The sequence below is a fragment of the Nonomuraea purpurea genome (assembly GCF_042650645.1).
Classification (GTDB): domain Bacteria; phylum Actinomycetota; class Actinomycetes; order Streptosporangiales; family Streptosporangiaceae; genus Nonomuraea; species Nonomuraea purpurea.
On the sequence record NZ_JBHSBI010000002.1, the window covers coordinates 494,314 to 546,840 of the forward strand.

At 70.1% G+C, this 52,527-nt stretch carries 54 protein-coding genes and 2 pseudogenes (1 of these 56 only partly in view); 39 read left to right on the top strand and 17 right to left on the bottom strand.

The annotated features are described in order from the left end of the window. Both ACFOY2_RS06210 and ACFOY2_RS06215 read left to right on the top strand, forming a co-directional pair. On the top strand, positions 1-390 hold the 3' portion of the coding sequence (locus ACFOY2_RS06210; protein WP_379526941.1) for a PH domain-containing protein. The gene continues 132 nt to the left of window position 1, outside the view; the window shows 390 of its 522 coding nt (coding positions 133-522); its start codon lies off the left edge, out of view; it ends in the stop codon at positions 388-390. A gap of 355 nt (positions 391-745) precedes the next feature. Next, entirely contained in the window at positions 746-2,203 is a 1,458-nt protein-coding gene (locus tag ACFOY2_RS06215; RefSeq protein ID WP_379526942.1) for a PH domain-containing protein, read from the top strand. Positions 2,204-2,386: 183 nt separating this feature from the next. On the opposite strand, the gene sepH is transcribed toward ACFOY2_RS06215, so the two are convergent. Further along, on the bottom strand, positions 2,387-5,287 hold the full coding sequence (gene sepH, locus ACFOY2_RS06220) for a septation protein SepH (protein WP_379526943.1): 2,901 nt from the start codon (positions 5,285-5,287) through the stop codon (positions 2,387-2,389). Positions 5,288-5,447: 160 nt separating this feature from the next. Then, positions 5,448-6,401, bottom strand: a complete 954-nt coding sequence (locus ACFOY2_RS06225; RefSeq protein ID WP_379526944.1) for a S8 family serine peptidase — start codon at positions 6,399-6,401, stop codon at positions 5,448-5,450. Between the two features lie 113 nt (positions 6,402-6,514). Here ACFOY2_RS06225 and ACFOY2_RS06230 point away from each other — a divergent pair, with 113 nt between their 5' ends. Further along, a complete protein-coding gene (locus ACFOY2_RS06230) occupies positions 6,515-7,297 on the top strand; it encodes a hypothetical protein (RefSeq protein WP_379526945.1) in 783 nt (260 codons plus the stop codon). Here the strand turns inward: ACFOY2_RS06230 and ACFOY2_RS06235 are convergent. The 3 genes from ACFOY2_RS06235 to ACFOY2_RS06245 are packed head-to-tail and all read right to left on the bottom strand — an operon-like array spanning position 7,294 to position 10,599. Continuing rightward, entirely contained in the window at positions 7,294-8,571 is a 1,278-nt protein-coding gene (locus ACFOY2_RS06235; RefSeq protein ID WP_379526946.1) for a D-arabinono-1,4-lactone oxidase, read from the bottom strand. The two genes, ACFOY2_RS06230 and ACFOY2_RS06235, sit on opposite strands and share 4 nt — an antisense overlap. 45 nt (positions 8,572-8,616) lie before the next feature. Beyond that, complete coding sequence (locus tag ACFOY2_RS06240; RefSeq protein ID WP_379526947.1) at positions 8,617-9,342, bottom strand: polysaccharide deacetylase family protein; 726 nt, start codon at positions 9,340-9,342, stop codon at positions 8,617-8,619. Between the two features lie 54 nt (positions 9,343-9,396). Next, positions 9,397-10,599, bottom strand: a complete 1,203-nt coding sequence (locus tag ACFOY2_RS06245; RefSeq protein ID WP_379526948.1) for an MFS transporter — start codon at positions 10,597-10,599, stop codon at positions 9,397-9,399. A 128-nt stretch (positions 10,600-10,727) separates the two neighbouring features. Here ACFOY2_RS06245 and ACFOY2_RS06250 point away from each other — a divergent pair, with 128 nt between their 5' ends. Then, the gene (locus ACFOY2_RS06250) at positions 10,728-11,888 is read left to right on the top strand and encodes a lytic transglycosylase domain-containing protein (protein WP_379526949.1); all 1,161 of its coding nucleotides are present in this window, start codon (positions 10,728-10,730) and stop codon (positions 11,886-11,888) included. Here the strand turns inward: ACFOY2_RS06250 and ACFOY2_RS06255 are convergent. After that, entirely contained in the window at positions 11,879-12,823 is a 945-nt protein-coding gene (locus ACFOY2_RS06255; protein ID WP_379526950.1) for a ferrochelatase, read from the bottom strand. The genes ACFOY2_RS06250 and ACFOY2_RS06255 overlap by 10 nt on opposite strands. A gap of 189 nt (positions 12,824-13,012) precedes the next feature. On the opposite strand from ACFOY2_RS06255, the gene ACFOY2_RS06260 reads away from it, so the two are divergent. Next, the gene (locus ACFOY2_RS06260) at positions 13,013-14,992 is read left to right on the top strand and encodes a S9 family peptidase (RefSeq protein WP_379526951.1); all 1,980 of its coding nucleotides are present in this window, start codon (positions 13,013-13,015) and stop codon (positions 14,990-14,992) included. Beyond that, on the top strand, positions 14,992-15,780 hold the full coding sequence (locus ACFOY2_RS06265; RefSeq protein WP_379526952.1) for an inositol monophosphatase family protein: 789 nt from the start codon (positions 14,992-14,994) through the stop codon (positions 15,778-15,780). Before ACFOY2_RS06260 ends, ACFOY2_RS06265 begins: the two co-directional genes overlap by 1 nt. A gap of 65 nt (positions 15,781-15,845) precedes the next feature. On the opposite strand, the gene ACFOY2_RS06270 is transcribed toward ACFOY2_RS06265, so the two are convergent. Further along, complete coding sequence (locus tag ACFOY2_RS06270) at positions 15,846-16,010, bottom strand: hypothetical protein (protein ID WP_379526953.1); 165 nt, start codon at positions 16,008-16,010, stop codon at positions 15,846-15,848. 233 nt (positions 16,011-16,243) lie between these two features. On the opposite strand from ACFOY2_RS06270, the gene ACFOY2_RS06275 reads away from it, so the two are divergent. The 4 genes from ACFOY2_RS06275 to ACFOY2_RS06290 all read left to right on the top strand — a co-directional run bounded on the left by ACFOY2_RS06275 (position 16,244) and on the right by ACFOY2_RS06290 (position 19,650). Then, positions 16,244-16,897, top strand: coding sequence for a response regulator transcription factor (locus ACFOY2_RS06275; RefSeq protein WP_379526954.1), 654 nt, complete (start codon positions 16,244-16,246; stop codon positions 16,895-16,897). A 38-nt stretch (positions 16,898-16,935) separates the two neighbouring features. Further along, entirely contained in the window at positions 16,936-18,204 is a 1,269-nt protein-coding gene (locus tag ACFOY2_RS06280; RefSeq protein ID WP_379527005.1) for a sensor histidine kinase, read from the top strand. Between the two features lie 309 nt (positions 18,205-18,513). Further along, positions 18,514-18,813 (top strand): DUF4193 domain-containing protein, encoded by a 300-nt coding sequence (locus ACFOY2_RS06285; protein ID WP_020542847.1) that lies wholly within the window; start codon positions 18,514-18,516, stop codon positions 18,811-18,813. 15 nt (positions 18,814-18,828) lie between these two features. Next, positions 18,829-19,650, top strand: a complete 822-nt coding sequence (locus tag ACFOY2_RS06290; protein WP_379526955.1) for a hypothetical protein — start codon at positions 18,829-18,831, stop codon at positions 19,648-19,650. Here ACFOY2_RS06290 and ACFOY2_RS06295 read toward each other — a convergent pair. The 3 genes from ACFOY2_RS06295 to paaI are packed head-to-tail and all read right to left on the bottom strand — an operon-like array spanning position 19,639 to position 21,903. After that, positions 19,639-20,235 (bottom strand): TetR/AcrR family transcriptional regulator, encoded by a 597-nt coding sequence (locus ACFOY2_RS06295; RefSeq protein ID WP_379526956.1) that lies wholly within the window; start codon positions 20,233-20,235, stop codon positions 19,639-19,641. The two genes, ACFOY2_RS06290 and ACFOY2_RS06295, sit on opposite strands and share 12 nt — an antisense overlap. A 4-nt stretch (positions 20,236-20,239) precedes the next feature. Continuing rightward, on the bottom strand, positions 20,240-21,538 hold the full coding sequence (paaK, locus tag ACFOY2_RS06300; protein ID WP_379526957.1) for a phenylacetate--CoA ligase PaaK: 1,299 nt from the start codon (positions 21,536-21,538) through the stop codon (positions 20,240-20,242). After that, positions 21,535-21,903 carry a hydroxyphenylacetyl-CoA thioesterase PaaI gene (gene paaI, locus ACFOY2_RS06305; protein WP_379527006.1) on the bottom strand — a complete coding sequence of 123 codons (369 nt, stop codon included), beginning with the start codon at positions 21,901-21,903 and terminating at the stop codon, positions 21,535-21,537. Before paaI ends, paaK begins: the two co-directional genes overlap by 4 nt. Before the next feature lie 98 nt (positions 21,904-22,001). Here paaI and paaN point away from each other — a divergent pair, with 98 nt between their 5' ends. From paaN to ACFOY2_RS06355, 10 genes are read left to right on the top strand one after another with little or no spacing between them, the layout of a single operon-like run. Next, on the top strand, positions 22,002-23,648 hold the full coding sequence (gene paaN / locus ACFOY2_RS06310) for a phenylacetic acid degradation protein PaaN (protein WP_379526958.1): 1,647 nt from the start codon (positions 22,002-22,004) through the stop codon (positions 23,646-23,648). A gap of 27 nt (positions 23,649-23,675) precedes the next feature. Continuing rightward, positions 23,676-24,485, top strand: coding sequence for a 3-hydroxyacyl-CoA dehydrogenase family protein (locus ACFOY2_RS06315; protein WP_379526959.1), 810 nt, complete (start codon positions 23,676-23,678; stop codon positions 24,483-24,485). A 53-nt stretch (positions 24,486-24,538) separates the two neighbouring features. Further along, a complete protein-coding gene (gene paaA / locus ACFOY2_RS06320; protein ID WP_449290128.1) occupies positions 24,539-25,399 on the top strand; it encodes a 1,2-phenylacetyl-CoA epoxidase subunit PaaA in 861 nt (286 codons plus the stop codon). Continuing rightward, positions 25,396-25,668 carry a 1,2-phenylacetyl-CoA epoxidase subunit PaaB gene (gene paaB, locus ACFOY2_RS06325; RefSeq protein ID WP_379526961.1) on the top strand — a complete coding sequence of 91 codons (273 nt, stop codon included), beginning with the start codon at positions 25,396-25,398 and terminating at the stop codon, positions 25,666-25,668. The genes paaA and paaB overlap by 4 nt, the downstream gene beginning before the upstream one ends. After that, the gene (paaC, locus tag ACFOY2_RS06330; protein ID WP_379526962.1) at positions 25,665-26,318 is read left to right on the top strand and encodes a 1,2-phenylacetyl-CoA epoxidase subunit PaaC; all 654 of its coding nucleotides are present in this window, start codon (positions 25,665-25,667) and stop codon (positions 26,316-26,318) included. The genes paaB and paaC overlap by 4 nt, the downstream gene beginning before the upstream one ends. After that, positions 26,312-26,770, top strand: a complete 459-nt coding sequence (gene paaD, locus ACFOY2_RS06335) for a 1,2-phenylacetyl-CoA epoxidase subunit PaaD (protein ID WP_379527007.1) — start codon at positions 26,312-26,314, stop codon at positions 26,768-26,770. Before paaC ends, paaD begins: the two co-directional genes overlap by 7 nt. Positions 26,771-26,772: 2 nt before the next feature. Then, the gene (locus ACFOY2_RS06340) at positions 26,773-27,774 is read left to right on the top strand and encodes a 2Fe-2S iron-sulfur cluster-binding protein (protein WP_379526963.1); all 1,002 of its coding nucleotides are present in this window, start codon (positions 26,773-26,775) and stop codon (positions 27,772-27,774) included. A 14-nt stretch (positions 27,775-27,788) separates the two neighbouring features. After that, positions 27,789-28,736, top strand: coding sequence for an MBL fold metallo-hydrolase (locus tag ACFOY2_RS06345; RefSeq protein WP_379526964.1), 948 nt, complete (start codon positions 27,789-27,791; stop codon positions 28,734-28,736). Beyond that, positions 28,733-30,280 carry an FAD-dependent monooxygenase gene (locus tag ACFOY2_RS06350; protein WP_379526965.1) on the top strand — a complete coding sequence of 516 codons (1,548 nt, stop codon included), beginning with the start codon at positions 28,733-28,735 and terminating at the stop codon, positions 30,278-30,280. The genes ACFOY2_RS06345 and ACFOY2_RS06350 overlap by 4 nt, the downstream gene beginning before the upstream one ends. 9 nt (positions 30,281-30,289) lie before the next feature. Next, entirely contained in the window at positions 30,290-31,723 is a 1,434-nt protein-coding gene (locus tag ACFOY2_RS06355) for an alpha,alpha-trehalose-phosphate synthase (UDP-forming) (RefSeq protein WP_379526966.1), read from the top strand. Here ACFOY2_RS06355 and ACFOY2_RS06360 read toward each other — a convergent pair. Beyond that, entirely contained in the window at positions 31,656-31,940 is a 285-nt protein-coding gene (locus tag ACFOY2_RS06360) for a DUF4235 domain-containing protein (RefSeq protein ID WP_379526967.1), read from the bottom strand. The genes ACFOY2_RS06355 and ACFOY2_RS06360 overlap by 68 nt on opposite strands. A gap of 78 nt (positions 31,941-32,018) precedes the next feature. On the opposite strand from ACFOY2_RS06360, the gene valS reads away from it, so the two are divergent. Further along, positions 32,019-34,526 carry a valine--tRNA ligase gene (valS, locus tag ACFOY2_RS06365; protein ID WP_379526968.1) on the top strand — a complete coding sequence of 836 codons (2,508 nt, stop codon included), beginning with the start codon at positions 32,019-32,021 and terminating at the stop codon, positions 34,524-34,526. A gap of 30 nt (positions 34,527-34,556) precedes the next feature. Here valS and ACFOY2_RS06370 read toward each other — a convergent pair whose 3' ends face one another. Beyond that, positions 34,557-34,832, bottom strand: a complete 276-nt coding sequence (locus ACFOY2_RS06370) for a hypothetical protein (protein ID WP_379526969.1) — start codon at positions 34,830-34,832, stop codon at positions 34,557-34,559. A 106-nt stretch (positions 34,833-34,938) separates the two neighbouring features. On the opposite strand from ACFOY2_RS06370, the gene ACFOY2_RS06375 reads away from it, so the two are divergent. The 11 genes and pseudogenes from ACFOY2_RS06375 to ACFOY2_RS06425 form a co-directional block, all read left to right on the top strand. After that, complete coding sequence (locus ACFOY2_RS06375; protein WP_379526970.1) at positions 34,939-36,174, top strand: AI-2E family transporter; 1,236 nt, start codon at positions 34,939-34,941, stop codon at positions 36,172-36,174. A gap of 11 nt (positions 36,175-36,185) precedes the next feature. Continuing rightward, positions 36,186-36,740 (top strand): PaaI family thioesterase, encoded by a 555-nt coding sequence (locus ACFOY2_RS06380; protein WP_379526971.1) that lies wholly within the window; start codon positions 36,186-36,188, stop codon positions 36,738-36,740. Then, positions 36,737-37,177, top strand: a complete 441-nt coding sequence (dut, locus tag ACFOY2_RS06385; protein WP_379526972.1) for a dUTP diphosphatase — start codon at positions 36,737-36,739, stop codon at positions 37,175-37,177. Before ACFOY2_RS06380 ends, dut begins: the two co-directional genes overlap by 4 nt. Before the next feature lie 45 nt (positions 37,178-37,222). Then, entirely contained in the window at positions 37,223-37,858 is a 636-nt protein-coding gene (locus ACFOY2_RS06390; RefSeq protein WP_379526973.1) for a DUF3710 domain-containing protein, read from the top strand. 208 nt (positions 37,859-38,066) lie between these two features. Beyond that, complete coding sequence (locus tag ACFOY2_RS54735; RefSeq protein ID WP_226899902.1) at positions 38,067-38,273, top strand: OB-fold nucleic acid binding domain-containing protein; 207 nt, start codon at positions 38,067-38,069, stop codon at positions 38,271-38,273. A gap of 4 nt (positions 38,274-38,277) precedes the next feature. Beyond that, entirely contained in the window at positions 38,278-38,949 is a 672-nt protein-coding gene (locus ACFOY2_RS06400; RefSeq protein WP_379526974.1) for a DUF3159 domain-containing protein, read from the top strand. 213 nt (positions 38,950-39,162) lie between these two features. Then, positions 39,163-39,567 (top strand): PadR family transcriptional regulator, encoded by a 405-nt coding sequence (locus ACFOY2_RS06405; protein WP_379526975.1) that lies wholly within the window; start codon positions 39,163-39,165, stop codon positions 39,565-39,567. Then, positions 39,564-40,532, top strand: a complete 969-nt coding sequence (locus ACFOY2_RS06410) for a hypothetical protein (protein WP_379526976.1) — start codon at positions 39,564-39,566, stop codon at positions 40,530-40,532. The genes ACFOY2_RS06405 and ACFOY2_RS06410 overlap by 4 nt, the downstream gene beginning before the upstream one ends. Positions 40,533-40,594: 62 nt before the next feature. Beyond that, complete coding sequence (gene aroA, locus ACFOY2_RS06415) at positions 40,595-41,821, top strand: 3-phosphoshikimate 1-carboxyvinyltransferase (RefSeq protein WP_379527008.1); 1,227 nt, start codon at positions 40,595-40,597, stop codon at positions 41,819-41,821. Positions 41,822-41,921: 100 nt separating this feature from the next. Then, the gene (locus tag ACFOY2_RS06420) at positions 41,922-42,170 is read left to right on the top strand and encodes a hypothetical protein (RefSeq protein WP_379526977.1); all 249 of its coding nucleotides are present in this window, start codon (positions 41,922-41,924) and stop codon (positions 42,168-42,170) included. A gap of 184 nt (positions 42,171-42,354) precedes the next feature. Continuing rightward, a pseudogene (locus ACFOY2_RS06425) lies at positions 42,355-42,411 on the top strand (hypothetical protein); the annotation flags it as partial. Between the two features lie 136 nt (positions 42,412-42,547). On the opposite strand, the gene ACFOY2_RS06430 reads toward ACFOY2_RS06425, so the two are convergent. Further along, a complete protein-coding gene (locus ACFOY2_RS06430) occupies positions 42,548-43,207 on the bottom strand; it encodes a potassium channel family protein (protein ID WP_357804698.1) in 660 nt (219 codons plus the stop codon). After that, positions 43,207-43,872, bottom strand: a complete 666-nt coding sequence (locus ACFOY2_RS06435) for a potassium channel family protein (protein WP_379526978.1) — start codon at positions 43,870-43,872, stop codon at positions 43,207-43,209. Before ACFOY2_RS06435 ends, ACFOY2_RS06430 begins: the two co-directional genes overlap by 1 nt. A gap of 103 nt (positions 43,873-43,975) precedes the next feature. Here ACFOY2_RS06435 and ACFOY2_RS06440 point away from each other — a divergent pair, with 103 nt between their 5' ends. Continuing rightward, positions 43,976-46,021 (top strand): APC family permease, encoded by a 2,046-nt coding sequence (locus tag ACFOY2_RS06440; protein ID WP_379526979.1) that lies wholly within the window; start codon positions 43,976-43,978, stop codon positions 46,019-46,021. Here the strand turns inward: ACFOY2_RS06440 and ACFOY2_RS06445 are convergent. Next, entirely contained in the window at positions 45,990-47,645 is a 1,656-nt protein-coding gene (locus ACFOY2_RS06445; protein WP_379526980.1) for an alpha/beta hydrolase, read from the bottom strand. The two genes, ACFOY2_RS06440 and ACFOY2_RS06445, sit on opposite strands and share 32 nt — an antisense overlap. A gap of 86 nt (positions 47,646-47,731) precedes the next feature. Here ACFOY2_RS06445 and ACFOY2_RS06450 point away from each other — a divergent pair, with 86 nt between their 5' ends. Beyond that, positions 47,732-48,961, top strand: coding sequence for a class I SAM-dependent RNA methyltransferase (locus ACFOY2_RS06450; protein ID WP_379527009.1), 1,230 nt, complete (start codon positions 47,732-47,734; stop codon positions 48,959-48,961). A gap of 27 nt (positions 48,962-48,988) precedes the next feature. Here the strand turns inward: ACFOY2_RS06450 and ACFOY2_RS06455 are convergent, their stop codons facing one another. Together ACFOY2_RS06455 and ACFOY2_RS06460 are read right to left on the bottom strand one after the other, a co-directional pair. Next, positions 48,989-50,008: an XRE family transcriptional regulator gene (locus tag ACFOY2_RS06455; RefSeq protein WP_379526981.1), complete on the bottom strand. Its 1,020-nt coding sequence runs from the start codon at positions 50,006-50,008 to the stop codon at positions 48,989-48,991. Next, positions 50,008-50,346, bottom strand: coding sequence for a helix-turn-helix domain-containing protein (locus tag ACFOY2_RS06460; protein ID WP_379526982.1), 339 nt, complete (start codon positions 50,344-50,346; stop codon positions 50,008-50,010). Before ACFOY2_RS06460 ends, ACFOY2_RS06455 begins: the two co-directional genes overlap by 1 nt. Before the next feature lie 78 nt (positions 50,347-50,424). On the opposite strand from ACFOY2_RS06460, the gene ACFOY2_RS06465 reads away from it, so the two are divergent. The 5 genes and pseudogenes from ACFOY2_RS06465 to ACFOY2_RS06485 all read left to right on the top strand — a co-directional run. Beyond that, positions 50,425-50,829, top strand: a complete 405-nt coding sequence (locus ACFOY2_RS06465; RefSeq protein WP_379526983.1) for a hypothetical protein — start codon at positions 50,425-50,427, stop codon at positions 50,827-50,829. Positions 50,830-51,016: 187 nt separating this feature from the next. Then, a complete protein-coding gene (locus ACFOY2_RS06470) occupies positions 51,017-51,187 on the top strand; it encodes a hypothetical protein (protein ID WP_379526984.1) in 171 nt (56 codons plus the stop codon). Beyond that, entirely contained in the window at positions 51,184-51,450 is a 267-nt protein-coding gene (tgmA, locus tag ACFOY2_RS06475; RefSeq protein ID WP_379526985.1) for a putative ATP-grasp-modified RiPP, read from the top strand. The genes ACFOY2_RS06470 and tgmA overlap by 4 nt, the downstream gene beginning before the upstream one ends. Before the next feature lie 5 nt (positions 51,451-51,455). Then, entirely contained in the window at positions 51,456-52,271 is an 816-nt protein-coding gene (locus ACFOY2_RS06480) for an MvdC/MvdD family ATP grasp protein (RefSeq protein ID WP_379526986.1), read from the top strand. Beyond that, positions 52,244-52,527 (top strand): annotated as a pseudogene (locus ACFOY2_RS06485) (hypothetical protein); the annotation flags it as partial. The gene ACFOY2_RS06480 and the pseudogene ACFOY2_RS06485, both read left to right, overlap by 28 nt.

The following is a 52,527-nucleotide window of genomic DNA, read 5'->3' on the forward strand; positions in this document are numbered from 1 at the left end:
GGCGGGAGCGGGTGGTCGTGGGTGCCCGGCTGGTTCGCCGGCAACTCGTGGCTGCTGCCTGCCGCCGTCGTGCTGCTGATCCTGCCCGGCCTGGCGGTGGAGCCGTTCGTACGCTACGCCGTGCACCGCTGGGAGCTTTCAGGTGACGTCGTCTACGCCCGGTCGGGGTTCCTGACCAGGGAGTGGGTGTTCGTGCCTGTGAGCCGCATCCAGACGGTCGACAAGGGGCAAGGGTGGATGGAACGGATGCTCGGGCTGGCCACCCTCGAGATCCGCACCGCCTCGCACGCCGGGTCGTCGACGATCAAGGGACTTGATTACAAGGTTGCGGCGGGTCTGGCCGAACAACTGGCACATCGGGCCCAACAGCTCAGGGACGACGCCACATGACCGAGCTTGTCGAGGTCATCAATAAGCAAGGAATCATGAGGCCGACGAGGGAGGCCGCATGACCGAGCCCCGGCCATTCGAGCACGCCCCACGGCCCGGCGATCTCCCGGCCAGTTCGGCGGAGGACGGTTCGCCTGGAGACGGCCGTTCGTCGCAGGGCGGTTTGCCTGGGGGTCGTCCTTCTGGGAGCGATGCTTCGCCGGGCAGCCCGCCACCGCCTCCCGAATCCGGGGGTGCGGAGTCGTTCGGGCAGGGGAGCGTCCCGCCTGGGGGTGGGGAGTCGTTCGGGGGCGGCGGTGTGGCGCCGGCTTCCGGTGACGGAGGGTGGCTGCCCCGACCTCGGGTGCCGTTGCGGTTGAGTCCGAAGGTGCTGCTCATCGACCCCGTACGCATGCTGCCCTCCCTCCTCCTCCCCCTCGTGGGCGTGCTCTTCGTGGGCGGGTTCTCGCCCAGGTCGTACGGCTGGGCGGCATTCGGCGTCGCGGGCACCGTGGTGTTCGCGATCATCAGGTGGTTCACGTTCACGTACGAGATCGTCGGCGACCGCCTGGAGACGAAACGGTCGTTGATCAGCAGATCCGTCCGGACCATCCCGTTGGAGCGGATCCGCGGGGTCGACGTGTCGACGCCGCCCATGCACCGGCTGCTCGGCCTGGCCGTACTCAAGATCGACACGGGCGCGAGCGGCGGCGACGAGGAGGCCGAGCTCGACGGGGTCACGCTGGAGGAGGCCGAACGACTCAAATCAGTGCTTCTGCGGCGTGCAGGCAGGGTAGACGCGACAGAGGCGCACGTACCGGATGCGACGGTCTCCACACCTCAAGAGCGGCCGATCTTCGCTGTGCCCCGCAAATGGCTCCTGTACGGCCCGCTTTCGGGCGCGTACCTCCTCACCCCGTTCGCCCTCGCAGGCGGTGCCATCGGGCTGGTGTTCCAGTGGGGGGACAATCTGGGCTTCGGCCGGCGCGCCGCCTGGACCCTCGGCGAATGGCTCTGGGAGCACCCGTACCTCCTGCTGGCCTTCGTCCTGCTGCTCGTGTTGGCGATGCCGTTCGTGGGCGGGCTCATGTACGCGGTCTTCAACTGGGACTTCGTGCTCAAGCGGCGCGACGGTTACCTGGTGGCCGAGCGAGGGCTGATCAACCGGCGCAGCGTGTCGCTGGAGTCACAGCGGGTACGCGGCTACGAGATTGTGGACGCCCTCGTCGAGCGGTGGGCCGGAGTCGTCCGCGTCTGGGCCATCGTGACCGGGCTCGGCGATTCGCAGACGCGCGGCCAGCTCCTGCCGGACGTCCCCCGTGACGTGGCCGTCCAGGTCACCGGCGAAGCGATCGGCCCGTACCGTGCCGCACTCCGTCCTCACCCGCCGGTGGCGCGCAACCGCCGCCTGTTCCGCGCTGTGTTCCCCTGGCTGCTGCTCGCCGCCCTGAGCGGGCTGGCGCTCTGGGCGACGGGGATCACGGCGTGGTGGCTGCTGGTGCCGTCGCTGATCCTGGCCGGGGCCGGGGTGCCGCTCGGGCTCGATCGCTACGCCTCGCTCGGTCACGGCTACGACGGGGTGCGGCTGGCGGTGCGGTCCGGGTCGCTGCGGCGTTCCCAGGCCGTGATCGAACGCCGGGCCGTGGTGGGGTGGCGACTGCGCCAGACGTGGTTCCAGCGGCGGGCCGGGGTGTTGACGTTGATCGCCGGCGTGGGGGCCGGCAAGGGGGGTTACTCGGCGCTCGACGTGTCCGTGGCCCAGGGGGCGGAGTTCCCGGCCGAGGTGACGCCGGAATGGCTCGCCCCCTTCCTCGCCCAGCCGCCCGCCGATTGAGCCGCGTGGTTTGAGGACACCCGAACGAGGCGGGTGGGCGGCACCCGGTGCGGTCCTGGCGGTGCGTGATCGCGCGCGTGGTGGACCGTGGCGCTGGGGGAGGGCGCAGGGCGGGGGGTGGAGGGGTTGCCTGGCGCTGGGTTTGGTGCGGTATCGGGCGTTGGTGGTTGTGTGGCTCCTGGGTCAGTCCTGGCGGCGCGCGCCGAACATGATCTCGTCCCAGCTCGGGACCGAGGCGCGGCGGCCCCTTGCGTTCTTGCGAGGCTTGGGCTTGGGCGCCGGAGGCTTGGTCTCCTTGGCGGGCGGTTCCGGCTTGGGCTGCGGCTTCGGCTCGGCGGGGCGGGGCGCGCTGTCACGCTCCTGCTCGTCGGCCGGTGCCGGGGCCTGGGCGGGCTTCTCCTTCGACGGCTCTTCGGAAGAGGGGGCCTTCGCCGCGACTTCTTCCGCCTTGGTTGTGCTGGTTCGGTCTGCGGGCTCCGGCGTCTTGGGCTGCGGCGCGACGGTGTCCGCCGTGTCCCGCTGAGCTCGGGTGGCGGACTCGGCCTGGGGCTCGGGCCGCCCGTCTGCTGCGGTGGCCTGCGGTGCCGCGGTGGTTTCCGCGGGCGCAGGTGTCACGGTGGTCGACGGTGCCGGAGCCGGGCTCGTGGCATCCGCCGGCGCGACGGTGGCCGCCTCCGGGGCCGCGGCGTCCGCGGGCATGCTCGGCTCGGCAGCCGACTGCGTGTTGTCGGCGGTCCCCTCAGCGCCGGCAACCGTCGACCCCGCGTCGGCGGTGGTGGGTTGCGCGGCGGCTGGCCGCGCGGTCGCGGCGGGCTGGTCGGCCGGGGTCGGCTGCGCGACCGCGTTCGGCTGCCCAGCCGGGGTCGGCTGCGCGACCGTGCTCGGCTGAGCGGACGAGGTCGCCTCGTCGGACGAGGTCGGCTGGTCGGCTGCGCTCGGCTGGGCAGCCGGGGCCGTCTGAGCGGACTCGGTCGGCTCGGCAGGCGGGGTGACCGGCTCCGCGGGTGCGGCCGTCTGGGCAGCGGCGGGTGCCGACTGCACAGGCGTGGTCGCGGCCTTGGTGGGCGGCTCTGCGGGCGCGGTCGGCTGGCTGTCCGGGGCGCTGGTGCTGGTCGGCTGCGGCGACGGGGCGGCGGTGTCCGTTGGCTGGGACGACTGGGCGGTGGTGTCCGTCGGCTGGGTGGACGGCTCGTTGGTCCCGGTCGCTTGGGCGGCTGGCTCGGCGGCGCCGACTGGCTGGGCGGATGCCTCACCGGTGCTGGCCGGTTGGGCGGACGGTCCGGCGGGGTTGACCGGCTCGGTGGCGTTGACCGGCTGGGTGGATGCTTCGCTGGTGCTGGCCGGTTGGGTGGGCGGTGCGGCGGGGTTGACCGGCTCAGTGATGTTGGCCTGCTGAGCGGGCGACCCCGTGACCCCGGTCTGCTGAGCGGGCGGCCCAGTGACGTCGGCCTGTTGCGTGGGTGGCTCGACGGTGCCGATCGACTGGGTGGCCGGGTCGGTGGTCGTGGCCGGTGTGGTTTGCGCGGCAGGAGTGGGTTGTGCCGGTGTGTCCGTGGCGGACTGCGGCTGCTCGGAGGGCTCCTCGGCCGCGGGGCGAGCGGACGTGGGGGAGCCCGAAGGCGGCTGGGCCGCAGGGGCGTAAATGGAGTCCGTGTCGCGTTCGGTCGAGCGGCCCGAGCCGAAGTCGGGCAGCCACGGCGAAGGCCCGCCGCGGCGGGACGTGGTGTCGCCAGGGCGGGCATAGCCGGTCTCGCGGGCCGGAGGCTCTTGGCGGAAGGCGTCACGTGCCGGAGGCTCGGGACGGAACGGGTCGTGTGACGGGGGTTCCTGGCGCAGGCCGGTCTCCCGGCCCGTGTCCTGACGGAGGCCGGTTTCCCTGCCGGTGTCCTGGCGCAGGCCGGTTGCCCTGTCGGCGTCCCCGCGAGCACCCGCGGTCCTGTCGGCGTCCTGCCGCAGGCCCGCCGCCCCCGCGTCGGAGACGCGGTAGCCGGTGTCGGTGCCCGGGACACGGTGGCCGGTGCCAGTGTCGAGGGTGCGGCGGTCGGTGGCGGGGAGACGGTGGCCGGTGTCGGCTCCGGTATCCGGGATGCGGTGGCCGGTGTCGGTGTCCGGAAGACGGTGGCCGGTCGTGGTGTCGGGGAGACGGTGGCCGGTCGTGGTGTCCGGGGTGCGGCGGTCGGTGCCGGTGGCGGTGTCCGGGAGGCGGTGGCCCGTGTCAGGGGTGTGGGGGCCGGTGCCGGGGAGGCGGTGGCCCGGGTCATGGGCTGAGGCGGTGTCCTGGGAGAGGCCGCCGTCACGCGTGCCGGCGCCCCGATCGAAGGCGGTCTCACGGGAAGGCGTGTCGGCCCCCCGCGTGTAGGCCGGCTCGGAAGGCCAGCCGACGGCAGGCTCCTCCGGCTCGCGCCGCGCGGAGGGGACGGACGACAGCGGCGGCACCGGCTGCAGCTTGGCGACGCGCGGCGCGAACGGCGTGACCGTGGTGTCCTCCACCACGGCGGGCTCGGGGTCGAAGTCGGCGGCGGACAGGCGCATGGCCTCGTCGTCGTGGGGTGTCACGTGGCGCTTGCGCGGGTCGAAGAGCCACTCGGCGTGGCGCGTGTGACCGTTCCAGACGTAGCCGAGCTTGACCCGCCACAGCCCGTCGTCGCGCTTGGCGGAGTCCCAGTCGATCTCGTCGGTGGGCACGCCGCGCCTGGTCAGCCGCTCGGCGACGAGGTCGCCGAGGGTGGGCCCAGGGGCGGACTCTCCCGGCATGCGCACGGCGACCCGCTGCGCCTGCTGGGCGACGTACTCCCGCTCCTGCAGCACGGGCCCCTCGAACCAGCGGACGCGCTCGACCGGGATCCCGGCGGTCGCGGCGATCTCCTCCGCCGTCTCACCGGCGCGGATGCGGGCCTGGATCTCCTTGGGGCGCAACGGACTCTCCACTTCGATCTCGTACTGACCGAGACGGGAGAAGTTGCCGCGGACGGCAGCACGGAGCCGGTCGTCCACGGGAAGCGTGAAGCGCGTACCTCGTCCGGCAGTAGCCAGCACGAGATAAGTGCCGTCCTCACTCACCGCGACGAGTCGGAGCTCCTGCATGCGAGTCCCTTCGTCAGCGTCGCCATTCTTCCCCCGGACCCTTGAGTCTCTCGCGTGTGCCGGTTGCCTGCCAGCACCGTACCCGGCATGTCCGAACATCGCCTTCCTGGGATACTCCCGGGACGGTGTGACGCCGGTCACATTTGTCGAATCCATCCCTTTAGAGCCCGCCGTTGTGCGTGAGGAGGTTAGAGGCCCCCGATGAATTCTGGCGAATCGCGCCGCGTGCTGTCGTGCAGTTGAGCCAAGAAGCCAGAACAGCCGGGTGAACGGCCGGATGGAGCTCCAACTGACGGGCGGCGGCCCCGGCCACGTACGGGACGGACGCCGAGTACGCCCGGCCTCCCGGGACGGCCTGACAGGTCCCGGAATCGGCGGCCTGGACGACGAAGATCCCGGATCGCGCCAGCGACCGCGCGGCCCTGCCGAGCGCGAGGGAGTCGTCGCCGTCGATGGCCAGGCTCGCGACGGACGGCCCGTGCGCGTGCCTGCGGATCCAGTCGAGCCCCGCCAGCACGTCGGCCAGCGAGCCGGAACCCTCGCACCCGAGCACGCGCACGGAGGCGATCTTGGCTTTCGGCGCCATGGCGTGCACCCGACCGGCGGCCCGCGTGCCGTATCCGAGACAGTCGCGCCCCGTCCCGCCGGTGGCGTCGAAGGCGTGCCAGGCCCGGTCGTCGAACCGTGTGCCGCGCCCCGCGTCGACGCCGCTGTCCACGACGTACACGGTGGCGCCCGCCCCGTCGGACCCGGCGTCCGGCAGCGTCCGGCCTGGCCGGCGGCCCCGCATGGGGTGGATCTCCCGATCGGGCTCGATCGCGAGCACGCGGGGATCGGAGCGCAGCGACGCCAGTTCGGCGGCTGTGAGGAAGGTGGCGAACCCGGGCAGCGCCGCGGTGTAGTAGCGGCGCACCCGCCATCTCACCTCGCCGACGAGATCGCGGGCGTCCGCGCGGCGGCGGGCGATGACGATGTACGGTCGGGCGGGCTCGGTCGTCGCGGGGCGCAGGGCGAGTCCTGAAGCGGGTGTCATGGCCAGGGGTACGGCGGTCGTGGCGGCGGTGGCCACGGCCGCGGCGAGGTACACGGAGGGCAGGCCGAGTCGTCGGGGCACGAGTTGCAAGGGTGCCTGTAACGCAGGTCACAGGAACAACAGGACACGCGCTCGCGTCTATTCACGAGACAGCTCTTTACCTAACCATTGCAAGAGAGGACTGATCTCGGGGGATGAGCGGCGAGCAGCGGAGGTTCGAGCTGAGCGTGCCGCAGATCCTGGGGAGCGCCTTGGCGGCCGTGACCGCAGCGGTGGCCTCCTCCTATCTCGGCGTGGCGGGAACGGTGATCGGGGCGGCGGTCGTCAGCATCGCCAGCACGGTCGCCACCGCCATTTACACCCACTACCTCAAGACCACCGGCGAGCGGGTCAAACAGCGCACGGGACGGCGCGACGAAGCCGCGGAACCCGAGCGGCCCGACGACGATGATTCGACACTTGAGCTACCCGCCGTCAGGCGGTTGTCGTGGGTGAACGTGCTGCCCGCGCTCAAACGCCTGTCGTGGGTGAAGCTCGGCGCGGCGGCCGCGGTGGTGTTCGCGGTGAGCATGGGCGGCATCCTGCTCTACCAGGCCCTCGCCCAGCAGACCGTGCACGAGCAGGTCACCGGCCAGACCCCCAGACACGCCCAGATGCCGGAGGACGACCGCCGGGCCCCGGTCGAGCAGCCGAGCCCGGAACGCGACGAGCAGCGGCAGAGCGACGCGCCCGCGTACACGCCCGAGACGATCAGGCAGCAGACGACCCCGACGCCCACGCCCAGCCCGACGCCGACCACGAAGCCCAGCAAGACGGCGAAATCGACGCCGACCCCGACCCCGACGCCTACGGCGCCGCGGACCAGCGCCCCGCCGCCGTCGGTGGAGGAGGAGCAGCCGCCGGTCGAGACGCCCGCGCCGGACGAGCCGCTCGCCCCGGCCGACGAACTGCGGCCCGCCGACACGCCGACCAGTTAGCCGAGCACGACGTCCAGGTAGTCATTGGTGAACAGCCGCCGAGGGTCGAGCCGATCGCGCAGCGCCGCGAAGTCGGCGAAGCGCGGGTACACCTCACGCAGGTAGGCGGCGTCCTTGGTGTGCAGCTTGCCCCAGTGGGGACGCCCCTCCAGCCGGGTCATGACCCCCTCCACGCCCTCGAAGTAGGCGGGGTTGGGCGTCGGACGGTAGATGTGGCAGGCGATGTAGGCCGAGTGCCGCCCGTACGCGGTGGACAGCCACGCGTCGCTGGGCGGCGTGACCCGCACCTCCACGGGAAAGGTGATCTTCCAGTCCATCCGCTCGATGAGATCGCGCGTCTCGCGCAGGGCCTGGGCGAGGCGTTCTCGCGGCACGGCGTACTCCATCTCGAGGAACCGAACGTCCCTCCGCGCCGTGAAGATCTTGTACGAGGTGTCGACCGATTCGGACTCTCCGAGCGCCGCCGCGCTGACGGCGTTGATCCGCGGGATCAGGTCCGGGAAGCGGGACCCGGTGAAGCAGGCGGCGCCGAAGACCGTGTTCTCCAGCAGCACGTTGTCCATCCAGTGCTTGACCGCGGACGGCGGCCTGGCGGGCCCCGGATGCCGGTTGTTGGTCTTGACCAGGCAGGCGTCGGTGTGCGGCAGCCAGAAGAAGTCCAGGTGCTCGTTGCCTGCGGTCAGCGTGCCGAGCGAGTCGAGGATCTCGCCGAGCGACAGCTTGCGCCGCCGGTTGTGCAGCAGGAACGCCGGTTCCACCCGGAACGTCACGGCCGTCAGCACCCCGAGCGCCCCCAGTCCGACCCTGGCCGCGTCGAACAGGTCCTCGCCGGGCGAGAGGGTCGCCACGGAGCCGTCGGCGAGCACCATCTCCAGCTCGACGACCTGGTCGGCGAGCCCGCCGCTGTCGCGTCCCGTGCCGTGGGTGCCGGTCTGGATGGCGCCCGCGACGGTCTGCTCGGTGATGTCGCCCATGTTCGCCAGGGCCAGGCCGCGCTCGTCGAGCAGTTCGTTCAGCACCCGAAGCGGCGTGCCCGCCAGCACGGTGACGCGCTCGTCCGCCTGCGACCTGATGCCGGTCAGCGCGGCCGGGCTGAGCATGATGCCGTCGGTGAGGGCCACCCCGGTGAAGGAGTGGCCCGTGCCGACCATGCGGATCCGCTGCCCTTCGACGGCGGCGTCCCGCACGGCCCGTACGACGTCCGCCACATCGGCGGGCGTACGCACCTCGGCGGGGGTGCCCGACTGGTTGCGCGCCCAGTTCACGAAGGCCATTGAGCACCCCTCCAGAGCATCGTTGCGATCAGAGGCGAACGATACTCACTGCGCGCTCCAGCCCGCGGGGACGGGGAACACGTCGCCCGCCTGGAGGTTGTGCCGCTTGATGATGTCGTCCACCGTCACCAGGTGATAGCCCTTCTTCTGAAGGGACTTGATGATCGCCGGCATGGCGTCGACGGTCTGCTTCACCCAGTCGTGCATCAGGATGATGCCGTCCTGCTGCGCCACGGCCATCGTCTGCTTCTTGATGGCCTCGACGTTCTTGGAGTTCCAGTCCTGCGAGCCGGCGGTCCACAGGATCACCGGCATGTCGAACTCGCCCGCGATCTCGGAGACCTGCAGGTCGGCCAGCCCGTACGGCGGGCGCAGCAGCTTGGGCTCGAAGCCCACGACCTTCTTGATCTCCGCCTGGGTGGTCTTGATCTCGTTCCTGATCGTCCCCGGCTCGCTCTTGGTGAAGTCCGGGTGCTTGTAGCTGTGGTTGCCGATGGTGTGGCCCTCGGCGACCATCCGCTTGACAAAGGCGGGGCGGCTCTTCACGTACTGGCCCTCAAGGAAGAACGTCGCCTTGGCGTCGTGCTTCTTGAGCGTGTCGAGCAGGGTTCCCGCGTACTTGCCGGGTCCGTCGTCGAAAGTCAGCGCGAGGCACTTGACCTGCTCGCAGTCGACCGGCGCTTTCTTCGGGGCCTGGGCGAACGCGGGCGTCGGCGCCAGTGTTACGCAAACTGCCGCGATGGCTAGAAGTGAACTGATTTGTCGGGACATTAAAAAGACTTTCGTTGTGATGGGTGTTGCGAGGGATGTCCCGACGGTAGCGGATCAGCTCTTCGGGGGAGAAGGAGCCTCGGGAATCCTCAGCAAACCCGAACCTCCGATCCCGATGATCACCGCGACGACCGCCGCGCCCAGGGAGAAGACGTACGCGCTCGACGCCCCGAGCGTCTCCGTGAGCCGCCCGCCCGCCCACGCGCCGATCGCCACGCCGAACCCGATCGACGTCGAGATCCACGCCATGCCCTCGGTCAGCAGCGACGGAGGCACCAGCCGCTCGGTGAGCGAGAAGCCCGTGATGAGCGTCGGCGAGATGGCGAATCCGGCCAGGAACAGCGCCGCCGCCATCACCCGCGGGTCGTCGATGAACACGATCGGCACCAGCCCCACCACGAACACGCTCTGCGCCCGCACGAACCGCGCCCGCAGCGAGATCCGCCAGGCACGCGAGCCGAACCAGAGCCCCGACACCATCGACCCGCCCGCGAAGGAGGCCAGCAGGAACCCGGAGGCCCACTTCACCCCGTGCTCCTCCGCATAGGCCACCGTGATCAGGTCGACGGACCCGAACACCGAGCCCAGCGCCAGGTAGACGCAGGCCAGCATGGCGATGCCCGGGATGAGGATCGGCGAGCCCGACGCCGACCTGACCTCCTGCACGGGCGGCTGGGTGCGCCGCTGCCCCGCCAGCGCCAGGGAGCCGAGCAGCATGCACACCAGGGCCACGACCAGCCCCGCGTAGGGGTTCACCCCGGTCGCCAGCACGGTGACCAGGGCCGGCCCGGCGACGAAGACGACCTCGTCGGCCACCGACTCGAAGGCGAAGGCGGTGTGCAGCCGCAGGGACCCGCCGTGGATGACCGACCAGCGGGCCCGCACCATGGAGCCGATCGACAGGGAGGTGGCGCCCACGACCAGGCCGGCGGCGTACAGCGTCCAGTCGGGTAGCCCGAACCCGGCGAAGACCATCAGGGCCGCCAGCGCGACCGCGTTGACGACGGCGAACGGCGGGATCACCCGCCCCTGCCCGAACCTGTCCACCAGCCGGCCCGACAGGGGAGCGGCCACGGCGAAGGCCACGTTGGTGGTGGCGGCGACCGCGCCCGCGGTGGCGTAGTTGTCGGTGAGCGTGGAGATCAGCAGGACGACCCCGATGCCGAGCATGGACATCGGCATCCGGCCGACGAATCCCGCCAGCACGAAAGCTTTGACGCCGGGCCCTTCGAACAATCCCCGGTAAGGCCCGACCACGCCGTTTCCCCCTTACTTCAGCAGCTAACCATTGCGCACCGTATGTCCGGATGGCAAGTGATTAACCGGTCGCGTGGGTTAACGTGTCCCGAGTGTCCGGTCTTCCCTCTTTCCGTGCGGTCATTCTCATGATCGTCGCCGTGCTCGCGGTCACCGCCGCGGCCGGCGGAGTCGTCGTGCTCGTGAGCGACGACCTGGTCAGACCCGCACAGGAGTCGCCGGTACGCACCCAGCGCCCCACGGCGCAGCCCACGCCCCGGCTCGACCAGCTCGTGCCCACGGCGGAGCCGGTCAAGGACTTCGGTCAGGGCGGCCCAGGCGTCACCTCGGCCCCGCCGCGCGTGCTGGCCATCGCCCCGGCCGCCGTGCCCAAGCAGACCAGGCTCGCCCTCAGCGAGCTCAAACACGTGCAGAAAGTGATCGTCGTGGACGCGGGCGCGCTCAAGATCTCGGGCACCACGGTCAACCTGCTGGCCGTGGACCCGGCCGAGTTCCGCGCGTGGACGCCGCAGCCGGTCGCCGACCAGCCGGCCGTGTGGAGCGCGCTCGGCAGGGGCGAACTGGTGACCGACGCCGCCGCGATGCGCAAGTTCGGGATGGTCCTGGGGGCGATGTACCAGGTGGACGGCGGCCCACGGCTGCGCGTCGCGGCCTCGGCCACGCTCGGGCTCAAGGGCGTGGACGGGCTGGTGAGCGCGGACCTGGGCAAGTCACTCGGGTTCGCGCCCGAGGTCGCGGTGCTGCTGCACGGCAAGCCGGGCAAGATCAGCGAGTCGGGCGTACGCAAACTGCTCGGCGAGAACGCCCAGATCGTCGTGCTGGACGCGGCCCAGCGCAAGCGCGAACAGCCCCAGCAGCCCCAGCAGCCGCAACAGCCTCAGGAGCAGGCGAAAACGGGCACCGTCGGCAGGCCCGGCAGCTACCTGGAACTCTACAAACTCGCCGCCAACCGCTGCCCCGGACTGTCGTGGACCGTGCTGGCCGCGATCGGGCAGGTGGAGAGCGGGCACGGCCGCAACAACGGCCCCTCCAGCGCGGGCGCGCTCGGGCCCATGCAGTTCATGCCAGCCACCTGGAAGCACTACGGCGTGGACGGCGACGGGGACGGCAAGAAGGACATCTGGAGCCCCTACGACGCCGTCCCCGGCGCGGCCAACTACCTGTGCGCCAACAAGGCCGGCCAGGGCGGCGAGAGGCTACGCAAGGCGATCTGGTTCTACAACCACTCGTGGGACTACGTGAACAAGGTCATGGGGATCGCCCAGGCGTACGCCAAGACCTACGCGTGACGGCGCGGCGGTGGACAGCACGTGAGCGGGCACGGGACCGGCTCGGGCTCGTCCATCAGCTCGCGCACCATCCGCACGAAACGCGGATGCGTGCCCGCCGTCGCCGCCCGCTCCATGGGCAGCCCCAGCTCGGCGGCCACCTGCCTGGCCTCGGTGTCGAGATCGTAGACGACCTCCATGTGATCGGAGACGAACCCGATCGGCACCAGCACGACTGAGCCGGCGTCCGTCTTGTTCAGGAAGTCGCACACGTCGGGCTCCAGCCACGGCACCTGCGGCGGGCCGCTGCGCGACTGCCACACCAGATCCCACGGCTCGGTGCGGCCGAGCGCCTGGCTGACCAGCTCGGCGCTCCTGCGCAACTGCGCCTCGTACAGGCCGCCCGAGGGGCCGGCGGTCTCGGCCATGGAGGCCGGGATGCTGTGGGCGGTGAACACCAGCCGGGCGTCGTCGCGGCCGAGCCGCTCCAGCGCCGCCCGCGTGTGGTCGGCCATCGCCGCCACGAACCCGGGGTGGTCGCCGAAATGGCGCATCTTGACCAGCTCGGGACCGTCCTCGACCCTGATCCTGGCGATGTCCTCGTAGTACTGGCGGCAACTGGAGTAGCCCGCGAACGCCGACGTCGCGAACACGGCCGCCTTCCTGACCCCGTCGGCCCGCATCTGCCGCACGGTGTCCTCGCCGAACGGGTGCCAGTTGCGGTTGCCCCAGTAGACCGGCACGCCGGCGATCGGGCGCAACGCCTCGACCAGGTCGCGGTTCTGCCGGTTGATCGGACTGACCCCGCCGAACCCCTGGTAGTGCTCGGCCACCTGCAGCAGCCGCTCGCGCGGCACGCCGCGGCCATGCACGACGTTCTCCAGGAACGGCAGCACGTCCTCGGGCCCCTCCGGCCCCCCAAACGACAGGACCAGCAAGGCGTCGTAGTTTCCCACGCCCCAACCCTATTCCCGCCCCAAGGCACCCCCGCCCGCGAAGCGGCGGCTTTTGACTTTGCGAGGGAGTGCCGTCGTCTGGGAGGAGCGGAGGGAGCGTAGCGACTGGAGCGGGGGGAAGACGGCGGCGTGAGGCGACCGAGCCCGCCTCCGCGGAGCGGAGGCCATGAACAGGGTAGGTTCGATCGGGTGAGCGCATTCAACGACATTCGTGACTATGTGGCCATCCCCCGGGTCCTCTCACTGAGGCTCTCGCCCGACGGATCCAGGCTGATCTCCGCGGTCCAGTCTCTCAACCCAGACGGCAAGTCGTTCGGAACCGCGCTCTGGGCGATCCCGGTCGACGGCGAGCCGTACCGGCTGACCCGCTCGGCCAAGGGCGAGGCGGCGGCGGAGTTCACGACCGCGGGCGACGTCCTGTTCACCTCCTCGCGCCCCGACCCCACGGTCAAGGACTCCAGCGACGAGGTGCCCTCGCTCTGGCTGCTGCCCCGCGCGGGCGGCGAGGCCCGCCAGGTGGCGGCCCGCCCCGGCGGCGTCGGCGCCTTCCGCACGGTCGGTGACGTCGTGGTGTTCGCCTCCGACGTGCTCGACGGCGAGGAGGCGGCCGAGGAGGAAAGGCGCAAGGCCCGCAAGGACGCCGGAATCAGCGCCATCCTGCACGAGGGCTACCCGGTCCGCTACTGGGACCACGATCTCGGCCCCGGCCGCACCCGCCTGTTCGCCGCCAGGATCGGCCCCGACCGGCTGGAGGACGTCCGCGATCTGACGCCGGACGCGGGCGACGCGCTGCGCGACGCGAGCTTCGAGATCACCCCCGACGGCGCCACGGTGATCACCACGTGGCGCGTCTACCTGCCGAAGGGCGAGCACCGCACCGATCTGGTGGCCATCGACCTGGCCACGGGCGATCGGCGCACGGTACTGAGCGAGGACCGCCACGACTACACCGCGCCGATCGCGATCTCCCCTGACGGGTCGAAGGTCGCCTGCGCGCGCGAGCGGTTCACCGGGCTTGAGGTCTCGGCGCGCAGCGAGTTGTGGATCGCCGACCTGGCCACCGGGCAGGGCCGCGCGTACGCGGACGACCTGTTCCCCTCGGCCGTCGAGTGGGCGCCCGACTCCTCGGCCGTCTACGTCGTGGCCGACCACCAGGGCCGCCGCCCGGTCTTCCGCGTTCCGCTGGAGGGCGGCGAGGCGTCCAGGCTGACCCCCGACGACGCCGCCTACGCCGGGATCAACGCCTCGGCCGACGGCCGTTTCGTCTACGCCCTGCGCAGCGGGGTCGCCCTGGCGCCCGCTCCGTCCAGGATCGACGTGGCCACCGGCGAGATCACCGAGCTGCCCTCGCCCGCGCCGCGCCCCGAGGTGCCCGGCACGCTCACCGAGGTCTCCGCCACCGCCGACGACGGCACCACGATCAGGGGCTGGCTGGTGCTGCCGGAGGGCGCCTCCGCCGCGAACCCGGCGCCGTTCCTGCTGTGGATCCACGGTGGCCCCGTCGCCTCCTGGAACGACTGGCAGTGGCGCTGGCAGTCGTGGATCATGGCCGCGCACGGGTACGCCGTCCTCATGCCCGACCCCTGCCTGTCCACCGGCTACGGACAGGAGATGATCGAGCGCGGCTGGGGCAACTGGGGCCCGCGCACCCAGGCCGACCTCGACGCGATCGTGGAGGTGACCCTGGCCAGGGACGACATCGACGCCGAGCGCATCGGCGCGATGGGCGGCTCGTACGGCGGCTACATGGCCAACTGGCTCGCCGGCCACAGCGACCGCTACAAGGCCATCGTCACCCACGCGGCACTCTGGAACCTCGACCAGTTCGCCGGCACCACCGACGCCTCGATGTACTGGCAGAGGGAGTTCGGCGAGCCGGGCTCCGAGCGGTACGCGCTGCTGTCGCCGCACGTCTCCCTCGACAAGATCACCACCCCGATGCTCGTCATCCACGGCGACAAGGACTACCGGGTGCCGATCGGCGAGGCACTGCGGCTGTGGTGGGACCTGCGCCGCAGCGAGGTGGAGTCGAAGTTCCTGTACTTCCCCGACGAGAACCACTGGATCCTCAAGCCCGGCAACTCCGTGGCCTGGTACGAAACGGTGCTCGCCTTCCTCGCCCAGCACGTGCTCGGCCAGGAGTGGAAGCGCCCGGACTCGGTGGCCTGATGACCGACTTCGTGAAGCTGGCCGAGGACATCGCCAGGGAGGCGGGCGACATGCTGCTCGCCAAGCGGCCCACGATGTCGCAGGAGGTCGAGACCAAGTCCAGCCCCACCGACGTCGTCACCACGCTGGACAGGGCGTCGGAGGAGCTGATCCGCCGGCGCATCCTGGCCGTCAGGCCCGGTGACAGGATCCTCGGGGAGGAGGGCGGCGAGGAGCCGGGCGAGTCCGACGTGCGCTGGGTGGTCGACCCCATCGACGGCACCGTCAACTTCCTGTACGGCCTGCCGGACTGGGCGGTGTCGATCGCCGTGGAGGTCGAGGGCCAGGTCGTGGCCGGGGTCGTCAACGTGCCGGCGCGCGGCGAGTGTTACACCGCCGCGCTCGGCCAGGGCGCCTGGCTGGGCGGCACGCGGCTGCGCTGCAACACCGGAGTGCCGCTCGCGCAGGCGCTGGTGGCGACCGGTTTCGGCTATTCGGCCGCCAGACGGGCCGTCCAGGGCGAGGTCGTCGCCGCGGTGCTGCCGCGGGTGCGGGACATCAGGCGCGGCGGCTCGTGCGCGGTGGACATGTGCTCAATGGCCGCGGGCCGCGTGGACGCCTACTACGAGCGGGGCGTCAACCAGTGGGACTTCGCCGCAGCCGGCCTGGTGGCGACCGAGTCGGGCGCCCGCCTCGGCGGGCTCCACGGCAGGCCGGTCAGCCCCGCTTTCGCGCTGTGCGCGGCTCCTGGCCTGTTCGAGGAGCTGCACGACCTGCTGGCGCCGCTCGACCCGGAGCGCGACGCCTGAGGCAGACGGGAAGCATGAGGTGAAATGCGAAACGGCCGGAGCGGGGCTCCGGCCGTTTCACTTGGTCACCGGGGCAACGGTACGCCGTGATCGTCGGCCAGCCTGCGCAGGTCATCGATCTCGGCGCTGAGCGTGTCGGCAAGATAGTCGTCGCCGACGCAGCGGGCCTCCCGGAGGCCCTTGTAAGCCTGGTCGAGGCGCTGTTCGATCGTGGTCGTGAACTCGCCCATCTCACCTACTCTCTAGGGGTGCGGTCCGTGCGGGGACGATGGGTGCCCATTGCCGACGGATATCCGGGCAATGGGTGTCCCGCAGGCATACCCCGGCTTGTCGCCCCCCGAAACATGAATTTCTCCAGACGTCCCAGACCGGTGGGTCACCAAGCCCTGAACATGCCTTACCGTGCGCTTATCGAGGCTGTGGGCAGAATGAATCACCAGAATCGAAGAGAGGTGTACCAGGCGTGCGAGTGCTGGTTGTTGAGGATGAGCGGGTGCTCGCCGACGCGATCGCGACCGGGCTTCGGCGCGAGGCCATGGCAGTGGACGTGGCCTACGACGGCGGTGGCGCGCTCGAGCGGACCTCCTACATCGACTACGACGTGATCGTGCTGGACCGCGACCTGCCGGTCGTGCACGGCGACGAGGTGTGCCGCCGGCTGGTGGAGCAGCGGACCTCCTCGCGCATCCTGATGCTGACCGCGTCCGGCGACGTGGACGACAAGGTGGAGGGGCTCGGTCTGGGGGCCGACGACTATCTCGCCAAGCCGTTCGTGTTCATCGAGCTGGTCGCCAGGGTGCGCGCGCTCGGCCGCCGCTCGGCGCCCGCCCTGCCGCCGGTCCTGGAGCGGGCCGGGATCCGGCTCGACCCGGGCAAACGGCTGGTGGAGCGCGACGGCAAGGAGGTCGTGCTCACCAAGAAGGAGTTCGCGGTCCTGGAGGAGCTGATGCGGGCCGAGGGCGCCGTCGTCAGCCAGGAGGACCTGCTGGACAAGGCATGGGACGAGAACATCGACCCGTTCACGAACGTGGTGCGGGTGACCATGATGACGCTGCGTAAGAAGCTGGGCGACCCTCAGGTGATCGAGACGGTGCCCGGCGTGGGGTACAAGTTGTGAACGAAGGGCCAGAACACCAGGCCGGGCCGACGCATCCGATGATCAGCCCGCATTCGGTGCGGAAGGCGACGCGCGTGCAGGAGGCGCCGCCGCCCAGCGGGCCGCCCGCCTGGGACGGCCCGCCTCCACCGCAGCGGCCGCCCGCGCAACGCACCACCATGGAACGCATGAGGGATCTGCCCAGCAAGGTCAGCATCCGGTGGCGGTTGACGGTCACCTACGGCGCCATGGTGTTCGCGGCGGCGGCGGCGCTGCTGTTCTCGATGTACTACATCGTCGGCAACTCCATCGTCACCAGCTGGCCCACCCTGAGCACGCGCGGCGTCGACGCCATCACCGCGGCGATCGTGCAGGCCCAGTGGTCCGACGCCAAGGCGGGAACCGTGGCCAAGGCGCAGGACGTGCTCCTGCAGAACGCCTTCATGGCGCTGCTCGGCGTGGGCATCCTGGCGCTGATCATCGGCTATTTCGTGGCAGACCGGGCGATGCGGCCGGTGGCCCAGATGACCAGCACGGCCCGCAAACTCTCCGAGAGCACCCTCGCCCACCAGCGGATAGCCCTCGAAGGCCCCAACGACGAGCTCAAGGAGCTGGCCGACACCTTCGACGCCATGCTCACCCGGCTCAACGTCGCCTTCGACACCCAGCGCCGATTCGTGGCCAACGCCTCCCACGAATTGCGTACCCCGCTGACCATTAACCGGACGGTCCTGGAGATCGCCCTGTCCGATCCCGCGGCGTCAGAGGATCTCAAAGCGCTTGGCCGGACCCTCCTGGAAGTCAACGCGCGTAACGAGAAGCTCATCGAGGGGCTGCTGCTGCTCGCCAGGAGCGAACGCGAACTCGCCGTGCGCAAACCGGTCGACGTTCAGGAAGTCGCTCAGACGGCGGTGGAACAGGTCATGCCGTTCGCCCAGGAACACGGGGTTACGGTAACCACCGAACTGGTCAGCGCGCCTACCACAGGCGATCCGGTGCTCTTGGAGCGGTCCGTGAGCAACCTGCTGGAGAACGCGGTGAAGTACAACATTCCCGAAAACGGAAAAGTATGGATCCGAACGGGAATGGCGGACGGTGCGTTGGTTGTTCAGGTGGCCAACACGGGACAGCACGTCCCGGCGTACGAGGTGAACAGCCTGTTCGAGCCGTTCAGGAGGCTCCACGCGGACCGCGTGGATTCGGCCAAGGGGGCGGGGCTGGGGCTGTCCATCGTCCGTGCGGTTGTGCACGCCCACGGCGGAAATATCTCCGCCGTGCCACGTGACGGCGGAGGACTTGTGGTGACCATTCGGCTCCCGCGGCGCTGACCCTGGTGTTGCTCCAGGGCGTTCGTCCGCGTGTTGATGCACAGGGGGCGTCTCGTTCTCGCCGTACATGTGGTTGGATGTGCCGTCGAACACGGTGGTGCATGACGCCAAGGCTGTGGGTTTCGCCATATTTGGCTAACCATTGCCGACGGCAGCAGGCCCTGACGTGTTGGGAGGTTCGTGGTGTGTTCCAGCGGGGTACCGATGGGAAATCTCCCCGGCGGAACGGGCACAAGATGGGCCTCCCGGACGTTAGAAGACGCGCGATGAGCGCGAAGACATATAGATGAGGGGGATGGAGTAAGCACAATGGCTACCGACTACGACAGCCCGCGCAAGACAGACGACGACCTGGGGGAGGACAGCCTCCAGGAGCTCCAGGCGCGGCGCACCGACAAGTCGTCCGGCAGCATCGACATCGACGAGACCGATCTTGCCGAGTCGCTCGAGCTGCCCGGTGCGGATCTGTCGAACGAAGAGCTCTCCCTGCGGGTGATCCCCCGTCAGGCCGATGAGTTCACCTGCTCGCGCTGCTTCCTGGTGCATCACCGTAGCCAGCTGGCCTCCGAGAAGAACGGCCAGCAGGTTTGCCGGGAGTGCGCCGCCTGATAAGGAGGCATCCGCGTGGCCGTACCAGAGAAAGATCGTCAACCAGGTAGTGAGATCGCCGACCCCCGAAACGAGGTCGGCGAGCTCGTTGGCAGGCTCGCCGCGCCAGGCGAGCTGGAGCCGGCCGAGCGGCGCAGGCTGCTCGGCCGACTCGCCCAAGCACTGTCCGCCGGAGCCAGGAAGGCGCGCGCCACCGGCGTGGGCCGAGGGCGCTGGCTGGCCGACGTCTTCCTCAACATCGCGCCCCGCATCCCGATCAGGGATCTGCACACCCTCGCCGAGCATCATCACGGCCTGACCGGTGAGGAGCTCGCCGACGACCTGGTGCGCACCGCCCAGAAGGCCACGATGACGGTGGGCGCCATCGGCGGAGCGCTGGCGGCGGCCGAGTTCGCTGCGCCGCCCCTCCTGCTCTCCGCGCCCGCGCAGCTCGTCGCCGAGACCATCGTGGTGGCCGCCATCGAGGTCAAGCTCCTGGCCGAGCTGCATGAGGTCTACGGCGTACGCGTCGAGGGCTCGGGTGCCCAGCGCGCGATCGCCTTCACGGCCGCCTGGGCGAAACAACGCGGGATCGACCCCCTCGCCCCCGCCTCCGTTTCGCTCGCGCTCGGCGCGGCCACCAAGACGGCCCTGCGTAACCGGCTCATGCGCACGCTCGGTCGCCATCTGACCACGTTCGGTCCGTTCCTCACCGGAGCGGTCGCGGGCGGCGCGCTCAACAGGATGGCGACCAAGAAGCTCGGCGAGGCCGTGCGGAACGACCTGCGGGTGAAGCTGCCCCGCGACGATCGGCGCGATCCGATCGAGCCCCGCCACCGCGACGAGTTAGATCCGTAGCCCGTCGAAGGTCATCTTGAGCAGCGCGTCGGCCAGGTCGTCCGCGGACGCGCCACGGGTGGGCTGATACCACTCGGTGATCGAGTTCACGGTCCCGAACAGCAGCCGCGTCATCAGCGCGGGATCGACGTCCGGCCGGATGCTGCCGTCGGCCGCCGCCTCCTTGACCAGCCGGGCGACGAACCGGTCGAACTCCCTCCGCCGCTCCAGCGCCGCCTGCTCGGTCTGGCTGTTGCCACGCACCCGAAGCAGCAGCGTCACGTACGGCAGGCGGTCGATGAGGATCCGCACGCTGCGCCGCAGCACCCACTCCAGCCGGTCGATCGCGGGCCCCGAGGTGGCGCGCTCGTCGGCGACCATCTCGAACAGCCCGTCGAGCGCCCGGTCGAGCGCCCGCGCGAGCAGTTGTTCCTTGCCCGGCACGTGGTAGTAGATCGCCGACTTGGTGACGCCGAGCGCCCTGGCCAGGTCCTCCATGCTGGTCCCGTCGTAGCCGCGCGCGTTGAAGACCTCCACGGCGATGGAGAGCACCGACTCGGGATCATGTCCGCGTTTGCGGGGACGTGTGGGAGTTGGGGTGGCCATATTGCTAATTATCCCGCTTGTCGATGACTCTTTTCAGCTTCCCCACCGACCGCTCCAGCGTCTCAGGGTCCACGACCTCGACCTCCACGCTGACTCCGACGGTGTCTTTGACCGCCCGGCGCAGCGCCTGACCCGCCTCCGCCCGCCCCTCTGTTAACCCCGGCCGGGCCTCGACCTTGACGGTCATCACATCGAGCCGCCCCGGGCGGGTCAGATGGAGCTGGAAGTGCGGCGACAGGCCCTCGGTACGCAGTACGAGCTCCTCGATCTGGGTCGGGAACAGGTTCACGCCACGCAGGATGATCATGTCGTCGGTGCGACCGGTGACCTTGGCCATGCGCCGGAACGCCGGCCTGGCGGTGCCGGGCAGCAGCGTGGTCAGGTCGCGGGTGCGGTAGCGCACGATCGGCATGGCCTCCTTGGTGAGGCTGGTGAAGACCAGTTCGCCCGAATCGGCAGGTTCGCCGGTGAAGGGATCGACGGTCTCCGGGTAGAAGTGGTCCTCCCAGATGTGCAGGCCGTCCTTGCTCTCCACGCACTCGTTGGCCACGCCTGGCCCCATCACCTCCGACAGGCCGTAGATGTCCACGGCGTGCAGGTCGAAGCGGCCCTCGATCTCCTCGCGCATGCGCTCGGTCCACGGCTCGGCGCCGAAGATCCCGATGCGCAGCGACGAGGCCCGCGGGTCCAGGCCCGCAGCCGCGAACTCGTCCAGCAGGGCCAGCATGTACGACGGCGTCACCATGATGATGTCGGGCCTGAAGTCGGCGATGAGCCGAACCTGACGGGGCGTCATGCCCCCGGAGACCGGCACGACGGTGCAACCCAGCCGCTCGGCCCCGTAGTGGGCGCCCAGCCCGCCGGTGAACAGGCCGTAGCCGTAGGCCACGTGCACGATGTCGCCGGGACGCCCGCCGGACGCGCGGATCGAGCGGGCCATGACCTCGGCCCAGACGTCGATGTCCTTGCTGCTGTAGCCGACCACGGTCGGCCGGCCGGTGGTGCCGCTGGAGGCGTGGATCCTGACCACCCGCTCGCGGGGGATCGCGAACATGCCGAACGGGTAGGACTCGCGCAGGTCCTGCTTGGTAGTGAAGGGGAACTTCGCCAGGTCGCCGAGCTCTTCGCAGTCGCTCGGGTGCACGCCCGCCGCGTCGAACTTACGCCGATAAAGCGGGACATTCTGGTAGGCGTGGGCGAGCGTCCAGCGCAGCCGTTCGAGCTGGAGCGCCATGAGTTCGTCGCGGGACACCCGCTCGACGGGGTCGAGCTCGTCCGGCATCGGGGGGTCGGCGAGTTTCATCTCAGCTCCCGGCTCCTGCCGCGGAACTCCGCGACCACCTGACCGTCGGGTTTGCGGACCGTGATGTCGTAGATGCCGCTGCGGCCGTAGCGCGTACGTTCGCTCGCCTCGGCCACCAGGACGTCGCCTTCGCGGGCGGGGGAGACGAACGTGATCTCGGCGCCGGCCGCCACCGTCACGGGGCCGTGGCTGTTGCAGGCGCAGGCGAAGGCCGTGTCGGCCAGCAGGAACACGTAACCGCCGTGGCAGAGGTCATGCCCGTTGATCATGTGACCGGTCACCGTCATGCGACACGCCGCTCTGCCCTCGCCCAGCTCCAGCAGCTCGATCCCCAGAGCCGCGGAGGCCCGGTCGGCGTCCAGCATGCGACGTGCGCTCTCCAACGCAAGTCTCCCTTGTCAACTGACCGAATGTTCGGTAAACAATTCACCGTCTGGCCTATCCCTGTCAAGAGGGTGACAACATGTTCGAACAGCACCGCGAGACCCTTGAGAAAGCCCTTTCCGCCATCGCGGGGCGGGGATACTGGAGCGCCTACCCAGAGTCTCCGAGCCCGCGCGTCTACGGCGAGGGAGCGGCCGAGCGGGGCAAGGAGGCGTTCGAGGCCCACCTCGGCAAACCGTTCCCCCTCGACCAGCCGGGCACCGGGGCCTGGATCGGCGCCGAACGCTCGCCGTTCGGCATCGATCTCGGCGTCACCTACCCGCAGCCGCAGGTGGACGAGCTCATCGCCGCCGCCGAAGCCGCGCTGCCCGCCTGGCGCGACGCCGGTCCCGAGACCCGCGCGCTGACCTGCGTCGAGATCGTCAACCGGATCAACCAGCGCAGCTTCGAGCTGGCGGGCGCGGTGCAGCACACCACCGGGCAGGCGTTCGTGATGGCCTTCCAGGCCGGCGGGCCGCACGCGCAGGACCGCGCGCTGGAGGCCATCGCCTACGGCTACGCCGCCATGACCTCCTCGGCCGCGCAGGCCCGCTGGGAGAAGCCGGCCAAGGGCGAGGCGCTGGTCATGGACAAGCGCTTCACCGTCGTGCCCAGAGGCGTCGCCCTCGTCATCGGCTGCAACACCTTCCCCACCTGGAACGCCTACCCGGGGCTGTTCGCCTCGCTGGTCACCGGCAACCCCGTGATCGTCAAGCCGCACCCGCGCGCCGTGCTGCCGCTGGCGATCACCGTCCAGATCGCCCGCGAGGTGCTGGCCGAGGCCGGGTTCGACCCCGCGCTGGTCAGCCTGGCCGTGGAAGAGGGCACAGGGCTGGCCAAGACCCTCGCCACCCACCCCGCCGTCCGCATCGTCGACTTCACCGGCTCGACGGAGTTCGGCGACTGGCTGGAGAAGAACGCCACCCAGGCGCTCGTCCACACCGAGAAGGCCGGCGTCAACACCATCGTGATCGACTCCACCGACTCCTGGCGCGGCATGCTGGGCAACCTGGCCTTCTCGTTGTCGCTCTACAGCGGCCAGATGTGCACCGCGCCGCAGAACATCCTCGTCCCGGCCGCCGGCATCGACACCGACGAGGGCCACAAGAGCTTCGACGAGGTCGCCGAGGGGATCGCCGCCGCCGTGGGCAGGCTGCTCGGCGACGACGCCCGCGCGGTCGAGCTGACCGGCGCGATCGTCAACCCCGACGTGCTGGCCCGGGTGGAGGCCGCGCCCACGCTCGGAGACGTGGTGCTGGACTCGCGCGCGATCAAGCACCCGGCCTTCCCGGGCGCGGTGGTCAGGACGCCGGTGATCGTCCGCGTGGACGCCGCGAAACCGGAGGTGTACGGGCACGAGCACTTCGGGCCGATCTCGTTCGTCATCCCCACGAGCTCGACCGAGGAGAGCCTCGACGTGCTGCGCCGCACGATCAAGGCCAGGGGCGCGCTGACCGCCTCCGCCTACTCCACCTCCGCGGACGTGCTCGACCAGGCAGAACGGGCGGCCATCGACGCGGGCGTCAACCTGTCGTGCAACCTGACCGGCGGCGTCTTCGTCAACCAGTCGGCCGCCTTCAGCGACTACCACGGCAGCGGCGCCAACCCGGCGGCCACGGCCTCGCTGACCGACCCCGGCTACGTGGCCGGCCGATTCCACCTGGTCCAGTCCAGGAGACCGGCCTAACCGAGGCCCCGAGGGTAGGAGGCGATCGTGAGAGTGGCGGTCATCGGCGGAGGGCGCATGGGCGCGGGCATCGCGCAGATCTTCCTGGTCAAGGGCGATACGGTCACCGTCCAGGAGCCGCAGGCCGACGCGGCGCGCCGGCGGATCGCCGAGGGCCTGGCCATCGCCGAGTCCAAGGGCGCGGCCCGCAGGGACGAGGCCCTGTCCAGGCTCACCATGGCCGAGGTGCCGCCGGACGCCGAGCTGGTGATCGAGGCGGTGCCCGAGGACGCGGGGCTCAAGGCCGAGGTGCTGGCCGAGGCCGAGTCGGCCATCGATGCGGGCGCCGTGCTTGCCACCAACACCAGCTCGCTGTCCATCGCCGAGCTGGCCGCCGCGCTGGGCCGCCCCGAACGCCTCATCGGCCTGCACTTCTTCAACCCCGTCCCCGTCCAGCGCCTGGTCGAGATCGTGGTCACCGACTCGACCCCCGCCGGCGTGCTGGAGCGGGCCAAGGAGTGCGTCGAGCACGTCGGCAAGACGAGCGTGGTGGTCAACGACTCGCCCGGGTTCGCCACCAGCCGGCTGGGCGTGCTGCTCGGGCTGGAGGCCATCCGCATGGTCGAGGAGGGCGTGGCCTCGGCCGAGGACATCGACACCGCCATGGCGCTCGGCTACGGCCACCCGATGGGGCCGCTGAAACTGGGTGACCTGGTCGGGCTCGACGTGCGGCTGGCCATCGCCGAATACCTGCACGCCAGGCTCGGCCCCCGGTTCGAGCCGCCGAAGCTGCTGCGCGACAAGGTCGCCGCGGGGGAGCTGGGACGCAAGAGCGGGAAGGGGTTCTACGAGTGGTGACCCGATTCGACGAGCTCATAGCCGCCGACGAACGCATCGAGCCGCGCGATCGCATGCCCGACGCCTACCGCAGGACGCTGGTCAGGCAGATCGCCCAGCACGCCCACTCCGAGATCATCGGCATGCAGCCGGAAGGCCGCTGGATCACCCGGGCGCCGAGCCTGAAACGCAAGGCGATCCTGCTGGCCAAGGTGCAGGACGAGGCCGGTCACGGCCTCTACCTCTACGGCGCGGCCGAGACCCTCGGCGTCGATCGGGACGACCTGCTCGACGCGCTGCACGAGGGCCGCCAGCGCTATTCCTCGATCTTCAACTACCCCACGCCGACCTGGGCCGACGTCGGCGCGATCGGCTGGCTCGTGGACGGCGCGGCCATCGTCAACCAGGTTCCGCTGTGCCGCTGCTCCTACGGACCGTACGCCAGGGCCATGGTCCGCATCTGCAAGGAGGAGAGCTTCCACCAGCGCCAGGGCTTCGAGCTGCTGCACACCCTCGCCCACGGCACCCCGGCCCAGCACCGCATGGCCCAGGAGGCGGTGGAGCGCTGGTACTGGCCGTCGCTGATGATGTTCGGGCCGCCGGACGAGGAGTCCACCCACTCGGCGCAGTCGATGGCCTGGAAGATCAAGCGGCACTCCAACGACGAGCTGCGCCAGCGCTTCATCGACATGCTCGTGCCCCAGTCGGAGGTCCTCGGCCTGCGCCTGCCCGATCCGGAGCTGCGCTGGAACGCCGAACGCGGCCACTACGACCACGGCGAGATCGACTGGTCGGAGTTCCGGCGGGTGCTGGCGGGCGACGGCCCCTGCAACGCCGAGCGCCTGGCCCACCGCCGCAACGCCCACGAGGAAGGGGCCTGGGTACGTGAGGCGGCGGCGGCCTACGCACGCCGCAAACAAGGGGAAATCTCATGATCTTGTGGGAAGTGTTCGTCCGGCCCAGGCGCGGGCTGTCCCACGTCCACGCCGGCAGCCTGCACGCCCCCGACGCCGAGCTGGCCCTGCGCCACGCCCGCGACCTGTTCACCCGCCGCCAGGAGGGCGTCAGCATCTGGGTGGTCCCCGCGGCGCAGATCACCGCCTCCTCGCCGGACGAGAAGGACGCCTTCTTCGACCCGGCCGCCGACAAGCCCTACCGGCACCCCACCTTCTACGACCTGCCCGAAGGGGTGAAGCATCTGTGATCGAGGCGCTGGAGATCGGCGACGACTGCCTGGTGCTGTCCCAGCGCCTGGCCGAATGGGTCACCAGGGCGCCGACGCTGGAGGAGGATATCGCGCTGGCCAACCTCAGCCTCGATCTCCTCGGCCAGGCCCGCGCCCTGCTGTCCAGGGCAGGCGACGAGGACGAACTGGCCTACCTGCGCGACCCGGAGGGTTTCCGCAACTGCCTGCTGGTCGAGCAGCCGAACGGCGACTTCGCCCATACCGTCGTCCGCCACCTGCTCTACACGGCCTTCCTGCACGCCCTCTACACCAGCCACCCGGGCGACGAGGTGGCCGCCAAGGGCGTCAAGGAGCTGGCCTACCACCGCGACTACGCGGCCCTGTGGACCGTGCGGCTGGGCCGGGGCACCGAGGAGAGCCACCGGCGCATGGCGAAGGCCCTGGAGACGCTGTGGCCGTTCACCGACGAGCTCTTCGAGGGCCGGCCGGAGCTGCGCGAGCCGTGGGCGGCGCACGTGAGCCGGGCGCTGGACACGGCCGGGCTGGCCGTGCCCGCCAACGCGCCGCAACGTTCCGGCGGGCGCAGAGGAGAGCACACCGAGCACCTGACCGAGCTGCTGCGCGAACTGCAGAGCCTGCACCGCGAGCACCTCGGGGCGTCCTGGTGACAGAGCCGGTCGAGCGGGCAAGGGCGGTCGCGGCCGCGATCCCCGACCCCGAGCTGCCCGTGGTCACGCTCGGCGACCTCGGCATCCTCAGGGACGTCCGGCACACACCGGACGGCGGCATCGAAGTGCTGATCACGCCGACGTACTCGGGCTGCCCCGCCATGGACGCCATCCGCGACGACCTGCGGCGCGCGCTGCCCGGCGTCACGATCACGACCGTCCTGTCCCCGCCGTGGACCACCGACTGGATCACCGAGGAGGGCAGGCGCAAGCTGCGCGAGCACGGCATCTCGCCGCCCGGCCGCGCGGTGATGGTGGCGCTGACCGTCCGCTGCCCCCGCTGCGGCTCGCCCAGGACCCGCCTGGTCAGCCGCTACTCCTCCACGGCCTGCAAGGCCCACTACGTCTGCCGCGACTGCCTGGAGCCTTTCGACCACGTCAAGGAGATCTGAGCGTGAGCCGCTTCCGCCCGCTGACGGTCGCCGCCGTGGATCGGCTCACCGACGACGCCGTGGCCGTGACGTTCGCCGAGCGGCTGCCGTTCGTCCAGGGCCAGCACCTGACCGTCCGCGCCCGTCCGCAGGGCGAGGAGGTGCGGCGCAGCTACTCGATCTGCTCGCCCGCCGGCGGCCCGCTCAGGATCGGCGTCAAGCGGCTGCCGGGAGGGGCCTTCAGCGAGTACGCCAACGACCGGCTCGGGCCGGGCGACGTGATCGAGGCCATGCCGCCGCTCGGCCGCTTCCACACCCCGCTGCGCCCCGACGCGGCCCGCCACCACCTGGCCGTCGTCGCGGGCAGCGGCATCACCCCGGTCCTGTCCCTGCTGGCCACCACCCTGGCGGCGGAGCCGAAGAGCCGCTTCTCCCTCGTCTACGGCAACAGGACGGCCCGCGAGGTGATGTTCGCCGAGGAGCTGGCCGACCTCAAGGACCGCTACGGGCCCCGGCTCAACCTGCTCCACGTCCTGAGCAGGGAGCCGCAGGAGGCCCCGATCGCCTCGGGCCGCATCGACGCCGCCAGGCTGCTGCCGGTCATGGGAGAGGCCGACCACTACTACCTGTGCGGGCCGATCGGCCTGGTCGAGTCGGCCCGCGCGGCGCTGCGCGGCATCGAGCCGGGGCGCGTGCACTACGAACTGTTCTACGCGGGCGAGCCGCGCCCAGCCGCCCCCACTTCCGGGGGGACGGCGCTGACGTTCACCCTCGACGGGCGCACCAGCGAGGTCGCGATGCGCGGCGGCGAGAGCGTGCTGGCCGCCGCGCTGCGGGTGCGCTCCGACGCGCCCTACGCCTGCAGGGGCGGCGTCTGCGGCACCTGCCGGGTGCGCCTGATCAGCGGCGAGGTGGGCATGGAGCAGAACTACGCGCTGGAGCGGGAAGAGCTGGCGGCGGGGTATGTCCTGGCGTGTCAGAGTCGTCCGGCGACGCCAGAGGTGCGGGTCGACTTCGACGCCTGAGCGGAGGAGGAGCGATGGCCAGACCGTTCGCCTCGTCGGCGGACCTCGATGACAAGCAGCAGGTGCTGGAGGTGCTGGCGGAGGGCGTGTACGCGCTCACGGCCGAGGGCGACCCCAACGTGGGCGCGATCGAGGGCGAGGACTTCCTGGTCTGCTTCGAGGCCCTGGCGACGCCCGTGGCCGCCCGAGAGTGGCTCGCCCGGCTCCGCGAGCACACCGACAAACCCATCAGATACCTCGTGTTGTCGCACTACCACGCCGTCAGGGTGCTGGGCGCCTCGGCGTTCGGCGCGCGGATGATCGTGGCGCACGAGAAGACCCGCGAGCTGATCGCCGAGCGCGGCGAGCAGGACTGGGCCAGCGAGTACGCCAGGATGCCCCGCCTGTTCAAGGACCCCGGCTCGATCCCGGGCCTGACGTGGCCGACGGTGACGTTCGGCGACAGGCTCACCATCCATCTGGGCGGCGACAGGGGCGAGCTGGTGCTGCGGTACTGCGGCCGGGGCCACACCGAGGGCGACCTGGTGGCCTGGCTGCCACGCCAGCGGATCATGTTCGCGGGCGACCTGGTCGAGTCGCAGGCCGCCCTCTACACCGGCGACGCCTTCCACCGCGAATGGTCGTCGGCGACCCTCGATCGGGTGGCCGCGCTCGGGGCGGAGACGCTGGTCGGCGGCAGGGGCGCGGTGGCGCGCGGCAAGGAGGGCGTGGCCGCCGCGATCGCCCAGACCCGCGACTTCCTGACGGTGATGCTGCGCGAGGTCGGCGCGGCGGGCTCGCTCAAGGAGGCCTTCGAGCGCACGCACCGGGCGCTGGCGCCCCGATACGGCTCCTGGCCCATCTTCGAGCACTGCCTGCCGTTCAACGTCTCCAGGCTCTGGGACGAGCTGCACGGCGTCGAGCGGCCGCGTATCTGGACGGCCGAACGCGACCGCGAAGTGTGGGATCAGCTCCAGCCATGAACCCAGAGGCGCAGGTCGTCGTCATCGGTGCGGGGCCCGTCGGGCAGAGCGCCGCGCTGCTGCTGGCCCGCTGGGGCGTCCAGGTGCTGGTGCTCGACCAGCGCGCCGGGCGGGAGCCCGCCGGGTCGAAGTCCATCTGCCAGCAGCGCGACGTCCTCGACATCTGGGCCGCGGCGGGGGCGGCCGGGGTGGCCGAGGAAGGGGTGGCCTGGACCACCGCGCGCACGTACTACCGCGACCGCGAGCTGCTGACCTGGTCGTTCGAGCGAGAGGGGCCGCTGCCGCCGTGCGTGAACCTCTCCCAGACCCGCACCGAGCAGATCCTGGACGCCGCCATCGCCGCCCAGCCGCTCATCGAGGTGCGCTGGAACCACGAGGTCACCGGCTTGACCCAGGACGCCTCCGGCGTGACGGTCCACTGCGGTCAGCGGCTGCTGCGCGCGTCCTACGTGGTGGCCTGCGCGGGGGCCAGGGCCCCTGCGGTGCGCGGCTCGCTGGGCGTCGCCTTCGACGGGGAGACCTTCGACGACCAGTTCCTGATCTGCGACATCAGGGCTGATCTGCCCGGCTGGGAGAACGAGCGCCGTTTCTACTTCGACCCTGTCTGGAACCCCGGCAGGCAGGTGCTCATCCATCCGTGCCCCGGCGGGACGTTCAGGATCGACTGGCAGATAGCGCCGGACTACATCCCAACAGATATCGATATTTCGCGAAAAATCCGGCAAATCATTGGGGATCGGCCGTACGAGCTGCTCTGGCACAGCACGTACCGCTTCCACTCCCGCATCGTCTCCCGCATGCGTGTCGGCCGGGTCCTGCTGGCGGGCGACTGCGCCCACCTGGTGGCCCCGTTCGGCGCGCGCGGGCTCAACTCCGGCGTGCCCGACGCCGAGAACGCGGCCTGGAAGCTGGCCTTCGTGCTCAACGGCTGGGCCGGAGAGGGGCTGCTGGAGAGCTACCACAGCGAGCGGCACGCGGCCGCGCGGGAGAACCTGGAGGTCACCGCCGCCACCATGCGCTTCCTGGCGCCCAGGACCGTGGAGGAGCGGACGCGCCGCCGGGCCGTGCTGGAGGGCGGTCCGGCCGAGCAGATCGACTCGGGACGGTTCGCCGAGCCGTTCTGGTACGTGGACTCTCCGCTGACCACGCCCGAGCCGGAGCGGCCCTTCCGTGGCAGGCCGCCCAAGGGGGCGCTGTGCGTGCCCGCGCCCGGCGTGATCCTGCCTGACATGGCACTTTCGGAGGGCCGATTGCGGGAGTTCTGTCGTGACGGTTTTCTGGTTCTTCTGGGCGATATGTGCGATTCGAGTTTGTTTGTGCAGGTCTTGGGCAAGGTCATTACGGCGCCGCTCGCCGTACGCGGGCTCGCGGAGATCGATGGGACTGGCTCGCTCGCTGAGAGGCTCGGCGCAGGGCCGGATGAGGCATGGCTCATCAGGCCCGATTCCTATATCGCCGCGATCATCCCCCATGCGGGGCCTGAGTCGGTGGCGTCCGCCGTGAGTCGCGCGATCGGCGGCTCTCCTGCACGAACAACCCCATAGGAGGACTCGTTGGCTGGCCGTAGTTCGTTTCTGATCGTCGCCAACCGGTTGCCGGTGGACCGGACGATCGAGCCTGACGGAACGGCCTCATGGCGCAGGAGCCCCGGCGGGCTCGTCACCGCGATCGCGCCGGTGATGCAGCGCCGCCACGGAGCCTGGGCCGGCTGGCACGGCGCGGCCGACGAGAAACTGGAACCGTTCGAGCAGGGCGGGATGAACCTCATCCCCATCCCGCTGTCGGCCCGCGAGGTGGAGCTCTACTACGAGGGCTTCTCCAACGCCACACTGTGGCCCCTTTACCACGACGTGGTGGCGCCGCCGGTGTTCGACCGGGCCATGTGGGAGACCTACCGGGAGGTCAACGAGCGCTTCGCCAACGCCGCCGCCGAGGCCGCGGAGGAGGGCGCGGTCGTCTGGGTGCAGGACTACCAGCTCCAGCTCGTGCCCGCGATGCTGCGCAGGCTCCGGCCCGACCTGCGCATCGGGTTCTTCCTGCACATCCCTTTCCCGCCGACCGAGCTGTTCTGGCGGCTGCCGTGGCGCAAGGACCTGGTCGAAGGGCTGCTCGGGGCCGATCTGGTGGGCTTCCAGCTCCCCGGCGGGGCCTCCAACTTCCGCAGGTTGTGCCGCAGGCTGCTCGGGCTGCCGTACAAGGGGAACGAGATCTTCCTCGACGACCGCGTCGTCACCACCCAGGCCTTCCCGATCTCCGTGGACTTCGGCCAGCTCGACGCGATGGTGCGCGAGCCGCACATCGTGGCCCGCGCCAAGGAGATCAGGCTGGAGATCGGCGACCCCGAGCACGTGCTGCTGGGCGTCGACCGGCTCGACTACACCAAGGGGATCGGGCAGCGGCTGGAGGCGTTCGGCGAACTGCTCAAGGACGGGCGGCTGCAGCCGAACGAGGCGGTCTTCGTGCAGATCGCCACGCCCAGCAGGGAACGGGTGGACGAGTACCGGCGGCTGCGCGACGACATCGAGCTGCAGGTCGGCCGGATCAACGGCGAGCACGCGCAGCTCGGCTACCAGCCGGTTCACTACTTCCACCAGTCGTATGACCACGAGGAACTGGCGGCCCTGTATCTGGCCGCCGACGTGATGGTGGTGACGCCGCTGCGCGACGGCATGAACCTGGTCGCCAAGGAGTACGTCTCCTGCCACCACGACCTGCACGGGGCGCTGGTGCTCAGCGAGTTCGCCGGGGCGGCCGACGAGCTGCGCCAGGCCCATCTGGTCAACCCGTACGACGTCGAGGACGTCAAGCGGCAGATGCTGGCCGCGATGCGGGCCACGCCGCACGAGCTGGCCCGGCGCATGCGCACCATGCGGCGCCGGGTGGCCACCTACGACGTGGACCGCTGGGCCAACGAGTTCCTCACTGCCCTGGAGTCACCGACTTCACAGACTTCCACGCGTCGTAGCGCTTCTTGGCGGTCCGGTTGACCACGATCTGGGCCACCGACATGCCCACGCCCATGAGCACGGCGTAACCGATCGCCTCGCCCATGGTGACCTCGGGCGACTCGGGGTCGACCGGCGCCTCCTTGCCGGTCGCCTTCACCCAGACGAACCCGAGGACCTTCCTGGCCGCCCACCCGGTCGCCAGACCCACCAAGCCGCCGATGACACGCCAGGCGACATCGGGCTTGTCCTCAGCCATTTCGATCTCCCTTCCCCTTTGTAACGAACACTAGTCTCTACCGCTGGCCGAGCCGGTGAAGCCCTACCATATGGAGTCATGACTCAGCAGCGACTACGCCATGCGTCCATGCCGGAAAAGCCGACCCTTGATGGCTTGGAGAAGGTATGGGTAGCTCGCTGGGACGCCGAGGGCACCTACCGTTTCGACCGGTCCAGGCCGCGCGAGCAGGTCTACTCCATCGACACGCCGCCGCCGACCGTGTCCGGTTCGCTGCACGTCGGTCACGTCTTCTCCTACACCCACACCGATATCATGGCCCGCTACCAGCGGATGATCGGCAAGTCGGTCTTCTACCCCATCGGCTGGGACGACAACGGCCTGCCCACCGAGCGGCGGGTGCAGAACGTCTACGGCGTGCGCTGCGACCCCTCCCTGCCCTATGACCCCTCCTTCGTTCCACCGGACAAGCCGGGCAAACGCGAGGTGTCCGTCTCGCGGCGCAACTTCGTGGAGCTGTGCCACAAGCTGACCGCCCTCGACGAGCAGGCGTTCGAGGAGGTGTGGCGGCGGGTCGGGCTGTCGGTCGACTGGTCGATGCTCTACACCACGATCAGCGACGAGGCGCAGGAGGTCTCGCAGCGGGCGTTCCTGCGCAACCTGGCGCGCGGCGAGGCCTACCTCGCCGAGGCCCCCACGCTGTGGGACGTCACCTACCGCACCGCGGTCGCGCAGGCCGAGCTGGAAGACCGGGAGTGGCCGGGCGCCTTCCACCGGATCTCCTTCTACGGCGAGAAGGGCCCGATCTGGATCGAGACGACCAGGCCCGAGCTGATCCCGGCGTGCGTGGCGCTGGTCGCCCACCCCGACGACGAGCGCTACCAGCCGCTGTTCGGCACCTCCGCGCTGACGCCGCTGTTCGGGGTCGAGGTGCCGATCCTGCCCCACCGGCTGGCCGAGCCCGACAAGGGGTCGGGCATCGCGATGATCTGCACGTTCGGCGACGTCACCGACGTCACCTGGTGGCGCGAGCTGCACCTGCCGACCCGGCCGATCCTCGGCTGGGACGGCAGGCTGCTGGCCGAGCCGCCGGAGGGCGTCGAGCCCGAGCCGTACAAGGAGCTGGCGGGCAAGACCGTGCACAGCGCGCGGGAGCGGATCGTGGAGTTGCTGCGCGAGGCGGGTGATCTCGACGGCGACCCCCGGCCGGTGCAGCGCACGGTGAAATTCTATGAAAAAGGCGACAAGCCCCTTGAGATCGTCACCACGCGCCAGTGGTACATCCGCAACGGCGGCCGCGAGGCCGGACTGCGTGAGCGGCTGCTGGCCCGAGGGCGCGAGCTGAGCTGGCACCCGCCGCACATGCGGGTCCGCTACGACAACTGGGTCGAGGGGCTCACCAGCGACTGGCTGATCTCGCGGCAGCGCTTCTTCGGCGTGCCGTTCCCCGTGTGGTACCCGATCGACGAGTCGGGGCAGCCCGTCCACGACGCGCCGATCGTGCCCCCGGAAGACGCGCTGCCCGTCGACCCGTCATCCGACGTGCCGCCCGGCTACACCGAGGAGCAGCGGGGCGTGCCCGGCGGGTTCATGGCCGACCCCGACGTCATGGACACCTGGGCGACCTCGTCGCTGACCCCGCAGATCGCCGGCCGCTGGGGCCGCGACGACGACCTCTTCCAGCGCGTCTTCCCCGCCGACCTGCGCTCGCAGGCCCACGAGATCATCCGCACCTGGCTGTTCTCGACCGTGGTCCGCTCCCACTACGAGTTCGGCGGGCTGCCGTGGAGCGACGTCGCGATCTCCGGGTGGATCCTCGACCCCGACCGCAAGAAGATGTCCAAGTCCAAGGGCAACGTCGTCACCCCGCTCGACCTGCTGGAACAGCACGGCTCCGACGCCGTGCGCTACTGGGCGGCCAACGGGCGCTACGGCGTCGACACCGCGTTCGACGCCGGGCAGCTCAAGATCGGGCGGCGGCTGGCCATCAAGATCCTCAACGCCTCCAAGTTCGTGCTCGGGCTCGCCGAGAGCGACGGCGCCGTCACCGAGCCACTCGACCTGTCGATGCTGGCGGCCCTGGCCGACGTCGTAGGCGAGGCCACGGAGGCGTTCGAGGCCTACGACCACACCAGGGCCATCGAGGCCGTGGAGCGCTTCTTCTGGGCGTTCTGCGACGACTACCTGGAACTGGTCAAGGCCCGCGCCTACGAGAGCGGCCCCGCCGCCGCCTCGGCCCACGCCGCGCTGCGGCAGGCGCTCGACGTGCTGCTGCGGCTGTTCGCGCCGTTCCTGCCCTTCGTCACAGAAGAGGTGTGGTCGTGGTGGCGCGAGGGCTCGGTCCACCGCGCGCCCTGGCCCGCCGCGGAACGCGGCACGGGCGACCCGGCGGTGCTGGCCGTCGCCTCCGACGTGCTCGGGCAGGTGCGCAAGGCCAAGTCGGAGGCCAAGCTGTCGATGCGGGCCGAGGTCTCCAGGCTGACCGTCACCGGGCCCGAGATCGAGCTCGTCCGGCGGGCCCAGGACGATCTGTGCGCCGCGGGCAACGTGGAGGAGTTCGTCCTCGACCCGGGCGAGGCGCTGAAGGTCGAGGTCGAGCTGGGCTGAGGCCGGGGCGTCCCGCTCACGTGTCGCGGATCACGTCGCGGTGCTGAAGTCGCCCCGCTCGACGCCGGCGAGCCTGACCTCCTCCAGGAACGCGTCGAGGACGGCCGCGTGCCGCCCGGGATCGCGCTCTCGCGCACACCCGGTGGCCCCGTAGGGGATCTCGGTGGAGCCGCGCGCTCCGGGACGGCTGGGCTGGGTGGGCAGGAAGCCGGTGTCGACGAGCCGGCGTTCCTGTGGGTGTTCCTCTCGCCGATGCGTACGATGCGGGAACTGCCCGGCAGCGGTCGCGCCCTTCCGTCTTGGCACGACTTTTGGGGCATGTGGGGCATGTGGGACAATTAACGGTTACGCTTAGAGCGGGGTGGGGGATATCGGCGCGCATCCTGGGCCCGGACGTGCCAGTCTTGAACACGTGCTGCCCGACCGCCCAATCAAGCTCGTGCCACCCGTGCTGGCCAAGATGGCCGCGTGGGCCGCGTGCCTGATCCTCGTCGGCGTGGTCGTCTACTTCTCCGCCCTGGTCGTCGCCCGCCTGACGTTCGTGGCGCTGCCCGTGGCGATCGCCCTCCTGCTGACCGCGCTGCTCTTCCCGCTGACCAACGCCCTGCGCGGCGCGGGCATGCGCCCCATCTACGCCACGTGGATCACCATGCTCGTGGCCCTGGCCGTGCTGGCGGGCACGGGCTGGCTGGTCGGCGCGCGGGCCAGCGAAGAGTTCCCCAACCTGGTCACGCAGGTCCAGCAGACCGCCAGATCCGTCCAGGAATGGCTCATCACCGGCCCGCTGCACCTCAAAGAGGCGCAGATCACGGGCTACGTCGACGAGATCGCCGCCATGGTCAACGCGCAGCGCACGGCCATCACCGGCACCCTGTTGTCGGCGGGGGCGGTGGCCTTCGAGGTGCTCGCGTCCATCGTGTTGCTGCTGTTCGTGACGTTCTTCCTGCTCAAGGACGGCGACCGCATCTGGGCGTGGTTCCTCCGGGCGTTCGGCGGCGTGGCGCCGAGGGTCGACCGCGCCGGGCGGGCCGCGTGGACCACGCTCTCCCACTACGTGCAGGGCACCGTGGCCGTGGCCGCCGTGCACGGGCTGGTCATGGGCATCGTGCTGGCGGGCATGGGCGTCCCGCTGTGGGCGCCGCTGGCCGTGCTCATCTTCTTCGCCAGCTTCATCCCCATCGTCGGCATCTTCTTCGCCGGCACGGTCGCCACCCTCGTCACACTGGGCGCCAAGGGCCTCGTCTACGCGCTGATCTTCCTCGGCATCCTCATCGTCGAACAACAACTCGAAAACCACGTGTTGCAGCCGCTGATCGTGGGGCGGGCGCTCAACTTCCATCCGCTGGCGATCATCCTGGTGCTGTCCGTCGGGGGCATCCTGGCGGGCATCGCGGGGGCCGCCGTGGCCGTGCCGGTGGCGGCGGTGATCTACCGTGCCCTGCCGGAACTCAGACACGAACGCCCAGCCCTGCCGCCGCCCGGCCACGCGGGGGTCTCCCGCGAGGGGGAGCCGCCCCCGCCGAAGGACACCGAGCCCGCCAAGGGCGACGCGCCCCAAGGTGACATTCCCGAACCCCGGAGTGACGAGCGGCTCTCGCCCGCGGGCAGCCGCCCCGCTGACGACAGCCGGCGCGACGACACCGAGTAACCTCGTCACCCGTGACCCGTTCCTCCCTCACCACTCCGCCGCCGGACGCCCACCCGCCCGCGGCGCACCCGGACGCGCCCCCGCCGGGCGCCACCCTGGCCTCCCACTACCACCGCTGTTTCGGCTGCGGCGCCGACCACCCGACCGGCCTGCACCTGGCCGCCAGGACGCCCGACGGGGCGATCGTCGAGGCCGAGTTCACCGTGGGGGAGGCCCACCAGGGCGCGCCCATGCTGGCGCACGGCGGCGTGCTGGCCGCCGCCATGGACGAGGTCATCGGAATGTCCGTCTACCTGTTGCACAAGCCCTATGTGACAGGACGGCTGGAGACCGACTACCTTCTCCCCGTTCCCGTGGGCACGACACTCCACCTGCGCGCCTGGTGCAACGGCATCACGGGCAGAAAGGCGTACCTTGAGGCTGAGGGGCGCATCAGCGCCCCCGACGGACCGGTCGCCGTGCGCGCGGCAGCGCTGTTCATCGAGGTGGACATGGAGCACTTCGCCGAACACGGAGACCTGGCCGCCATCACCGCAGAGCACCAGGACTACGAGGTGAACCCTTGAGCGACGTGGAGGTCCTCGTCCAGCGGCTCGACGCCGAGCTGCCGATGCCGTCCTACGCCCATCCGGGAGACGCGGGCGCCGACCTCCACGCGGCCGAGGACGTCGAGCTGATGCCAGGAGAGCGGGCCGTGATCGGCACGGGCGTGGCGATCGCCCTGCCCAACGGCTACGCCGCCTTCGTGCACCCGCGTTCCGGCCTGGCGGCCAAGCACGGCGTCACGCTGGTCAACGCGCCCGGCACGGTCGACGCCGGATACCGGGGCGAGATCAGGGTGACGCTGATCAACACCGACGCCAAGGAGCCGTTCCGGCTGCGGCGCGGTGACCGTGTCGCCCAACTCGTCGTCCAGCGGGTCGAGCGCGCGGCATTCCACGAGGTGGAACGCCTGCCGGGCTCGACGCGCGGTGCGAACGGATTCGGATCCACAGGACGATGACCATCGGGCCGCATGGCGGCCCCGTGAGCAAGGAGAGTGAGGAACGTGTTCCGACGTCGTCGTCGTGAGCAGCCGGAGCAGGCGGTCGACCAGGAGTCTGCGGCCCCCGAGCGAGAGTCCGGCCCGTGGGACGCCGACGAGCCCCACCCCGACACCGACAGGATCGACCTCGGCGGCCTGCGGCTGCCGCACAACCCCGACTTCGACGTGCGCCTGGCCTCGGTCGGCGACCAGCACGTCGGCGTCGTGGTCCTGTACGAGGAGAACTCGCTCCAGCTCCAGGCCCTGGCCGCACCGCGCAGCACGGGCCTGTGGGACGAGATCAAGACCAAGATCCGGGCACAGGCGAAAGACCTGGAGGAGCGGGAAGGCCCGTTCGGCACCGAACTGACGGGCGAGATGAAGGTCGACGGCGACGTCCGGCCCGCCCGATATCTGGGCATCGACGGGCCGCGCTGGTTCCTGCTCGGGGTGATCTCCGGCAGCGGCGCGTTCGACGAGGCCGTGGACGGGGCGTTCGTCGAGTTCATCAAGGACGTCGTGGTCGTCCGGGGCGACGAGCCGATGGCCCGCGAAGAGCCGATCCCGCTGCGCCGCCCCAACGAGGCGGCCGACGAGACCGACGAGGGGCCGAGTTTCAACCCGTTCAGACGAGGTCCTGAAATCAGTGAGATTCGCTGAGGGCTGACATCACATAGGCTGATGCATCATGAGTACGGCAGAGCCTCCGAAACGCGGGGGATTGCGGGGCTTCTTCAGTCGGCTGGCCTCACCCCAGTCGGAGATCGAAGCCCAGGAGCTGCGCGAAGACGCCGATGAGGTCGGTGCGACACCGATCGTGTCGTGTGGCGGACGCCGACGCTTCTGCGTTGCGGGTACGCTACGTACGGTGACACTGCGTCCAAGAGGTGGAGCTCCCGCTCTCGAGGCCGAGCTCTACGACGGGTCCGACGTGATCGACCTGGTGTGGCTCGGCCGCCGTAAGATCGCCGGCATCGAGCCCGGCCGCACCGTCAAGGCCGAGGGCCTGGTCAGCGTGCAGGACGGGCGCAAGGTGATGTTCAATCCGCGTTACGAGCTGCGCCCAGGGAGTTGATTCAGTGAGTGCTGAGGCGGAAGAGACCGCCCACGACACCGTAGAGGCCGCGGTGCGAGCCCAGCTCGCCAAGGCGTTCGGAGGTGTGCGCGGCATCATCGAGGCCGCGGTCCCGACGATCGCGTTCACGCTGTCGTGGATCTTCACAGAAGATCTGAAGCTGTCTCTCATCATCAGCATCTCGCTGGCGGTCGTGCTGCTGGTGGTGCGGATCGTGCAGCGGTCCACGCCACAGTTCGTGATCAACAGCCTGATCGGCATCGCGATCGGCGCGTTCTTCGCCAGCCGCACCGGCGACGCGAAAGACTACTTCCTGCCCGGCATCCTGTACAACGGCGCCTACATGGTGGCGATGCTCCTGTCCATCGTCACCCGGTGGCCCGTCGTGGGCTTCCTGATCGGCTCGGTCACCGGCGACCCGACCGGCTGGCACAAGGACCCCGGCATCGTGAAGCTCTGCACCCGCCTGACCTGGCTGCTCATGCTGCCGTGCGCGGTCAGGGTGGCGGTGCAGGGGCCCGTGTACCTGTTCGGCGGGGGGGACGAGGCGGTGGCGGCGCTCGGGTTCGCCAAGATCGCGATGGGCTGGCCACTCCAGGTGGCCGCCCTGGCCGCGATGTTGTGGGTACTCGGCCGAGGCCGCACCCCCATCAAATCTCCGGTCGCCCCGGCCTGATCTCCCCTCGACCCGGCCTTCGCCCTTGATGCGCCGGTCTGGCCGACACCTCGGCCGGACCGGCGCTCCGGTCTGGCCGTCGCGCCCAGCCTGAGCTGCGCTTCTGTCGATCCGCGTCCCTGATCTGATCGTCGATTGGTGGGCTTTGTTGCCATTCGGGTTGCGCCGATAGTCAATTCATCGATATATATCGGCGACATGAAACCTAGATCGATGCAGGAACCCACGTTCCTGATCCTGACCGCGCTGGCGTCCGAGCCCCAGCACGGCTACGGCATCATCACGGACGTTCTTCAGATCTCCGGCGAACGGGTGCGGCTACGTGCCGGGACCCTCTACGCGGCCCTGGACCGACTGCAGGGAGAGGGCCTGGTAGCGGCCGACCGCGAGGAGATCGTCGACGGGCGGGCGCGGCGGTACTACCGGCTGACATCCGAGGGGGAGGCGCGGCTGGCGGAGGAGGTCGAACGGTTGCGGCGGAACGTGGAAACAGCGGGTTCCCGCCTACGCGCCCGCATCCTCCCGGCCCTCACCACCGCCCTGCGATCAGCCCTCGCTCCGGCGAATGCCACCCGATCCCCGGGGAACGTCGTCCGAGTCCAGGGGAGCACCACGTGACCCCTATGGAGCGCGACCTGCCCCCGTTGGAGCGGCGTTACCGCAGGCTGCTGGCCTGCTATCCGAAGGAGCATCGGGAGCGGCACGAGGAGGAGATGGTCGCGGTCCTGCTCGCCGGATCCGCCCCCGGACGTGACCGGCCGACCGTACGCGACACGCTCGACCTGCTGCGCGGCGCCCTGACGATCCGTCTGCGCCATGCCGTCACCGGCCGCGAGTCCCTCGGCCACTGGCGCGACGCCGTCAACATCGCGGCCCTCATCACGCCGATCGCGCTCTTGATCGGCTGGAGCTTGCCGTCCGCGTCGACTCTCCAGAGGATCATCAGCGGTTCGTACCTGCTGAGAGACACGCTGATGGTGCTGGAATTCTGCGCCTGGGTCCTGCCGTACGGTCTGATCGCGTTGCTGGCGTGGCTGGGCCGCCCCAGGGCGGCGGCCGTCTGCGCGTGGGCTTTCATGGCGTTTCGAGGCTTCATTCTGTTCGACCGCGTGCGCGATTTGCCGGTGGACGCGGTTGCCGGTCAACGGGACGGTTTTCTTCTCGTCCAGGCGGACGGCGTGCTTCTTGTCACGAGCGGTGCCACGTCCGTCGGCGCCATCGTGGTGGCCATGCTGCCCGCCTGTCTGTGCGCCCTGCTGCTGACGTTCGCGCCCGCGCCCGGACCAGGCCCGCTGGGGACGCGGCGGCTGCTGGGCTGGACGGTGGTCGTGTCCGCCTCCCTGCTCGCCGGTCCTGAGGTGATGAGGTTGTGGGTGCTGGCCGTCGTCGGGGTGGGCGTGTTGCTGGCGCTGCGCTCTCCCGTCGGCCGCCGGACGCTGGTCGTGCTGCTGCCGCTGATGGGCCATCTCGCGGGTGACGTTACGCGACTCGGGACGCTGACCACCCTGATGACCCTCGCCACGGTGTCGCTGTTGGCGCTGGTGGTGCCGGTGTGGCTGGCGAGGGGCGCCAAGGCCGTCTGACGCCGGCGAATGCGGCCCGAGCCTGGAGCATCAGGTGGTCCTAAGCTTGGCCGGTGAGCATTATGCAGGTTCCAGGATCGAAGTCCATCACCGCCCGCGCCCTGTTCCTGGCCGCCGCGTCCCGGGGAGTGACGGTGCTGCGCCGTCCGCTCGTCTCCGACGACTCGGAAGGCTTCGCCGAGGGGCTGCGCACGCTGGGCTACCGTGTGGAGCGCGGTGCGCGGGACTGGACGATCGAGGGCCGTCCTGAAGGGCCGCCGGCCGCCGAGGCCGAGGTCTACTGCCGTGACGGCGCCACGACCGCCCGGTTCCTGCCCGCGCTCGCGGCTGCCGGTGAGGGGGTCTTCCGGTTCGACGCCTCCGCCCAGATGCGCCGCCGCCCGCTGGGCCCGCTCACGAACGCCCTGCGCGACCTCGGCGTCGACCTGAGCCACGACGAGCAGGAGGGGCACCACCCGATCACCATCAGGGCGAACGGCATCAAAGGCGGCCAGATCACGCTCGACGCGGGGCTGTCGTCGCAGTTCCTGACCGCGTTGCTGCTCCTCGGCCCCCTCACCGATGAGGGCCTGCGGATCACGGTCACGGACCTGGTCTCGGCCCCGTATGTGGAGATCACGCTGGCGATGATGCGCCGCTTCGGGGTGGAGGTGGGCCGCGAGGGCGACACGTTCGTCGTGCCGCCGCAGCCGTACCAGGCCGCCGACTACACGATCGAGCCCGACGCGTCCACGGCCAGTTACCCGCTCGCCGCCGCCGCGCTCACCGGCCGGACTGTGACCATTCCCGGGCTCGGGTCGGGTTCGCTGCAGGGGGATGTGCGCTTCGCCGAGGTTCTCGAACGTATGGGCGCCTCGGTGGACCTCGCCCCCGACTCCATCACCCTCACCGGGAACGGCCGGTTGCGCGGCCTGACAGTGAACATGCGCGATATTTCCGACACCGTCCCCACACTCGCCGCCATCGCCCCCTTCGCCGACGCCCCCGTCCGGATCGAGGACGTCTACAACATCCGCGTCAAGGAGTGCGACCGGTTGGAGGCCTGCGCCGAGAACCTGCGCCGCCTCGGCGTCCCGGTGACCACCGGCCGCGACTGGATCGAGATTCACCCGGCCACCCCGCGTCCCGCCGGCATCGCCTGCCACGGCGACCACCGGATCGCGATGTCGTTCAGCGTCACGGGCCTGCGCACGCCGGGCATCACGCTGGACGACCCGGGATGCGTCAAGAAAACCTTCCCCGACTTCCACCAGGCGCTCGGCGAACTGCGGACGGCGTGGGGCCTCTGAGCGGTAAAGATCTCCAGAGCATTCCCTGGATAACTTGATCCACAACGCTGGGTACGAAGGACGGCGAAAGATCATCTCGTATCGCATCGGGGGGATACCCATGCTGAGAAGCACCATCGCCGCCCTGGCCATGACCGGCGCAGCCCTGCTGTTGGCAGCCGGTCCCGCCGCCGCCGATCAACGCTTGTCGAAGGTCGCGTGCGTGCCGGGCATGACGGACGTACTCACCACGAGCGTTCCCATGCTGGGGCAGCTGACCGTCTGCGGCAACCCCATGGGCCGCCCCTGGGGTTACCCGGTCTCCCCGTGGGGTTACCCGGTCTTTCGCTGGGGCTACCCAGTCTGGTGAGTGCGTCGGGACCCCTCGCCGAGGCGGGAGAGGGGTCCCTTCAGCCACGGCGGCCCCATACGGAGCGGTAACGGATGGCGATCAGCACGAATCTCCCCCGTTGGTGACGATTGAAGGCAGCAACCAGCCGCTGATCCGCGCCGGGTTCAAGGCGCTGCTCTCCTCTGAGCCCGACATCGCTGTGGTGGCCGAGGCCGGCGACGGCGCGCAGGTCGTCGAGCCGGCCGGCGCGCACCTGCCGGACGTGGCGCTGCTGGATGTCAGGATGCCGCTGCTCGACGGCATCGCCGCCACCCGACGCGGTACGTGTCGTCGCCTGCGGGGACGGCGGCCTGCGCGGCAACCCCGTCCTGAACGGGGGCTGACCCTGGGGGCCCTCAGTGCTGGGACAGCAGGTGGGCGAGCTCCTGCTCCACCTCCTGGTTGGCCACGAACAGCAGTTCGTCCCCGGCCTCCAGAGGATCGTCCGCCGTGGGCACCAGGACCCGCCCCTCGCGCAGGATGGCCACGAGGGCGGCGTCGGTGGGCCAGGGGACGGAGCCGGCGCGCTGGCCCACGACCGGGGCGTCCTCGGCCAGGGTGAGCTCCACGAGGTTGGCCTGGCCCTGGCGGAAGGTCATCAGGCGGACGAGGTCGCCGACGCTGACCGCCTCCTCGACCAGCGCGCTCAGCAGGCGCGGGGTGGAGACGGCGACGTCGACGCCCCAGGACTCGTTGAAGAGCCACTCGTTGTTGGGGTGGTTGATGCGGGCCACCACGCGGGGCACGCCGTACTCGGTCTTGGCCAGCAGCGACACCACGAGGTTGACCTTGTCGTCGCCGGAGGAGGCGACGACGACGTGGCAGTTGTTGAGGCCGGCCTCGTCGAGGGAGGCGATTTCGCAGGCGTCGGCGAGCAGCCATTCGGCCCGCGGCACGCTGTCGATCTTGATGGCGCGGGGGTCGATGTCGATGAGCAGGACCTCGTGGCCGTTCTCGAGGAGTTCGGAGGCGATCGAACGGCCGACGGCGCCCGCTCCGGCGATGGCGACGCGCATCAGTGGTCCTCTTCCGGTGCCGCGGCGAGCACCTTGTTGATCCGGTCCATGTCGTTCTCCGCCGCGATGGCGTGCAGTACGTCGCCTTCCTGCACCACGGTGTCGTCGGAGATGGTCAGGGCCTCGCCCATGCGGTTGATGAAGGCGATGCGGACCTTGACGCGCCCTTCGAGGTCGACGACGCGGGTGCCGATCCAGGAGGTGTGCACGGTGACCTCGGCCAGGACGACGGTGCCCGTGGGGTCGCGCCAGAGCGGCTCGGCGCCTTCGGGGAGGATGCGGCGCAGGATCTGGTCGGCCGTCCAGCGTACGGTCGCCACCGTGGGGATGCCCAGCCGCTGGTAGACCTCGGCCCGGCGGGGGTCGTAGATGCGGGCCACCACGTTGTCGACGCCGAACGTCTCGCGGGCCACCCGGGCGGAGATGATGTTGGAGTTGTCGCCGCTGGAGACCGCGACGTACGCGGTGGCGGATTCGATGCCGGCCTCGGTGAGCACGTCGCGATCGAAGCCCACACCCGTTACCCGCCGCCCGCGGAACCCGGCGCGAAGCCGCCGGAACGCCTGCGGGTCGCGGTCGATGATGGCGACGGAATGGCCGCTGTCTTCGAGGATGTGGGCCAGGGTCGATCCGACCCGGCCACATCCCATGATCACTATATGCATTTCCCCCCGCATCTTCGCGGCCTGGCCTCTTACTGGACAACAGTATGGCCCCAGGGGGGAGCGACGCGTTTAGGACCAGGGTATGGGGCTAGCATCTCGTTACGTGGCGAAGGTAACGGATCTTGTCAAACGCTTGCTCGTGGGGCGCGCCCTGCGTAGCGGGCAGCTTCACGAGCAACTCCTCCCCAAACGGATCGCACTCCCTGTTTTCGCGAGTGACGCGCTCTCGTCAGTGGCGTACGCGCCTCAGGAGATCCTGGTCATCCTCTCTCTGGCCGGCGTCTCCTTCTACGCCTACAGCCCCTGGGTCGCGCTGGCCGTCGTGGTCGTGATGATGACGGTCGTGGCCTCCTACCGGCAGAACGTGCACGCCTACCCCAGCGGCGGCGGCGACTACGAGGTGGCGACGACCAATCTCGGCAAGAACGCCGGGCTCACGGTGGCCAGCGCCCTCATGGTCGACTACGTGCTGACCGTCGCGGTCTCGGTGGCCAACGGCGTCGACTACGTGGGCGCCACGATCCCGTTCGTCGGCCAGCACAAGCCCACCATCGCCATCATCATCGTGATCTTGCTTACGGTGGTCAACCTGCGCGGCATCCGCGAGTCCGGCGCCGCCTTCGCCATCCCCACCTACGCGTTCATGATCGCGGTACTCGGCCTCATCGTCTGGGGCGGGTTCCGGCTGCTGGTGCTGGGCGACGAGATCAGGGCGCCGAGCGCCGACTTCACGATCGAGCCCGAGCAGGCCAACCTGACGGCCTTCGCCGCGGCGTTCCTGATCCTGCGCGCGTTCTCCTCCGGCTGCGCGGCCCTGACCGGCGTCGAGGCGATCAGCAACGGCGTGCCCGCCTTCCGTAAACCCAAGAGCAAGAACGCCGCGACCACGCTGCTGATGATGGGCCTGGTCGCGATCACCATGTTCGGCGGCATCATCGCCCTCGGCCTGGCGTCCGGGGTGAAGATCGCCGAGCCCTCGGTGGTCGCCCACGACCTGCTCAAACCGGACGGCACCCCCGTCGGCCCCGGCTACTACCAGCAGCCGATCATCTCCCAGGTGGCCGACGCGGTGTTCGGCAGCGGGTCGCTGATGTTCATCGCGATCTCCGCGGTGACGGCGCTGATCCTGTTCCTGGCGGCCAACACGGCCTTCAACGGCTTCCCCGTGCTCGGCTCGATCCTGGCGCAGGACCGCTACCTGCCCCGCCAGCTCCACACCCGCGGCGACCGGCTCGCCTTCTCCAACGGCATCATCATCCTGGCGCTCGGCGCCTGCCTGCTGCTGTGGGGCTTCCAGGCCGACGTCAGCCGCCTGCTGAACCTCTACATCGTCGGCGTCTTCGTCTCCTTCACCCTCAGCCAGACCGGCATGGTCATCCACTGGACCCGCCATCTGAAGACCGAGACCAACTTCAGGACGCGCCACCAGATGCAGCGCTCGCGCGTGATCAACTTCGTCGGGGCCATCATGACGGGGCTGGTGCTGGTGGTCGTGCTGCTGACGAAGTTCCTCGTCGGGGCGTGGATCGTGTGCATCGCGATGCCGATCCTGTTTTTGATGATGAAGGGCATCAGGCGCCACTACGACAACGTGGCGGCCGAGCTGGAGATCACCGAGGACCAGGAGCCGGTCATGCTGCCGGCCCGCAACCACGCCGTCGTCCTGGTCTCCAAACTGCACAAGCCGACCATGCGTGCGCTCGCCTACGCCCGCGCCACCAGGCCGTCCACGCTGGAGGCCGTCACCGTGGGCGTCGAGGGCGAGGAGGCGCGCCAGCTCCAGGAGGAGTGGGAGCGGCGGGGCATCCCGGTGCCGCTGAAGATGCTCGACTCGCCGTACCGCGAGATCACGCAGCCGATCCTCGACTACGTCAAGACGCTGCGCAGACGCTCGCCACGCGACGTGGTGACCGTGTTCATCCCCGAGTACGTGGTCGGCCACTGGTGGGAGCACCTGCTGCACAACCAGAGCGCGCTCAGGCTGAAGGCGCGGCTGCTGTTCAAGCCCGGCGTCATGGTCACCAGCGTGCCGTGGCAGCTCCACTCCTCCGACCGGCTCAAGGGCAGGCCCGAGCCCTTCGCGCCCGGCTCGGTGCGCCGTCCGTGGCACGAGGGGATCAAGGACGAGGAGCAGATGAACGCCCGCTGATCAGGGTGCGCAACCTGCCGGTGTCGCCGGCGTCCCAGCCAGGCGGCGCCGCGACGGCGGCCCAGCCGTCGGCGATGTCGGCGCCGTAGCGGTGCCCATGGCCGGGCGGCACGGACAGCCCGGCCGACAGATCCGCCAGCACCTGCCAGAACGTCACCAGCGGGAACCAGTTCATCTGCGGGTTCACGTCGGGCCCCCGTGGCTCCTCCAGCCAGGCCGGCCTGCTGTAGACGAGCTCCGGCGACCACCAGACGACCGGGTCGGAGGCGTTCTGCAGGTAGACCACGCGCGGGGCCGGCCACGGCCCGCCTGGCCGGGACAGGTCGGCGGCGTGCTGGGCGAACCTGGCCGTCCTGCCGCCCTGGTAGACCGGCCGCCACACGGGGCTGCCCTGGTCACGGTTGGCGGAAAGGTGACGCCAGATGGGGCTGGCGTTCGGCGGGCCGACGAACAGCGCCCCGTCCGCCCGCGCCGCCATGTCCTCCAGGTCACGGAAGGACCCCTCCAGCTCGTAGGCCCCCAGGCTCTCGCCCGACAACACCAGCTTGGGCCGCGTGGCGGCGGGCAGCCTGGCCACCCTGGCGCGCACCGCCTCGAACAGCACCCTGCCGGCCGCGGCCGCCTTGTGCCTGTCGACCAGGAACGACAGCCAGCTCGGCAGGTAGGAGTACTGCACCGCGACCATGGCGGAACGCCCGTTGTAGAGGTACTCCAGCGAGTCGGCGATGCGCGGATCGACCCAGCCGGTGCCCGTCGTGCCGAGCACGGCCAGCACAGGACGGTTGAACGCGCCGGTGCGTTCCAGCTCCCGCACCGCCGTCGCGGCCTGCGCCTGCGGCGAGGTGGTGGCGTCGAGGCCGACGTAGACCCTGATGGGCTGGGCCGCCGGACGTCCGGAGAAGGCGGTCAGGCGTGCGGGGGTGGCGGCCGTGGCGGTGAAGCGGCGGCCCTCCTTGCCCAGCGACTCCCAGGTGACCAGCGAGCCGGGCCCGCCCGACACGTACGCGGAGGCGGGCCGGCGCACGCCGGGATGAGTGCCCTCGTTGGCGACCGAGGAGACGTCGCTCATCCTGGCGACGAACCCGTCGAACACCACGCCGTTGGCGAACACCACGACCAGGAAGGCGATGATGAGCACGCCCACGGCACGGCCGACGGAGACGGGGACGTACCGGTCGAGCCAGGCGATCAGCTTGCGGCTGCCCAATCGGACGAGCCTGGCCAGCAGCAGGGCCACCGCGAACAGCGCGACGGCCACGGCCAGGATCAACGGCGGGAACCACGTGATCCGCGTGTCCATGCCCATGAGCGCCCGCAACTCCCGCTGCCATTGGACGCTGTACCACAGCGCCACCGCCGCCAGCGCCACACAGCCGCCGATCATGACCCGCCAGGCGATCCCGCGCCCCCGCTCCGGCAGCCGGTACGGGATCACCGCCCGGCCCAGCGCCCCGAAACCCGCGCCGACGGCGTAGCCGAGAATGGCGGTGACCGCGCTCATCACCCCCTGGTTCAACCAGGTGCGCGGCAGCAACGACGGCGTCAGCGAGGCGCAGGCGAACAGCGTGGCCAGCAGCGCCCCGCCGAAACCGAGCCGCCGTCGTACCACCCGACCTTCGCCCACGTCCACTTACAGTAATGGATCAAGCCGGAAAGTAGCCATCCAGCCCAGGGCATAAGGTGTCCGATGTGGAACAGGGATCTCTTGAGCTGACGGTAGGTCCGGTCGCCCATGGCGGCTGGTGTGTGGCGCGCCATGAAGGGCGGGTGGTGTTCGTTCGGCACGCCTTGCCCGGCGAACGGGTCATCGCCGACATCACCGAGGAGACGTCCCGGTTCCTGCGGGCCGACGCCGTGGAGATCCTGGAGGCCTCGCCCGACCGTGTCGTCCCGCCCTGCCCGTACGCCGGGCCCGGCCTTTGCGGCGGCTGCGACTGGCAGCACGCCACCCTTGAGGCGCAGCGGCGGCTCAAGGCCCAGGTCGTGGCCGAGCAGTTGCACCGGCTGGCGGGCATCGAACGCGAGGTCGTCGTGGAGGAGGTGCCGGGCGCCAAGGACGGGCTCGGCTGGCGCACCCGGGTGCAGTTCGCCGCCAACCCGACAGGCGAACTGGGCTTCCGCAAGCACCGCTCGCACGACATCCAGGTCGTGGACGCCTGCCTGATCGCCCATCCCGAGGTGGAGGCGGTCGGAGCGGAGAGCTACGACTGGCCGGGGGCATCCGGCATCGAGGTCATCGCCTCCTCCGGCGGCGACAGGGCCGTGGTGGTCACGCCCAGGCCGCGGCGCACCGTCACCGTGCCCGACCTCGACGCGCCCGCCTCGATCCTGCTCAACCAGGGCAAGGGCCGCACGGTGCCGAGACGCGGGTCAGGGGTGCTGCACGAGCAGGCAGGCGACAGGGAGTTCCGGGTCGCGGGGAGCGGCTTCTGGCAGGTCCACCCGGGGGCCGCCGAGACACTGCTGGACGTGGTGCTCGACTACGCCAGGCCGGAGCCGGGGGAGTGGGCGCTCGACCTGTACTGCGGGGTGGGCCTGTTCGCCGCCGGCCTGGCCGAGGCCGTGGGGGAGGAGGGGGCGGTGTTCGGGCTGGAGTCCGAAGCCGCCGCCGTCCGCGACGCCCGCGCCAACCTGCGCGACCTGCCGCAGGCCCAGGTGGAGCGCGGCCGGGTGGAGGAGGCCCTCGACCGCTTCCAGATCGAACGCGCCGACGTCGTGGTGGCCGACCCGCCCAGGGCGGGGCTGGGGCGCGAGGTGGTGGAGCGCATCTGCTCGCTGGAGGCGTCGAGGATCGTTTACGTCTCCTGCGACCCGGCGACACTGGCCCGCGACCTCGCCTGGTTCGCCGAACGCGGCTACCCGCTCGCCGAACTGCGGGCTTTCGACGCCTTCCCGATGACCCACCACGTGGAGTGCGTGGCCCTGCTGGTCAGGGAGTAGCGGCGAGCACCCGTTCGTTGAATGGGGCTACTCGCCGGTGCCGGTCGGCCCGGCCGTCAAGGCGCGCAGTTCCCGGGCGGCATCCAGGGCTCGACCCTTCTCTGGCAAGCCGTCGAGCATCTGACCGATGATGCGACTCCGGATCGTGCTGATCGGCCAGGCCTGAGCCGTAGTGATGGCTTGCTGCAGCCCTTGATCCACGTCGCGATCCCGCGTCTGGGTGAGGGCGTGCACAAGCGACAGATTCGCCACATTGCCATGGAACGCAGGCGGGCACAGAGTGCGGGCCTGCTCAGTTGCGTCGACCGCCTCCCGCGTCTCTCCGATCAGGGCGTACGGGTAACCCAGCGCCCAGGACTGCGCCCACGCCCGGAAGGACCACAGCGGTGATGTGTGGTCGCTGTCCACCGAGTCCGGAAGGGCATCGAACGTCCGCCGTAGGTCGCCGAGTGCGGCGTGTGTGCGCTCCTTGTCGCCCTGAGACGCAAGCAAGAAAGCCTGGACCATGTGGGCCTCGGCGAGGCTCCGGGATGGCACGCCATCGGCGATTTCGATGGCGTCGTTCGTCAGCTTGGCCACGACCGGTGCCGGCCGACCGACCCAGAACCCGTACTCGGCTTCCCAGCCCCGGGCCCACACACGCAATTCGCGGTCGCCTGTGGCGTCGGCAGCGCGGCGAGCCAACCGCCAGGACCGCAGGGAGGCTCCCTGATCGCCGAGGTCGCTCAGCTCCATACCCATGAGAACCGCGAGTTGGGCACTGACCCTCAGCAGGCCAGAGCGGGCCGTGGCCGATGACGTGCGTTTGAGGACCGTGGAGACCTCGGCGAAGTCGCTTGCGATCGTCTGAAAGACGGTGCCGGGTGGGTTGGTGTAGTAGGCGAAATCATGCTCCCAGATGATCTCTGCCCAATCGTCCACGTCGATGCCACTGCGCCCCGAAATCGTCCGCTCAACGCCTGAGAACAATGCGTCCCAAGTGCCGGGTGGGATCGCGGCTCCCGCACCGATAGCGGCGAGGATCTGCATCACGGCACGCCGTTCCACTAGTCATCCTCGTCACTAGATGAGGGATCTGCGCTAACAACCCTACCCATGCGGTAGCAGTCCAACTCTGACATTGCGGCATAGAGTGCCACAAGTCTCTCGTTGGCCCGGTATAGGTCGTCCAAGCGGTCAATCACGTCCGTCGGTATACGGACGAGACCGCGTTCCCATTTGGACAGATCGCCATGGTCGCATAGTGCTTTTCCTGCCGCTTCGCGCAGGTTGAGGTTGCACACCTCATCGCGCCAATGCCGAAGCTCAGCACCCAGCAAGTGCCAAGGGGAAGCGGTGGGATCCACGGCGTCAGGGCGGCGAGGCATTCGGATCAACCTCCTCATTGTTGGGGTTGTTGGAATGTGCGAATCCAACACTCACCCTCTTGGATGTCTCCCCGAACTCTTTCAGTATGACACTGTATGGCGCTCCGCTTTCAGCAGGGCGAAGTGAAACCCCTGATCAGAAAGGCCCCAAGAGTGATTTCCGGCATTGATCGCATTTCAATCGGTGAGCTCGGGGTGGTGATTGAGATGGCCCCAATTGACCCGCATACGTTCCAGGGCACCGACGTGATACGGGAATGGCTTCGGCTGGACATTCGGGATCGTCAGCTCGCGGTGCTTCGCAATACGTATCCGGCCTGGAACATCGACCTCGTGCAGGATGTGGCCGGCGCGGCCTGCTGGGTCGCCACGCTGTGTTGTGAGCTGACCCCTGCGCTGGTGAGGGCGGGCGTCTTCAAGACCATTCGGCAGTCGGACGCGATCGCACTCGCCGCCACCCTGGCCTGGCAGTCGTCTCTTCTCCGCTGCGGAGAGCGATGATGAACGCCATCTTTCAGGCATACATCAAGAGTCGGAAACGCATCGCCCTCAGCAGCAACACGTTGGACCTGGCGGTCACCGCTGCGGTGCTGGAGATCCACGTACCAGCGGAGCCGCGACATCGGCGCACAGCCCCACTTTCGCCCGCTGCCGCAGCAGGCCTCGCCCACGACCCGAAGGAGCCGCGTTGGACCCCTACATCGCCCACCCCTTCTGGCAGCTTCCAGACGGCCCGCTGGAATGGCGATGGGCCTGGCTCAGAAAGCTGATGCAGAAACTCGACCACACCGGAGAAACCACACCGGCTGCGCCGGACACCCCCGGCACAGCACCACCTCACAAGGGAGGAACAACATGACAACCCAGTCACGGCCGAGGCCGTGGGGCCTCACCCGCGCGACACCACACCTACCGGCAGCGCCTTTGCCGTGGGTGAAAACCAGGCTCGACCCGGACACCCAGCTCACCGTGTTCCTCGACGAGCACGGGCAGCCGATCGACGCCAAGGGCGACGGGTCAAGCAGGACCTACACCTCGGTCACTGTGTCGAAGCCCCCGGACGGTGACGGCAAGGGCCCCAACGTGGCAGACGACTCGGAAAACGACACCGAAAAGGACTGACGCCTGTGCGATCCATCCCGGGCACCGTCATGGTGATCACGTGTGAAGAGGACGTCACCGCCAATCTCGTCATCGCCAAGTTGAACGAGCGCGGCGCTCCGGTGGCCCGGGTGGATCCGGCCGACATCGGACTCGGCCTGACCTTCAGCGCCCAGGGCGGGGCCGATCTGCCGGGCTGGGCCGGCCGGTTGCGCACCGCGAGCCGTGAGGTCGCGCTGGACGACGTGCGGGCGGTCTACCACCGCCGCCCCTCCTTGTGGCGTTTCGACGAGTTGGAGCCGCAGGCGCGTGAGTTCGCCAGGGCCGAAGCCCGGCACGGGTTGAAAGGGCTGCTGGCGGCGCTGCCCGGCTGCCGGTACGTCAACCACCCCGCAGCCAACGAGCGCGCCGACGTCAAACCCGCGCAGTTGCAGACGGCGATCGACGTCGGATTCGAGGTGCCCGCAACCCTGATCACCAACGACCCGCAGGCGGTCCGCGACTTCGCCGCCCAGCACGGCCCGATCATCTACAAGTCGTTCCGCGGCGTCCCCTCCGCACCGGGCGGCGAGGTAGCTGCCATCTGGACACAGCGCATCGACGCGGCCGACGTGGATGAATCAGTCGCCGTCACCGCCCACCTGTTCCAGGCCGAGATCCCCAAGACCAGCGACGCCCGTGTCACGGTGGTCGGCGACCACGTGTTCGCGCACGAGATCACCAATCCGGACGGGGCACTCGACTGGCGCCGCGGCGACTGGGCCAAGCTCGTGCACACCCCGATCGACGTGCCTCCCGCCGTCCAGACGGCGCTGTGCGCACCGGTTACTCCACGGCGCTGATGTGCCACCGGCTCGGCAGCGGTGCCGTCACCTCGATCGAGTACGACCCGGTGATCGCCGACCGGGCGAAGACCGCGCTCACGATCGCCGGATACATGCCCTTCCTTGTGCAGGGCGATGGCCTGCACGGCTACGAGCGTCGCGCCCCGTACGACCTGCTCATCGTGCGCCACGAGGCGCCTTGTAACCGAGTGGAGGTGAAAGACCTTCACCGTTCGGTTGTCGCAGCAACCGAAATGAAGCCGAGGGCAGCCTG

Bases quoted from the DNA above. Each gene is read 5' to 3' on its own strand.
- ACFOY2_RS06295 (WP_379526956.1), bottom strand. From the start codon at position 20,235: ATGGCCACCCCAACTCCCACACGTCCCCGCAAACGCGGACATGATCCC.
- ACFOY2_RS06405 (WP_379526975.1), top strand. From the start codon at position 39,163: ATGCAGGAACCCACGTTCCTGATCCTGACCGCGCTGGCGTCCGAGCCC.
- ACFOY2_RS06465 (WP_379526983.1), top strand. From the start codon at position 50,425: ATGGCGCTCCGCTTTCAGCAGGGCGAAGTGAAACCCCTGATCAGAAAG.
- ACFOY2_RS06420 (WP_379526977.1), top strand. From the start codon at position 41,922: ATGCTGAGAAGCACCATCGCCGCCCTGGCCATGACCGGCGCAGCCCTG.
- ACFOY2_RS06265 (WP_379526952.1), top strand. From the start codon at position 14,992: ATGACCGACTTCGTGAAGCTGGCCGAGGACATCGCCAGGGAGGCGGGC.
- ACFOY2_RS06345 (WP_379526964.1), top strand. From the start codon at position 27,789: ATGGCCAGACCGTTCGCCTCGTCGGCGGACCTCGATGACAAGCAGCAG.
- paaB (WP_379526961.1), top strand. From the start codon at position 25,396: ATGATCTTGTGGGAAGTGTTCGTCCGGCCCAGGCGCGGGCTGTCCCAC.
- ACFOY2_RS06350 (WP_379526965.1), top strand. From the start codon at position 28,733: ATGAACCCAGAGGCGCAGGTCGTCGTCATCGGTGCGGGGCCCGTCGGG.
- paaI (WP_379527006.1), bottom strand. From the start codon at position 21,903: ATGCTGGACGCCGACCGGGCCTCCGCGGCTCTGGGGATCGAGCTGCTG.
- ACFOY2_RS06435 (WP_379526978.1), bottom strand. From the start codon at position 43,872: ATGCATATAGTGATCATGGGATGTGGCCGGGTCGGATCGACCCTGGCC.
- ACFOY2_RS06235 (WP_379526946.1), bottom strand. From the start codon at position 8,571: ATGGCCTTCGTGAACTGGGCGCGCAACCAGTCGGGCACCCCCGCCGAG.
- valS (WP_379526968.1), top strand. From the start codon at position 32,019: ATGACTCAGCAGCGACTACGCCATGCGTCCATGCCGGAAAAGCCGACC.
- ACFOY2_RS06270 (WP_379526953.1), bottom strand. From the start codon at position 16,010: ATGGGCGAGTTCACGACCACGATCGAACAGCGCCTCGACCAGGCTTAC.
- ACFOY2_RS06250 (WP_379526949.1), top strand. From the start codon at position 10,728: ATGATCGTCGCCGTGCTCGCGGTCACCGCCGCGGCCGGCGGAGTCGTC.
- ACFOY2_RS06230 (WP_379526945.1), top strand. From the start codon at position 6,515: ATGAGCGGCGAGCAGCGGAGGTTCGAGCTGAGCGTGCCGCAGATCCTG.
- aroA (WP_379527008.1), top strand. From the start codon at position 40,595: ATGCAGGTTCCAGGATCGAAGTCCATCACCGCCCGCGCCCTGTTCCTG.
- ACFOY2_RS06360 (WP_379526967.1), bottom strand. From the start codon at position 31,940: ATGGCTGAGGACAAGCCCGATGTCGCCTGGCGTGTCATCGGCGGCTTG.
- ACFOY2_RS06285 (WP_020542847.1), top strand. From the start codon at position 18,514: ATGGCTACCGACTACGACAGCCCGCGCAAGACAGACGACGACCTGGGG.
- ACFOY2_RS06430 (WP_357804698.1), bottom strand. From the start codon at position 43,207: ATGCGCGTCGCCATCGCCGGAGCGGGCGCCGTCGGCCGTTCGATCGCC.
- paaA (WP_449290128.1), top strand. From the start codon at position 24,539: ATGCCCGACGCCTACCGCAGGACGCTGGTCAGGCAGATCGCCCAGCAC.
- sepH (WP_379526943.1), bottom strand. From the start codon at position 5,287: ATGCAGGAGCTCCGACTCGTCGCGGTGAGTGAGGACGGCACTTATCTC.
- ACFOY2_RS06280 (WP_379527005.1), top strand. From the start codon at position 16,936: ATGATCAGCCCGCATTCGGTGCGGAAGGCGACGCGCGTGCAGGAGGCG.
- paaK (WP_379526957.1), bottom strand. From the start codon at position 21,538: ATGAAACTCGCCGACCCCCCGATGCCGGACGAGCTCGACCCCGTCGAG.
- ACFOY2_RS06240 (WP_379526947.1), bottom strand. From the start codon at position 9,342: ATGTCCCGACAAATCAGTTCACTTCTAGCCATCGCGGCAGTTTGCGTA.
- paaN (WP_379526958.1), top strand. From the start codon at position 22,002: ATGTTCGAACAGCACCGCGAGACCCTTGAGAAAGCCCTTTCCGCCATC.
- ACFOY2_RS06460 (WP_379526982.1), bottom strand. From the start codon at position 50,346: ATGAGGAGGTTGATCCGAATGCCTCGCCGCCCTGACGCCGTGGATCCC.
- tgmA (WP_379526985.1), top strand. From the start codon at position 51,184: ATGACAACCCAGTCACGGCCGAGGCCGTGGGGCCTCACCCGCGCGACA.